This is a genomic window from Pseudomonas sp. MF5691 (genome assembly GCF_016405645.1).
GTDB lineage: Bacteria > Pseudomonadota > Gammaproteobacteria > Pseudomonadales > Pseudomonadaceae > Aquipseudomonas > Aquipseudomonas shahriarae.
This window is the reverse complement of record NZ_JAEKDC010000005.1, coordinates 112,983-169,281: the sequence shown is the minus strand read 5'-3', so window position 1 is coordinate 169,281 and position 56,299 is coordinate 112,983. Positions and strand designations below refer to the sequence as shown.

At 60.5% G+C, this 56,299-nt stretch carries 54 protein-coding genes and 1 pseudogene (2 of these 55 only partly in view); 22 read left to right on the top strand and 33 right to left on the bottom strand.

The genetic code is table 11. From position 1 onward, the window contains the following. From tolB to JFT44_RS09890, 13 genes are all read right to left on the bottom strand, one after another. Positions 1–912 carry the 5' portion of a Tol-Pal system beta propeller repeat protein TolB gene (tolB, locus tag JFT44_RS09950; protein ID WP_154220440.1) on the bottom strand. It extends 369 nt beyond the left edge of the window, so only the first 912 of its 1,281 coding nucleotides appear in the window; the start codon lies at positions 910–912; its stop codon lies beyond the left edge, outside the window. Between the two features lie 17 nt (positions 913–929). Next, complete coding sequence (gene tolA, locus JFT44_RS09945; protein WP_029300302.1) at positions 930–2,003, bottom strand: cell envelope integrity protein TolA; 1,074 nt, start codon at positions 2,001–2,003, stop codon at positions 930–932. Beyond that, entirely contained in the window at positions 2,003–2,455 is a 453-nt protein-coding gene (gene tolR / locus JFT44_RS09940) for a protein TolR (protein WP_162473200.1), read from the bottom strand. The genes tolA and tolR overlap by 1 nt, the downstream gene beginning before the upstream one ends. A 23-nt stretch (positions 2,456–2,478) precedes the next feature. Next, positions 2,479–3,174, bottom strand: a complete 696-nt coding sequence (gene tolQ / locus JFT44_RS09935; RefSeq protein WP_029300305.1) for a protein TolQ — start codon at positions 3,172–3,174, stop codon at positions 2,479–2,481. A 1-nt stretch (position 3,175) separates the two neighbouring features. Next, a complete protein-coding gene (ybgC, locus tag JFT44_RS09930) occupies positions 3,176–3,631 on the bottom strand; it encodes a tol-pal system-associated acyl-CoA thioesterase (RefSeq protein ID WP_057441374.1) in 456 nt (151 codons plus the stop codon). Between the two features lie 138 nt (positions 3,632–3,769). After that, positions 3,770–4,828, bottom strand: a complete 1,059-nt coding sequence (ruvB, locus tag JFT44_RS09925) for a Holliday junction branch migration DNA helicase RuvB (RefSeq protein WP_029300308.1) — start codon at positions 4,826–4,828, stop codon at positions 3,770–3,772. Continuing rightward, positions 4,829–5,440 carry a Holliday junction branch migration protein RuvA gene (ruvA, locus tag JFT44_RS09920; protein WP_003193868.1) on the bottom strand — a complete coding sequence of 204 codons (612 nt, stop codon included), beginning with the start codon at positions 5,438–5,440 and terminating at the stop codon, positions 4,829–4,831. A gap of 63 nt (positions 5,441–5,503) precedes the next feature. Then, positions 5,504–6,028, bottom strand: coding sequence for a crossover junction endodeoxyribonuclease RuvC (ruvC, locus tag JFT44_RS09915; protein WP_024077147.1), 525 nt, complete (start codon positions 6,026–6,028; stop codon positions 5,504–5,506). Positions 6,029–6,186: 158 nt separating this feature from the next. Next, positions 6,187–6,933: a YebC/PmpR family DNA-binding transcriptional regulator gene (locus JFT44_RS09910; RefSeq protein ID WP_038442836.1), complete on the bottom strand. Its 747-nt coding sequence runs from the start codon at positions 6,931–6,933 to the stop codon at positions 6,187–6,189. A gap of 135 nt (positions 6,934–7,068) precedes the next feature. Next, on the bottom strand, positions 7,069–8,844 hold the full coding sequence (gene aspS, locus JFT44_RS09905; protein WP_057960524.1) for an aspartate--tRNA ligase: 1,776 nt from the start codon (positions 8,842–8,844) through the stop codon (positions 7,069–7,071). Positions 8,845–8,954: 110 nt separating this feature from the next. Next, positions 8,955–9,176, bottom strand: a complete 222-nt coding sequence (locus JFT44_RS09900; RefSeq protein ID WP_057441377.1) for an FmdB family zinc ribbon protein — start codon at positions 9,174–9,176, stop codon at positions 8,955–8,957. Between the two features lie 162 nt (positions 9,177–9,338). Beyond that, on the bottom strand, positions 9,339–9,689 hold the full coding sequence (locus JFT44_RS09895; protein ID WP_057441379.1) for a ribbon-helix-helix domain-containing protein: 351 nt from the start codon (positions 9,687–9,689) through the stop codon (positions 9,339–9,341). 192 nt (positions 9,690–9,881) lie between these two features. Further along, complete coding sequence (locus tag JFT44_RS09890; protein ID WP_029300319.1) at positions 9,882–10,355, bottom strand: Dps family protein; 474 nt, start codon at positions 10,353–10,355, stop codon at positions 9,882–9,884. 407 nt (positions 10,356–10,762) lie between these two features. On the opposite strand from JFT44_RS09890, the gene JFT44_RS28870 reads away from it, so the two are divergent. Beyond that, entirely contained in the window at positions 10,763–11,365 is a 603-nt protein-coding gene (locus tag JFT44_RS28870) for a cold-shock protein (protein WP_057441381.1), read from the top strand. A gap of 82 nt (positions 11,366–11,447) precedes the next feature. Here the strand turns inward: JFT44_RS28870 and JFT44_RS09880 are convergent, their stop codons facing one another. Continuing rightward, entirely contained in the window at positions 11,448–11,654 is a 207-nt protein-coding gene (locus JFT44_RS09880; RefSeq protein ID WP_029300323.1) for a SlyX family protein, read from the bottom strand. Positions 11,655–11,657: 3 nt separating this feature from the next. Further along, positions 11,658–12,083, bottom strand: a complete 426-nt coding sequence (locus JFT44_RS09875) for an HIT domain-containing protein (RefSeq protein WP_057960525.1) — start codon at positions 12,081–12,083, stop codon at positions 11,658–11,660. Positions 12,084–12,799: 716 nt separating this feature from the next. Here JFT44_RS09875 and JFT44_RS09870 point away from each other — a divergent pair. Continuing rightward, complete coding sequence (locus JFT44_RS09870; RefSeq protein ID WP_198830604.1) at positions 12,800–14,095, top strand: OprD family porin; 1,296 nt, start codon at positions 12,800–12,802, stop codon at positions 14,093–14,095. A gap of 175 nt (positions 14,096–14,270) precedes the next feature. Here the strand turns inward: JFT44_RS09870 and JFT44_RS09865 are convergent, their stop codons facing one another. Both JFT44_RS09865 and JFT44_RS09860 read right to left on the bottom strand, forming a co-directional pair. Further along, positions 14,271–15,113 (bottom strand): mechanosensitive ion channel family protein, encoded by an 843-nt coding sequence (locus JFT44_RS09865; protein ID WP_057960529.1) that lies wholly within the window; start codon positions 15,111–15,113, stop codon positions 14,271–14,273. A gap of 127 nt (positions 15,114–15,240) precedes the next feature. Beyond that, a complete protein-coding gene (locus JFT44_RS09860; RefSeq protein ID WP_057440144.1) occupies positions 15,241–15,726 on the bottom strand; it encodes a YajQ family cyclic di-GMP-binding protein in 486 nt (161 codons plus the stop codon). A gap of 137 nt (positions 15,727–15,863) precedes the next feature. On the opposite strand from JFT44_RS09860, the gene JFT44_RS09855 reads away from it, so the two are divergent. The 3 genes from JFT44_RS09855 to JFT44_RS09845 are packed head-to-tail and all read left to right on the top strand — an operon-like array spanning position 15,864 to position 19,445. Next, positions 15,864–16,781: a putative 2-dehydropantoate 2-reductase gene (locus JFT44_RS09855; RefSeq protein ID WP_057960530.1), complete on the top strand. Its 918-nt coding sequence runs from the start codon at positions 15,864–15,866 to the stop codon at positions 16,779–16,781. Positions 16,782–16,827: 46 nt separating this feature from the next. Further along, positions 16,828–18,864 carry a HAMP domain-containing sensor histidine kinase gene (locus JFT44_RS09850; protein WP_120734014.1) on the top strand — a complete coding sequence of 679 codons (2,037 nt, stop codon included), beginning with the start codon at positions 16,828–16,830 and terminating at the stop codon, positions 18,862–18,864. 2 nt (positions 18,865–18,866) lie between these two features. Beyond that, positions 18,867–19,445 (top strand): cob(I)yrinic acid a,c-diamide adenosyltransferase, encoded by a 579-nt coding sequence (locus JFT44_RS09845; RefSeq protein ID WP_120734016.1) that lies wholly within the window; start codon positions 18,867–18,869, stop codon positions 19,443–19,445. A gap of 366 nt (positions 19,446–19,811) precedes the next feature. On the opposite strand, the gene JFT44_RS09840 is transcribed toward JFT44_RS09845, so the two are convergent. The 3 genes from JFT44_RS09840 to secA form a co-directional block, all read right to left on the bottom strand. Next, positions 19,812–20,756, bottom strand: coding sequence for a Nudix family hydrolase (locus tag JFT44_RS09840; RefSeq protein WP_120734018.1), 945 nt, complete (start codon positions 20,754–20,756; stop codon positions 19,812–19,814). A gap of 58 nt (positions 20,757–20,814) precedes the next feature. Next, complete coding sequence (argJ, locus tag JFT44_RS09835; protein ID WP_057440140.1) at positions 20,815–22,032, bottom strand: bifunctional glutamate N-acetyltransferase/amino-acid acetyltransferase ArgJ; 1,218 nt, start codon at positions 22,030–22,032, stop codon at positions 20,815–20,817. A gap of 115 nt (positions 22,033–22,147) precedes the next feature. Next, positions 22,148–24,883, bottom strand: a complete 2,736-nt coding sequence (gene secA, locus JFT44_RS09830; RefSeq protein WP_115128834.1) for a preprotein translocase subunit SecA — start codon at positions 24,881–24,883, stop codon at positions 22,148–22,150. A gap of 308 nt (positions 24,884–25,191) precedes the next feature. On the opposite strand from secA, the gene JFT44_RS09825 reads away from it, so the two are divergent. After that, on the top strand, positions 25,192–25,647 hold the full coding sequence (locus JFT44_RS09825; RefSeq protein WP_057440138.1) for a DUF721 domain-containing protein: 456 nt from the start codon (positions 25,192–25,194) through the stop codon (positions 25,645–25,647). Between the two features lie 106 nt (positions 25,648–25,753). Here the strand turns inward: JFT44_RS09825 and JFT44_RS09820 are convergent, their stop codons facing one another. Next, positions 25,754–27,232 carry a helicase HerA-like domain-containing protein gene (locus JFT44_RS09820; RefSeq protein ID WP_198817666.1) on the bottom strand — a complete coding sequence of 493 codons (1,479 nt, stop codon included), beginning with the start codon at positions 27,230–27,232 and terminating at the stop codon, positions 25,754–25,756. 197 nt (positions 27,233–27,429) lie between these two features. On the opposite strand from JFT44_RS09820, the pseudogene JFT44_RS29085 reads away from it, so the two are divergent. Further along, positions 27,430–28,461 (top strand): annotated as a pseudogene (locus tag JFT44_RS29085) (cache domain-containing protein); the annotation flags it as partial. Positions 28,462–28,554: 93 nt separating this feature from the next. After that, on the top strand, positions 28,555–29,319 hold the full coding sequence (locus tag JFT44_RS29080) for a methyl-accepting chemotaxis protein (RefSeq protein ID WP_370694606.1): 765 nt from the start codon (positions 28,555–28,557) through the stop codon (positions 29,317–29,319). Positions 29,320–29,343: 24 nt separating this feature from the next. On the opposite strand, the gene JFT44_RS09810 is transcribed toward JFT44_RS29080, so the two are convergent. Beyond that, positions 29,344–29,541 carry a hypothetical protein gene (locus tag JFT44_RS09810; RefSeq protein ID WP_057960537.1) on the bottom strand — a complete coding sequence of 66 codons (198 nt, stop codon included), beginning with the start codon at positions 29,539–29,541 and terminating at the stop codon, positions 29,344–29,346. Between the two features lie 86 nt (positions 29,542–29,627). Further along, positions 29,628–30,476 (bottom strand): formyltetrahydrofolate deformylase, encoded by an 849-nt coding sequence (purU, locus tag JFT44_RS09805; RefSeq protein ID WP_029295472.1) that lies wholly within the window; start codon positions 30,474–30,476, stop codon positions 29,628–29,630. A 349-nt stretch (positions 30,477–30,825) separates the two neighbouring features. Between purU and mvaT the strand changes: the two genes are divergently transcribed. Further along, positions 30,826–31,200 carry a histone-like nucleoid-structuring protein MvaT gene (gene mvaT / locus JFT44_RS09800; protein WP_057440135.1) on the top strand — a complete coding sequence of 125 codons (375 nt, stop codon included), beginning with the start codon at positions 30,826–30,828 and terminating at the stop codon, positions 31,198–31,200. A gap of 89 nt (positions 31,201–31,289) precedes the next feature. On the opposite strand, the gene sbcB is transcribed toward mvaT, so the two are convergent. Next, positions 31,290–32,717 (bottom strand): exodeoxyribonuclease I, encoded by a 1,428-nt coding sequence (gene sbcB / locus JFT44_RS09795; protein ID WP_120734022.1) that lies wholly within the window; start codon positions 32,715–32,717, stop codon positions 31,290–31,292. Positions 32,718–32,927: 210 nt separating this feature from the next. Here sbcB and JFT44_RS09790 point away from each other — a divergent pair, with 210 nt between their 5' ends. From JFT44_RS09790 to JFT44_RS09765, 6 genes are read left to right on the top strand one after another with little or no spacing between them, the layout of a single operon-like run. Next, positions 32,928–33,620, top strand: a complete 693-nt coding sequence (locus JFT44_RS09790; RefSeq protein WP_057440133.1) for an RDD family protein — start codon at positions 32,928–32,930, stop codon at positions 33,618–33,620. After that, a complete protein-coding gene (locus tag JFT44_RS09785) occupies positions 33,617–34,597 on the top strand; it encodes a stage II sporulation protein M (RefSeq protein WP_057960548.1) in 981 nt (326 codons plus the stop codon). Before JFT44_RS09790 ends, JFT44_RS09785 begins: the two co-directional genes overlap by 4 nt. After that, positions 34,584–36,110 carry a DUF4129 domain-containing protein gene (locus JFT44_RS09780; RefSeq protein WP_198830603.1) on the top strand — a complete coding sequence of 509 codons (1,527 nt, stop codon included), beginning with the start codon at positions 34,584–34,586 and terminating at the stop codon, positions 36,108–36,110. Before JFT44_RS09785 ends, JFT44_RS09780 begins: the two co-directional genes overlap by 14 nt. After that, the gene (locus JFT44_RS09775; RefSeq protein WP_198830602.1) at positions 36,107–37,264 is read left to right on the top strand and encodes a DUF4350 domain-containing protein; all 1,158 of its coding nucleotides are present in this window, start codon (positions 36,107–36,109) and stop codon (positions 37,262–37,264) included. The genes JFT44_RS09780 and JFT44_RS09775 overlap by 4 nt, the downstream gene beginning before the upstream one ends. Next, complete coding sequence (locus JFT44_RS09770; protein ID WP_115128840.1) at positions 37,261–38,253, top strand: MoxR family ATPase; 993 nt, start codon at positions 37,261–37,263, stop codon at positions 38,251–38,253. Before JFT44_RS09775 ends, JFT44_RS09770 begins: the two co-directional genes overlap by 4 nt. A gap of 7 nt (positions 38,254–38,260) precedes the next feature. Continuing rightward, entirely contained in the window at positions 38,261–39,592 is a 1,332-nt protein-coding gene (locus JFT44_RS09765) for a DUF58 domain-containing protein (protein WP_198830601.1), read from the top strand. 13 nt (positions 39,593–39,605) lie between these two features. On the opposite strand, the gene JFT44_RS09760 is transcribed toward JFT44_RS09765, so the two are convergent. After that, complete coding sequence (locus JFT44_RS09760; RefSeq protein WP_057440146.1) at positions 39,606–39,965, bottom strand: PilZ domain-containing protein; 360 nt, start codon at positions 39,963–39,965, stop codon at positions 39,606–39,608. Between the two features lie 233 nt (positions 39,966–40,198). Beyond that, positions 40,199–40,573 (bottom strand): tetratricopeptide repeat protein, encoded by a 375-nt coding sequence (locus JFT44_RS09755; RefSeq protein ID WP_198830600.1) that lies wholly within the window; start codon positions 40,571–40,573, stop codon positions 40,199–40,201. A 175-nt stretch (positions 40,574–40,748) separates the two neighbouring features. Here JFT44_RS09755 and pyk point away from each other — a divergent pair, with 175 nt between their 5' ends. Further along, positions 40,749–42,200 (top strand): pyruvate kinase, encoded by a 1,452-nt coding sequence (gene pyk / locus JFT44_RS09750; protein WP_029295454.1) that lies wholly within the window; start codon positions 40,749–40,751, stop codon positions 42,198–42,200. A gap of 179 nt (positions 42,201–42,379) precedes the next feature. On the opposite strand, the gene JFT44_RS09745 is transcribed toward pyk, so the two are convergent. Both JFT44_RS09745 and JFT44_RS09740 read right to left on the bottom strand, forming a co-directional pair. Next, entirely contained in the window at positions 42,380–43,129 is a 750-nt protein-coding gene (locus JFT44_RS09745) for an enoyl-CoA hydratase (protein ID WP_057960545.1), read from the bottom strand. A 28-nt stretch (positions 43,130–43,157) separates the two neighbouring features. After that, a complete protein-coding gene (locus JFT44_RS09740; RefSeq protein WP_198830599.1) occupies positions 43,158–44,090 on the bottom strand; it encodes an iron-sulfur-binding ferredoxin reductase in 933 nt (310 codons plus the stop codon). A gap of 248 nt (positions 44,091–44,338) precedes the next feature. On the opposite strand from JFT44_RS09740, the gene JFT44_RS09735 reads away from it, so the two are divergent. From JFT44_RS09735 to JFT44_RS09715, 5 genes are all read left to right on the top strand, one after another. Beyond that, on the top strand, positions 44,339–45,862 hold the full coding sequence (locus tag JFT44_RS09735; protein ID WP_057960547.1) for a fumarate hydratase: 1,524 nt from the start codon (positions 44,339–44,341) through the stop codon (positions 45,860–45,862). A 222-nt stretch (positions 45,863–46,084) separates the two neighbouring features. Further along, on the top strand, positions 46,085–47,851 hold the full coding sequence (locus JFT44_RS09730) for an ATP-binding protein (RefSeq protein WP_057440125.1): 1,767 nt from the start codon (positions 46,085–46,087) through the stop codon (positions 47,849–47,851). Further along, positions 47,845–49,179: a sigma-54 dependent transcriptional regulator gene (locus JFT44_RS09725; protein WP_198830598.1), complete on the top strand. Its 1,335-nt coding sequence runs from the start codon at positions 47,845–47,847 to the stop codon at positions 49,177–49,179. The genes JFT44_RS09730 and JFT44_RS09725 overlap by 7 nt, the downstream gene beginning before the upstream one ends. A gap of 274 nt (positions 49,180–49,453) precedes the next feature. Beyond that, positions 49,454–50,773: an MFS transporter gene (locus tag JFT44_RS09720; protein ID WP_057958662.1), complete on the top strand. Its 1,320-nt coding sequence runs from the start codon at positions 49,454–49,456 to the stop codon at positions 50,771–50,773. A gap of 300 nt (positions 50,774–51,073) precedes the next feature. Then, positions 51,074–51,706, top strand: coding sequence for a flavin reductase family protein (locus JFT44_RS09715; protein ID WP_120734035.1), 633 nt, complete (start codon positions 51,074–51,076; stop codon positions 51,704–51,706). A gap of 162 nt (positions 51,707–51,868) precedes the next feature. On the opposite strand, the gene JFT44_RS09710 is transcribed toward JFT44_RS09715, so the two are convergent. Both JFT44_RS09710 and JFT44_RS09705 read right to left on the bottom strand, forming a co-directional pair. Beyond that, positions 51,869–52,150: a hypothetical protein gene (locus tag JFT44_RS09710; RefSeq protein WP_057439394.1), complete on the bottom strand. Its 282-nt coding sequence runs from the start codon at positions 52,148–52,150 to the stop codon at positions 51,869–51,871. A gap of 8 nt (positions 52,151–52,158) precedes the next feature. Next, complete coding sequence (locus JFT44_RS09705) at positions 52,159–52,500, bottom strand: antibiotic biosynthesis monooxygenase family protein (RefSeq protein WP_057958661.1); 342 nt, start codon at positions 52,498–52,500, stop codon at positions 52,159–52,161. A 328-nt stretch (positions 52,501–52,828) separates the two neighbouring features. Between JFT44_RS09705 and JFT44_RS09700 the strand changes: the two genes are divergently transcribed. After that, positions 52,829–53,758, top strand: coding sequence for an AraC family transcriptional regulator (locus JFT44_RS09700; protein ID WP_057439392.1), 930 nt, complete (start codon positions 52,829–52,831; stop codon positions 53,756–53,758). Positions 53,759–53,861: 103 nt separating this feature from the next. Here JFT44_RS09700 and JFT44_RS09695 read toward each other — a convergent pair whose 3' ends face one another. The 3 genes from JFT44_RS09695 to JFT44_RS09685 all read right to left on the bottom strand — a co-directional run. Then, a complete protein-coding gene (locus tag JFT44_RS09695; protein ID WP_128593251.1) occupies positions 53,862–55,316 on the bottom strand; it encodes an ATP-binding protein in 1,455 nt (484 codons plus the stop codon). After that, positions 55,306–56,037, bottom strand: coding sequence for a response regulator (locus tag JFT44_RS09690; RefSeq protein WP_057439391.1), 732 nt, complete (start codon positions 56,035–56,037; stop codon positions 55,306–55,308). Before JFT44_RS09690 ends, JFT44_RS09695 begins: the two co-directional genes overlap by 11 nt. 126 nt (positions 56,038–56,163) lie before the next feature. After that, positions 56,164–56,299, bottom strand: partial view of a glucokinase gene (locus JFT44_RS09685; RefSeq protein ID WP_198830597.1) — the 3' end only. Its footprint extends 821 nt past the window's final position; the window shows 136 of its 957 coding nt (coding positions 822–957); its start codon lies beyond the right edge, outside the window; its stop codon occupies positions 56,164–56,166.

The following is a 56,299-nucleotide window of genomic DNA, read 5'->3' as shown; positions in this document are numbered from 1 at the left end:
TTTGCCGCCACGGTCTGAAGTGAAGTAGATGGTCGAACCATCCTTGCCCCAGAACGGTTCGGTGTTGATGCCAGGACCGGAAGTGACGCGGGTGATCTGGCGCGAACCGAGGTTCATCACGTAGATATCCGGGTTACCGTCCTTGGACAGCACGAATGCCAGGCGATTGCCATCCGGCGACCAGGCTGGCGCGCCGTTCAGGCCCTCGAAGTTGGTGATCTGCTCACGGCGACCGGTATCAATGTGCTGAACGAAGATGCGCGGACGCTTCTGTTCAAACGACACGTAGGCGATACGCTTGCCATCCGGGGCAAAACGCGGCGACAGGATTGGCTCGCGCGATTGCAACAGAGTCACTGCACGGGCACCGTCGTAGTCCGAACGTTGCAGGGTGTAGCGGGTGTTGTTCACCGAGAAACGCTCAGCCGTCACGTACAGGATGCGGGTGGAGAACGCACCTTTGATACCGACCAGTTTCTCGAACGATTGGTCGGCGATGTAGTGCGCCATGTCCCGCAGTTGGTCGACGCTGCCCGATACGCTACCGGTCAGCACTTGCTGCTCGGTGGCCACGTTGAACAGGGCGTATTGCACCTGCAAGCGACCGCCTGCTGGAACGATGCTACCGACCATCAGGTACTGGGCGCCCAGGGCTTTCCAGTCACGGTAGATCACTTCGCTGCCTTGGGTCGGCTGGCTGATCATGTTCTGTTTCGGAATTGGCGCGTAGTAACCCGAGTTGCGCAGGTCATTACCAATGATTTCCGCCATATCGTCCGGCAGCACGCTGCCGCCCTGCCAGCCAAACGGTACAACCGCAATCGGAGTGGCCCGATCGCTACCGCTGGTTACCAGGATGTTCTTTTCATCCGCCGCCGCTATCCCTGCCATGCAGCAAATAACGACAAGCATTCCTCGAAGAAGGTTTCTCACAAGGCTAGATCCTCAGGTGTGAATGTCATCTTGAATGAACGATAGGGAGCGAAGTCGCTTGGTTTCATTCCCTGCATCTCGGTCAGCCGGCCAATATTCTTGACCGCTGCAACCGCCGAACTGTCGAACGAACCATCGCCACTGGACTTGGCCACGCTGACCGAAGTCACCGTACCGTCCGGCAACATGCCGATCTGCAGCACGACTGTCATGCCTTTGCGTGCCGAAGGTGGACGTGTCCAGCCTTCCGCTGCGCGCGCGCGAATCAGATCGTCGAAACTGCCTGCGACTTCATCACCACGTTCATCGGCCAAGGCCTGTTGACGTTGCGGCGTGTCGGAAAGCAAATCTGCCAGGGCCTGGGCCTTTTTATCTTCGGCGGATTTGCGCGCTGCTTCCTGGGCCTTTTTCTTGGAGGCGTCGGCGGCAGCTTTCTTCTTCGCGTCGTCGGCGATTTTCTTCTTCGCCTCGTCTGCTTCAGCTTTTTTCTTGGCGTCTTCGGCGGCTTTCTTCTTCGCGTCTTCGACTATCTTCTTCTTGGCTTCTTCAGCGGCCTTTTTCTTGGCCTCTTCTTCAGCCGCTTTCTTGGCTTCTTCTTCAGATTTCTTCTTGGCTATATCAGCCAATTGTTTCTCTTCGGCTTTTTTGGCTTCGGCAGCTTTCTCGGCTTTCTTGGCTTCATCAGCCTTTTTCGCCTCGTCGGCCTTCTTCGCTTCGTCAGCCTTTTTCGATTCCTCGGCCTTTTGAGCCGCCTCGTCTTTCTTTTGTTCCGCAGCAGCCTTCACCGCTTCCTGCTCGACCTTCTTCTGTTCCATCTGTTCGACTTCAGTCTGGCGCGCAGCCGACTTCTGGGCCTCACCCGCAATCTTCTGATTGGTCTGGGTGGTGGCCTGACTTTTCGATTTCAGCTGATACAGGGTCGCCTGCACGATCGGCTTGGCTGGCGGCAGCTCCGGGGTCATGGCAAAGCTGACAAACAGCATGCCAAACACCAGAACGTGCAGGGCTATTGCCCAGACGCTAGGCCAGAAGAAGCTTTCCGAGGCGGACGGCTCTCGCTGTTGCTGCATCAGGGCGCCTCGGTAATCAAGCCAACATTACCGACCCCGGCTTTCTGCAGCCCGCCCATGGCGCCCATGACGGAGCCATAGTCGACCGACTTGTCACCGCGGATGAACACCTGGGTGTGCTTGCCGCCTTCGTTGCCGGCGCGGATGATTTTGGTCACGGCGTCGGTCATTTGCGGCAAGGTCATGGCCTTGTCCTGCTGCTTCTGGGTATCGACTTCGCTGCCAAGGTTCCAGTAATAGGTCTTGTCAGCCTTGATCGAAATGGTCAGGACCTGGGTGTTGTTGTCCTGCGGCAAGGCTTCGCTGGAAACCTTGGGCAGATCAACTTTCACCCCCTGATTGAGCATCGGCGCGGTCACCATGAAGATCACCAGCAGCACCAGCATCACGTCGATGTAAGGCACTACGTTCATCTCGGCGACCGGCTTGCGCTTTTTGCGAGCTCGAGCGATTAAAGCCATTGGGAATTACCTGCTTATTCTTCGCTGGTGTGCACTTTACGGTGCAGGATCGCCTGGAATTCATCGGCGAAGGTGTAGTAACGGCCAATCAGGGTTTCGCTGGTGGCGGCGAAACGGTTGTAGGCGATTACTGCGGGGATTGCAGCGAACAGGCCGATGGCAGTGGCGATCAGCGCTTCGGCGATACCCGGGGCCACGGTGGCCAGGGTCGCTTGCTGGGCCGTTGCCAGGCCACGGAAGGAGTTCATGATGCCCCATACGGTACCGAACAGGCCGATATACGGGCTGACCGAACCGACGGTGGCCAGAAATGGCAGACTCTGCTCGAGTTTTTCTTCCTCACGGGAGATCGCTACGCGCATCGCACGGGCCACGCCTTCCATGACGGCTTCCGGGTCAACGCCGGACTGCTGGCGCAGGCGGGAGAATTCCTTGAAGCCGGCGCGGAAGATCTGCTCGACGCCCGAATCCGGGTCCGGGTTGCTGCCCGCCTGGCGATACAGCTTGGACAGGTCGATACCCGACCAGAAGCGCTCTTCGAAGCTCTCCAGGGCACGTCGACCGGCACGCAGCAGGTTGCTGCGCTGAAAAATCATGACCCATGAGGTAACCGATGCGGCTACCAGGGTCAGCATGACCAGTTGAACCACGACACTGGCATTGCTGACCAGGCTCCACATGGAGGAATGGTCGACGACGGTAGGTTCCACGCTAAATCTCCTGCTTTGATTGTTGACCCGCGCCGCTCACGTTGGCAAAGGCCGCACGTAGAGTTTCGGGAATGGCCCTGGGTTTCAAACTGTTGGTGCGCACACACGCCACCAGGAACTGCCCCTCACAGAGCAGCGTTGCATCCGTTGCCCGCCTGACCTGCTGTTTAAAGCGCAGGCTGACACGGTTCAATTCGATTACTTCCGCGCTGACCAGCAATTCATCGTCCAGTCGCGCCGGCGCGTAGTAACGGGCCTCGCTGGAATGCACGACAAATAACAGGTCCTCCCCTGCCAGCTGGGATTGGGCAAAGCCCAGCTCCCGTAGCCGCTCGGTTCGAGCCCGCTCCATGAACTTTAGATAATTGACGTAATACACGATGCCGCCCGCATCGGTGTCCTCGTAATAAACGCGACAGCGATGTGCGAACGACTGATCCCCGTTTTGCGCGCGCATACTCTAGTGCTTACTCCTCAGGTTGCCAATCCGGCCAGGCAACTGTTTTTCATTCTCTGCAGCATTTCTAACGAAAGAATGACGACGCCAGCCACTAGGACAGCACAAACGTCGAATAAATCGACCCGCCATACCTTTTTAATCGTCCACTGCATCGAGGAATTCGTCTACCACAGGCATCTCCCCCAATCGTGACGGAATGTTTAACCCAAAGTGCAAATACGCATGGCGCGTGACCACGCGGCCCCTCGGCGTGCGCATGATGTAACCCTGTTGAATCAGGTACGGCTCCAGCACATCTTCGATGGTATGGCGCTCCTCACTGATCGCCGCCGCCAGGCTGTCCACGCCCACTGGCCCGCCATCGAACTTCTCGATCATGGTCAACAGCAGGCGCCGGTCCTGGTGGTCAAAGCCATGTTCATCGACATCCAGCAGGTTCAGCGCCAGGTCGGCCACGGCCTTGGTGATATGCCCCTTGGCCCGCACTTCGGCAAAATCGCGCACCCGCCGCAGTAAGCGGTTGGCGATCCGCGGCGTGCCACGCGCCCGACGGGCAATCTCGAAGGCACCCTCAGGGTCCAGCGGCAAGCCGAGAATCCCAGCCGAACGACTGACAATCGTCGCCAGATCGGCAGTGCTATAAAACTCTAGACGTTGAACAATGCCGAAACGGTCTCGCAACGGGTTGGTCAGCATGCCGGCACGGGTGGTGGCGCCGACCAGAGTGAAGGGTGGCAGGTCGAGCTTGATCGAGCGCGCCGCCGGCCCTTCGCCAATCATGATATCCAGCTGGAAATCTTCCATGGCCGGGTACAGCACTTCTTCGACGATGGGCGACAGCCGGTGGATTTCGTCGATGAACAGCACATCATGGGGTTCAAGGTTGGTCAGCAACGCAGCCAGGTCACCGGGGCGCTCCAGCACCGGACCGGAGGTGCTCTTGATCGACACCCCCATTTCCTGGGCGATGATATTGGCCAGGGTGGTCTTGCCCAGCCCCGGCGGACCGAAGATCAACGTATGGTCCAGGGACTCGGCACGCCCGCGCGCCGCCTGGATGAACAGCTCCATCTGCTCACGCACAGTGGGCTGGCCGATGTAGTCGGCAAGGCTCAGGGGGCGGATGGCCCGGTCCTGGACCTCTTCACGGTCGCGAGGGCCGGTGGCCGCAATCAGACGATCAGCTTCAATCACTTAAATCATTCCCTTCAGGGCTCGGCGGATCATGTCTTCAGCGCTCAGGTTCTTGTCCTTGATGGCCGACACTGCCTTGCTGGCCTCCTGCGGCTTGTAGCCCAGGGAGATCAGCGCATTGACGGCATCGCTTTCGGCACTGGCGACCTGGGCCGCCGGCATATCCGGCTGGTTCGGCACCAGGGCAAACATGCTTGGCACCACTTCCCAGGCTTTGAAGCGGTCCTTGAGCTCCACCAACAGGCGCTCAGCGGTTTTCTTACCGACCCCCGGCACCTTGGTCAGCGCCGAGGTGTCCTGGGCCGAAACGGCACGTACCAGTTCGTCCACTTCCAGGCTCGACATCAAGGCCAGGGCCAGTTTCGGGCCCACACCATTGAGGCGGATCAGCTCACGGAAGAAGTCACGGTCACGCTTGCCGATGAAACCATAGAGTAGTTGCGCGTCTTCGCGCACCACCAGATGGGTGTGCAAGGTTATCGGCTCACCGACCGACGGTAGGCGGTACAGGGTGGTCATGGGCACTTCCAGCTCATACCCCAGCCCGTTTACATCCAGAATCAGGTGCGGCGGCTGTTTCTCAGCCAGGGTGCCGCGCAAGCGTCCAATCACGGTTCAGATCCTTAAAGCTTGAGGTCAGATCGAGGCCCGACCATAACGATTGCGCTGATGCTATCAGAGACGCAGGCGCCCGCCACGACTGCGTGCCGTGCCAAGGCCATGGGGCAGCAGGCTGGAACGGGTATGGGCATGGCAAATGGCAATGGCCAGGGCGTCAGAGGCGTCGATCTGTGGCTTGGAGGTGAGTTTGAGCATATGCATGACCATCATCTGCACCTGCTCTTTATTCGCCGCGCCGGTACCGACCACCGCCTGCTTGACCTGGGTCGCGGTGTATTCGGCGATTTCCATGCCCTCCTCCGCCCCGGCAACAATCGCAGCGCCCCGGGCCTGGCCCAGTTTCAAGGCCGAGTCGGCATTTTTGGCCATGAACACCTTTTCAATGCCCATGGTCACCGGCCCGTAGGTCTGGATCACTTCACGCACGCCGCGATAGACGATCTGCAAACGCTCGGCCAACTCGCCGGCGCCGGTGCGGATACAACCCGACGCCACGTAGACGCAGCCACGCGGGGTGTGCTGCACCACGCCAAAGCCGGTGATGCGTGAACCGGGGTCGATACCTAGGATTAAAGTCATAACGCCTGCAGGTTGGGTAAACACATTTTTTGATACAGCGAAGATCCAATGTGGGAGCGGGCTTGCTCGCGGAAGCGGTGTTTCAGTCAACGCATGGACTGACTGACAGACCGCTTTCGCGAGCAAACCCGCTCCCACATTTTGGTCTACACCAGCCTTCAGACTAGCTGTGCGGCCACGTCTTCTGGAATGTCGGCGTTGGAGTAGACGTTCTGCACATCATCCAGGTCTTCAAGCATATCCAGCATCTTGAGCACCTTCTGCGCGCCGTCCAGGTCCAGTTCGGCACTGGTGGTCGGCAGCATGACGATTTCCGCGTCGGTGCCCTTGAAACCAGCGGCTTCCAGGGCGTTACGCACCGCGTAGAAGCCGGCAAACGAGGTAAACACGTCGATGGAGCCGTCTTCGTTGGTCACCACGTCGTCGGCATCCGCCTCCATCGCGGCTTCCATCAGCGCATCTTCATCCGTACCCGGCGCAAAGGTAATCTGCCCCTTGCGCTCGAACAGATAGGCCACCGAGCCATCCGTGCCGAGGTTACCGCCACACTTGCTGAACGCATGGCGCACGGCTGCCGCAGTACGGTTGCGGTTGTCGGTCATGCACTCGACCATCACCGCGACGCCGCCCGGGCCGTAGCCTTCGTAGGTCAGCTCGACCATGTCGTCGGTATCCGCCGCACCGGCGCCACGGGCCACGGCACGGTCGATGATGTCGCGACTCATGTTGGCGCCCAGGGCCTTGTCCAGCGCCAGGCGCAGGCGCGGGTTGGAGCCCGGATCACCGCCACCCTGGCGGGCAGCAACCGTCAGTTCACGAATCCACTTGGTGAAGATCTTGCCTTTTTTGGCATCCTGACGCTCTTTGCGGTGCTTGATGTTCGCCCACTTGGAATGGCCAGCCATAACACAACTCCGAAATTCTCTAGAAACCTTTCAATCCCGCCCCAGGCGAGATTTCCCTCTTTTAAACGCAAAGGCGCATCCGAAGATGCGCCTTTTTGACTGCGTACAACGTTATCGCGCTTTCACGCCGCAGCCTTACTCAGCCTTCGGCGCCTCGCGCAGACGGATGTGCAGCTCGCGCAGTGCCTTGGCATCCACCACACCTGGAGCCTGGGTCATGACGTCCGCAGCACTCTGGGTTTTCGGGAAGGCAATCACTTCACGGATCGACTGGGCACCGGTCATCAGCATCACCAGGCGGTCAAGGCCGAAGGCCAGGCCACCGTGGGGTGGAGCACCGTATTTCAGGGCATCGAGCAGGAAGCCGAACTTCTCCTCCTGTTCCGCTTCGTTGATGCCCAGCAGGCGGAACACCGACTGTTGCATCTCCTTGCGGTGGATACGGATCGAACCGCCGCCCAACTCAGTACCGTTGAGCACCATGTCGTAGGCACGGGACAACGCGCCGGCCGGGTTGGCTTCCAGCTCCTGTGGCGTGCACTTGGGTGCGGTGAACGGGTGGTGCAGGGCGCTGAAGCTGCCGTCGTCGTTTTCTTCGAACATCGGGAAGTCGACAACCCACATCGGGGCCCACTTGCAGGTCAGCAGGTCGAGGTCGTGACCCAGCTTGATCCGCAGCGCGCCCAGGGCTTCGCTGACGATCTTGGCCTTGTCGGCACCGAAGAACACGATATCGCCATCGACTGCGCCAACGCGATCGAGGATCACATTGAGCTTGTCTTCCGGGATGTTCTTGACGATTGGCGACTGCAGGCCTTCAACACCCTTGGCGCGCTCGTTGACCTTGATGTACGCCAGGCCCTTGGCACCGTAGATACCCACGAACTTGGTGTAGTCGTCGATCTGCTTGCGCGGCATGCTCGCGCCGCCTGGCACACGCAGTGCGGCGATGCGGCATTTCGGGTCGTTGGCCGGGCCGCTGAACACCTTGAAGTCGACTTCCTTGAGCTGGTCGGCAACGTCAACCAGTTCCAGCGGGTTACGCAGGTCTGGCTTGTCGGAACCGTAGCGGCGCATGGCCTCTTCGAAGGTCATGTGCGGGAACTCGCCGAATTCCAGACCCAGCACTTCCTTGAACAGGTTGCGGATCATTTCTTCGGTCAGGCCCATGATCTCTTTTTCATCGAGGAAACTGGTCTCGATGTCGATCTGGGTGAATTCCGGCTGGCGGTCGGCGCGCAGGTCTTCGTCGCGGAAGCACTTGGCGATCTGGTAGTAACGGTCGAAGCCGGCGACCATCAGCAGTTGCTTGAACAACTGTGGCGATTGCGGCAAGGCGAAGAAGCTACCGGCGTGGGTACGGCTTGGCACCAGGTAGTCACGTGCGCCTTCTGGCGTAGCGCGGGTCAGGATCGGCGTCTCGACGTCGAGGAAGCCGTTCTCGTCCAGGAAGCGACGGATGCTGGTGGTCATGCGCGAACGCAGGCGCAGCTTCTCGGCCATTTCCGGGCGACGCAGGTCGAGGAAGCGATAACGCAGGCGGGTTTCTTCGCCAACGTCAGAGAACTCGTTGAGTGGGAACGGCGGGGTTTCCGACTCGTTCAGCACTTCCAGCTCGTAGCCCAGGACTTCGATCATGCCCGACGCCATGTTGGCGTTGGTGGCACCGGCCGGACGCAGGCGGACCTTGCCGGTGATTTTCACGACGTACTCGCTGCGCACGCGGTCGGCGGCGGCGAAGCTCTCGGCGCGATCCGGGTCGAATACCACCTGGGCCAGACCATCACGATCACGGATATCGAGGAAAATCACCCCGCCATGGTCGCGGCGACGGTGAACCCATCCGCAAAGGGTGATTTCCTGACCTTCCAGGGTCTCGTTCAGTTGGCCGCAATAGTGGCTGCGCATCATGGTAGTGGTTTCACTTCTCGTAATTCGAAATTCGGTGGAGTTCCTGCTCGGACACCGCACCTTTTAAGTCAGGCCACGGATAATGCAGGAGCTCGCGCGTAGAGTTCAACTCAGTCTGCTTTGTCGCCGCCCGCCAGATTCTTCTTGGCGCCGGTCTTGAAGTCGGTCTCGTACCAGCCGCTACCGCTCAGGCGAAAACCCGGCATGGACAGCATCTTTTTCAGCTCTGGCGCCTGGCAAGCAGGGCAATCGACCAACGGCGCGTCGCTGATCTTCTGAATGGCTTCCAACTGGTGACCACAGGAAGCGCATTGGTAATCGTACATGGGCATGGGATGTCTCGGCGATCACGTCATTGCTGCGCTGCGCCCGGGTAGAGCCGGTTGCGCAGCAAAGGGCGAGATTATATCCGTTAAATCGAGGCTGTGCAGCCGTGGCAACGTGCAACGCACTATATAGAAACACCCCTGCGGCTCCGGTCTCGGCTAACCCGGCTATATAAGGCCCGCCTGATTGACGGCTGAAGCCTGCCCTTTCAACGCATGAACCACACACACGACCCGGACCAGACCGCTGAAATTCTTCACCCCGCCATAACGCAAGTGCACCTCGCGATCCACGTAGGACAGCAACGCACTGACCGAACAGGTATTGATCCTGGCGATTTCGCCAAGAATATTCCAATACACTTCTTCAAGCCGCAGGCATGTTGAAAAACCATTCAACCGGACAGAGCGCGACAGTGGCCGTGCCAATGCCATATCGAACCCTTTGACGAAAGGGTCGATCTTTATCTTGTAGACGCCGGAAGTTTCCAGCACACCTTTACCCGTACTACGCGACATACACCTGACACTCCCTTGCCAAACGGCTCTTGAACAAACGGCTGTTATTGGCCGTTGAGCCTATAAAACATCAAGCAGGCAAGTGCAGCCAGAAGACGGAGAGTTGTTGTGCGTAGGACAAGCCAACGCAGGTATCAGGAAGCAATCAGCTGAAGCCAGTGGCGCCTGCCAGGCACCACTGGCCTGCGGTGCTTATTTGCCTTCGAGCAGCGAACGCAGCATCCAGGCGGTCTTTTCGTGGATCTGCATACGCTGGGTCAGCAAGTCCGCAGTCGGCTCATCGCTGACTTTATCAAGTAACGGGAAGATCCCACGTGCGGTGCGGGTAACAGCTTCCTGCCCATCGACAAGTTGCTTGATCATGTTTTCAGCACTGGGCACGCCTTCTTCTTCCTTGATCGAAGACAGACGGGCATAGATAGAGTAGGCACCCGGCGCAGGAAAGCCCAGGGCACGAATACGTTCGGCAATGGAGTCAACCGCCAGCGCCAGTTCGTTATATTGCTCTTCAAACATCAAGTGCAATGTACGAAACTGTGGCCCCGTGACGTTCCAATGAAAGTTATGGGTTTTCAGATAAAGTACATAGGTATCTGAAAGCAGCCGTGAAAGTCCGTCAACAATGGATTTACGATCTTCTTCGCTGATACCGATATCGATTGCCATGTCTATTCCCTTCAATTGATGAAAATTCATTGATCAGGTGCTTACCCACTCTAGCAAGAGTCCTCGCCTTGCGCAGCCCTACTGCCGCAGGTGGCCTGCGGCAAATCGCCCCTTTGCATCGCGCTCGACCACGGGCGGCAAGGCCTGGCACGGTTAAAAACACCCACACCTGTCTAGGACAAGGGTTTGCCGCACAAATGCGATGATCTTTGCAACGCCCTGAAACGCTTGATTTGAGAAGGCACAGGCTTTGCTGTTAAATAGGCTGCGTGTCGCCGCCGCTATTTCCTGCGGCAAGCGGCATAGGCTGAATAATCGCGCACGTGCCCAACGCCTCCCATTGTTCAGAAGCGAACCGTGCCAGTCAGCTCTTCCTTCGTGATCCGTCTTAACGTGAGTTAATCAAAATGTTGAAAATCGTCCACCTGCTAACGGGCGCTGCAGCTTTGCTGCTGTCCTTTATCCCGAGCCTGCAACCAGAAAGCCTGCCGTACCTGCAACAACACGACGCGCTGTACCTGGCTCTGTTCGGCCTTCTCAACCTGACGCTGGCGCCAGTGATTCCCTACTGGAACAAAGGCACACGCCATCAACTGCAAAACCTGGTCAGCGCCCTGCTGGTGCTGGCTGTCGTGGTACAAACCCTCACCCTCCTGGCCCCTATGCCTGAAGTCGGCGGCCATCCAGCCATCCTGCTCAGCCTGGCCATTGCGGTGGTCGCGATCGTTCTTCACCTGGCCATCAGCTTCTACCGTTCGTCTGCCCCGGCCAGCTCGCAAAACTACGACATGACCAACCGGGATACCGGGACCGTCAAGTGGTTCAACACCTCTAAAGGCTTCGGCTTTATTTCCCGGGACTCGGGCGACGATATCTTCGTCCACTTCCGGGCCATCCGCGGCGAAGGCCATCGCGTCCTGGTGGAAGGCCAGCGCGTGGAGTTCTCCGTGATGAACCGCGACAAAGGCCTGCAAGCTGAAGACGTGATCGCCGCCCTGCCGCGTCGCTGAACCCAGAGCACGCCCCAAAAAAAACCGCGATGCAGCTGACACTGCATCGCGGTTTTTTATCGCCGGGACTTTTCCCGAGCCCTCAATAATGAGGCGGTGGCGCTTCTTCCTCGGAAGACTCGAACTGCCCGCCCATTTCTTCCTGACGCTTGAGCAAGGCCGCCATCTGCAATTGCAGACGCTCTACCGCCCGCTGCTGGGCGACCAGGATGTCATTCAATGTCTCGATGGTGTCGTCCTGGAAAGCCAGGCGGCTCTCAAGGTCCATCACGCGGTCTTGCAGGTCCATGGTTCAGTCCTGGGCAAAAATGAATTCGGGCGGCAGCAGCTCCCGCAGGCGGGTACGAATCAGCGCCACCTGATCGTCGCTATAAGGCACTGCCGGATGCTTGCCCCAGACCGGTGCAGGCCAAGCCGCATCGTCGCGTTTGCGCACAATCACGTGCACATGTAACTGGTTGACCACGTTACCCAGCGCACCGATGTTCATTTTATCGGCGCCGAACCCGTCATTGAGCAACTGTGCCAACGTGGTGGTTTCGCGCCACAACCGGGACTGGTCGCCAGCGTCGAGCTGGAACACTTCGCTGATGCCGGCAATGCGCGGCACCAGGATAAGCCAGAGGTAGTTAGAGTCATTGGACAGCAGCAGCCGGCACAGGGGGAATTCCCCGATGGGCAAGGTGTCGTTTTGCAGACGTGGATCCAAGGCGAACACCGCAGTCACTCCGTTCGGCTAGTCAGTTTCAGGCGCCCAGCATACCTGCGAATGGCGACTGCTTCACGGGGCAATCCGCGCGACACCTGCGGCAATCGGCAGATGCACCAAAATGAGTCTTTTATGCCCTACATCGGGCAGGGCTTATCCGCCGATTACCCACCCCACAGGGTGGACCGGTAACATTTCTGACAGAAACGTATTATTGCGCGTTCGAAATCCCGCACAACTGGCGCCACGAATTCCAAAAAAAACCACGCAAAAGCCCCGTTTCCAGGCGCTTTTCACAGATCCAACACATTTTTCACGAAAAAATGACATCCGCCCGGCAGTTTGAGCACGCTTGTTGCATTCACTCCCATATCGTCGACAACGGCACTTGCCAGGAAGGCAGTGTTTCACGATAAAAACAACAGTGAGTCAATACACCTACAGGAAGTTTTAAAACTTTGAACAGGGTACTTTGCACCCCTGCTCAGGGTATTAAAGACAGTATTGAAGTTGTCAGTCTGGTGACAAACAGACTGTAGATTTGCGACATGGATCTAGCAATTTACGACAGCCTCGTAAAGAAGCTGAAAGGACAGATGTGCAAGTATCGCCAATTATTGCCAGCGTGCTATAAGTTTGCGTTGTCACAAAAAAGAAAGAGCCGCCCAGACAAAAATACAGGTGGGACGGCAGTACTCTTCCTAAAACCAAAGGAGCAAATCACGATGCGCGTGATGAAGTGGAGCATGATCGCCCTCGCTGTCTCAGCAGGCACCTCACAGTTCGCAATGGCGTCCGCCCAAGATGATGCCAAAGGTTTTGTCGAAGACAGCACCTTCAGCATCAACACCCGTGCCCTGTACTTCAGCCGGGATAACCGCAACAACACGTCGGGTACAAGCTACACCCGGGAAAGCGGCCTGGGCTTCAACGGTTTGTACCAGTCGGGTTTCACCCAGGGCACCATCGGTGTGGGTGTTGACGTAATCGGCCTGCTGGGCGTGAAACTGGACAGCGGCAGAGGCCGGAATGGCACTGGTTTGTTCCCGGAAGGCTCGGATGGCCGCTCAGAGGATGAGTACTCCAAGGGCGGCGGCGCTATCAAGTTCCGTCTCTCCAATACCGTGCTGAAAGTCGGCGACCAGTACACCACTGCGCCGGTCTTCGCGTCCGACGACAGTCGCTTGCTGCCGGAGCTGCCGCAAGGTATCTCGATCGTCAGCAACGAGATCAAAGACCTCAAGCTTGAAGCCGGTCACTTCACTTCCAGCGTTGCCCAGGCGCAAACCTACAGGGACAGTATCATCGACTTCCCTGAAACCTCCCGGGGCATCAAGCAAGCCAATTTCGTGGGTGGTACCTACGGTTGGACGCCTGAGTTCACCACCAGCCTCTACTACTCGAAAGTCGAAGACTACTGGCGCAAATACTACGCCAACGTCAACTGGACCCATGCCCTGAGCGACGACCAGTCGGTGGCTGTAGACTTCAACATCTACGACACCAAGAGCGACGGTGCCGGCCTGCAACGCGCTTTCAAAGACGACGTGACCAAACTCGACAACCGTGCGTTCAGCTTGCAGGGTGCCTACACCATCGGTGCACACACCTTCACCCTGGCTGCCCAGAAGGTTACCGGTGACGGCGACTACGGCTACGGCATTGACGGTGGCGGCACAGTGTTCCTGGCCAACTCCGTCGCCCGTTCCGACTTCAACGCCGAAGGCGAGAAATCCTTCAAGGCCCGTTACGACCTCGACATGGCCACCTTCGGTGTACCTGGCCTGAGCTTCCTGGCTTCGTACGTCACCGGTAGCGGCGCCAACACCGCCCTGACCTCGAACGGCAAAGAGTGGGAACGCGACCTCGAAGCCAAATACGTGATCCAGAGCGGCCCGGCCAAAGACCTGAGCCTGCGTATTCGCCAAGCGACTTATCGCTCGTCTGATGGCGTTTACTACGGTTCTTCGTCGATCGACGAACTGCGTCTGATCGCGCAATACCCGCTGAACATCTTGTAATCGAAGATGCCCAGGGGCTTCGGCCCCTCATTAAAAAGCCGCTCACTGTTAATCAGTGAGCGGCTTTTTATTGCACTAATATTTCTACTGCTTAAATAACTAGCAAGCTAGCTATCTAGTTTGTTACTGCGATTAAACCTGACCATTCAGCCAAGTTCGATCCCTGCTCCCGTTATTACTTGGCAGGTGCTTCCTGCATCATGCGAATAACGCGCTGCGGGAATGGGATATCTATCCCTACAGCTTTCAAACGATCCCGCGCCAGTTCATTAAACATGAACATCACATCCCAATAATCTGCAGTCTTGGTCCATACGCGCAGGGAAACAGTGATCGAACTGTCGCCCAGGGTCGAAATCACGGCAACCGGCTCCGGGTCCGCCAGAACCCGTGGGTCCTTGGCCAGTTCCAGCAGCACTTCACGGGCCTTTTGCAGGTCGGCTTCGTAGTCGACACCTACGTCAAACACCACCTTGCGGGTCGGTTGGCGGTTGGTGTTGGTGATGATGCCGTTGGACAAGATGCCGTTAGGCACGATGACCGTCTTGTTGTCGCCGGTGCGGATCACCGTGTGGAAGATCTGGATGCTATCGACGGTACCCGCTGTGCCCTGGGCTTCGATCCAGTCACCGATGCGGAACGGGCGGAACAGCAGGATCAGCACGCCACCGGCAAAGTTAGCCAGGCTGCCTTGCAACGCCAGGCCAATAGCCAGGGTCGCGGCACCGATCGCGGCGACGAACGAGGTGGTTTCGACACCGATCATCGAGGCGACGCTGACGATCAGCATCACTTTGAGCACGATGTTCGCCAGGCTGGTCACAAAGCCCTGCAGCGCCAGGTCGGCATTGCGCAGGGCCAGCAGGCGCCCTACCTTGTGGGTCAACTTGTTGATCAACCACCAGCCAATGGCCAGGGTCAGCACCGCCAGCAATACCCGGCTGCCGTACTCCATGATCATCGGGACCCAGGCTTGGGAAGCCTTGATCAATTGATCCACTTCAGCATTCAAGTCCATCTAGATTCTCCTGTTTAGCACTGCATATAAAGGTCGCCACAGCAATTGAGCCCCGTAGGGCTCAATCGTTTCTGCAGGTTCTGTGGCGTGGGACGTCGAAATCCCTCACGGGTTCCCGAGAACCGGGTCAGTCGCGGAAGTTGTTGAACTGCAGCGGCATATCAAAGGTCTTGGCGCGCAGGGCGGCAATCGCATCCTGCAAATCGTCACGCTTCTTGCCGGTGATACGCACCTGCTCGCCCTGGATCGCGGCCTGGACCTTGAGCTTGGCGTCCTTGACGTGAGCGACGATTTTCTTCGCCAGCTCCTTGTCGATACCTTCCTTGAGCACGGCTTCCTGCTTCATCAACTTGCCCGAAGCGTAGGCATCCTTGACTTCGAGGCACTGCACATCAATCTTGCGCTTGACCAGGGCCAGCTTGAGGATCTCGATCATCGCTTCCAGCTGGAAATCGGCTTCAGCGGTCAGGTTGACCGTCAGTTCTTTTTCCTTGAACTCAAAGCTGCCTTTGCCTTTCAAGTCATAACGACGGTCCAGCTCCTTGACGGCGTTCTCGACGGCGTTGGTGACTTCGTGCTTGTCCAGTTCAGATACCACGTCGAACGACGGCATGTAGTTTCTCCAATAAAAAAGGGGCGCGGCTCAGTAAAGATGGAGCGCGCCTGGCTTGCGGGTAAAATGCCGGGGCATTATAACGACTCTTTACCCTGAGCTGCTTGGCTCACCCAGCGGCTTACGGAGCAAAATTGATGTCCACCACCTGGCATGTCCTCGGCGCAGGCAGTCTCGGCACATTATGGGCCACACGCCTGGCCCGCGCGGGCCTGCCCGTCACGCTGATCCTGCGCGATCAGGCGCGCCTGACCCGCTATCAGGCATCTCCCGGGCTGACCCTGGTCGAACAAGGGCATGCCCAGACTTATCCGGTGGTTGCACAAACATCCGACAGCCCCGAGCCAATTGATCGCCTGCTGGTCGCGTGTAAAGCCTACGATGCTCCTGGCGCTGTCGCACAGCTGGCACGACGCCTGACACCCAATGCCGAGGTAATCCTGCTGCAGAACGGCTTGGGCAGCCAGGATGCGGTTGCCGCCCTATTGCCCCAGGCACGCTGTATCTTCGCCTCCAGCACCGAGGGTGCGTTTCGGCAAAGTGATGGCAGCGTGGTATTTGCCGGCCACGGCTTCACCTGGCTCGGTGACGCCAGCCATCCCACGGCGCCGCTGTGGCTGGACGACCTGCACGCTGCCGGCATTCCCCACCAGTGGAGCACCGACATCCTCACGCGGCTCTGGCGAAAACTGGCACTCAACTGTGCGATCAATCCACTGACGGTGCTCTATCAATGCCGCAATGGCGGATTGCAGGCGCATCACTGCGAGGTGGCGACCTTGTGTGCCGAGCTCGGCGAGCTGCTGACGTGCTGCGGCCAGCCCGCGGCGGCCGAGAATCTGCAGGCCGAAGTGGAGCGGGTGATCCAGGCGACAGCGGCCAACTTCTCGTCGATGTACCAGGATGTGGCCAACGGGCGGCGCACCGAGATCAGCTATCTGCTCGGCCATGCCTGCCAGGCGGCCTTGCGCCATCGTTTGAGCCTGCCGCATCTGCAACAACTGCAGGTACGCCTGGCCGCCTACCTGGACGCACACGGATTGCCCAGCGACTGAGGCACGCGCTACCCTGCCAACTGGATCCTTGCCTGCGAACCACCTGATGCCACTGCGCCAGCGTCTCGAAAACCTCCCCGTCGGGCAGAAACTGCTGGCGGCCCTGCTGGTACTGCTGACCACCGTGCTGCTGGTGGCCAACCTGACCTTTATCAGCGCCGCCTATTGGATCTCCCAGGAAAGCATGGCCCCGCAAGCCTTGCAGGCAATTGGCCGGCTGGTTTCCAACCCCGCCCTCGCCGCGCAAGCCCTGGACTCTCCCGCCAACGCCGATGCCTTGCTCAACGAGCTGACCAGCTATTCGCCACTGCGGGCGGCGGCCCTGTATGACGGCGAAGGTAGTCGCCTGGCGCAACTGCAACACGGTGATCGCCTGCAACTGCCGGCGCACTATCGCGACATCGAGGCGTGGCGGGTTACCGAGTTTCGCAGCAATCAAGTCATCACCCTGCCCCGCCCCGGCCTGCCCTCAGGGCATCTGCTGCTGGTGGCCAGCAGCGAACTGCCAGTCGCCTTCTACACCGGCACCCTGACCGCCAGCCTCGGCATCCTGATTTTCAGCATCCTGCTGTGGATGGTGATCGCCCGGCAGATCAAACGCCTGATTACCCGGCCCATCCACGAGTTGGAAGAGTTGTCGCGCCAGGTCACCCGCGAGGAGAACTACGCCCTGCGAGCCGGTCGCGGCAACCATGACGAAATTGGCAGCCTGGCCGAAGCGTTCAATACCATGCTGTCGCGTATCGAAGCCCGGGAACAGCAACTCAAGCGCGCGCGGGACGACTCCCAGGCCGCCTACGACCAGGCCCAGGGTCTGGCCGAGGAAACCCGGCATACCAACCGCAAGCTGGAACTGGAAGTGCAGGTTCGCAGCAAGATCGAGAAAAAACTCACCGGCTTTCAGAACTATCTCAACAGCATCATCGACTCCATGCCCTCCGCCCTGATTGCCCTGGACGAGCAGCTCTACGTCACCCAATGGAACCAGGAAGCCAGCGCCCTGTCCGGCACGCGCCTGGATGAAGCCCTGAACCAGCCGATCTTCCTCGCCTTCGAACCGCTCAAGCCCTATCTGCCCCAGCTCAAGGCCACGGTGGAGCAGCACACGGTGGAGCGCATCGAGCGCGTTACCTGGATCAAGGACGACGAACCCAAGCACTATGCCCTGACCTTTTACCCGCTGATGGGTGGCGCCGGGCGCGGGGTGGTGATCCGTATCGACGACATCACCCAGCGCCTGTCCCTGGAAGAAATGATGGTGCAATCGGAGAAAATGCTGTCAGTCGGAGGGCTCGCCGCAGGCATGGCCCACGAAATCAACAACCCGTTGGGGGCAATCCTGCACAACGTGCAGAACATTCGGCGACGCCTGTCGGCGGACCTGCCGAAAAACCAGGAGCATGCCGAGCAGGTGGGCGTGGAACTGGAAACGGTCAACCGCTACCTGCAAAGCCGCGAAGTGCCGCAGTTGCTCGACGGCATCCAGCAAGCCGGGGCCCGTGCAGCGAAAATCGTCACCCATATGCTCAGTTTCAGCCGCCGCAGCAACCGGCAGATGGCGCCTTGCGACCTGCCGGCCCTGATTGACCAGGCCGTGGAAATTGCCGGTAACGACTTCGACCTGACCATCGGCTTCGACTTCAAGGGCCAGGCGATCATCCGCCAGTTCGACCCTTTGCTGGGCCCCGTGCCGGGCACCGCCAACGAATTGGAGCAGGTCCTGCTCAACCTGCTGAAAAACGCCGCCCAGGCCATCCACCTGCGCGAAGACGACAGCGAGCCGGGGCGCATCATCCTGCGCACCCGGCTCAACCCACCCTGGGCCGAGATCCAGGTGGAAGACAATGGCATCGGCATGAGTGAGAACGTGCGCAAACGCACGTTCGAACCGTTCTTCACCACCAAGGAAATCGGCCAGGGCACGGGGCTGGGCCTGTCGGTCTCGTACTTCATCATCACCAACAACCACAAGGGCCAGATGGAGGTTCACTCCACCCTGGGCCAGGGCACCTGTTTCACCTTGCGCCTGCCACTGGCCGGTAGCCAGCTTGCCCACCACGAACTGACTCAACTGGAGCACTGACCATGGGCTTTCGCCTGTCGAAAATTTACACCCGTACCGGCGACAAGGGCGAAACCGGCCTGGGTGACGGCCGCCGCGTGCCCAAGGATCACCCCCGGGTGGAGGCGATCGGTGAAGTGGACAGCCTCAACAGCCAACTGGGCCTGCTGTTGGCTGGCCTTGAGGAGCAAAGCGGCCAGCATCCCGCGCTGAAGGATGTGATCGAGGTACTGACACCCTGCCAGCATCGATTGTTTGACCTGGGTGGCGAGTTGGCAATGCCGGTCTACAAGGCGCTCAATGCGGGCGAGGTGGACCGCCTGGAAGCCGCGATTGATCGCTGGAATGAAGAAGTCGGGCCTTTGGAGAACTTCATCCTGCCCGGCGGTTCGGCGCTGATTGCCCAGGCCCACGTGTGCCGCAGCCTGGCCCGTAGCGCCGAGCGGCGCTGCCAGCAACTGAATGCGCTGGAGCCGTTGGAAGGGGCGGGGTTGGCATATATCAATCGGCTATCGGATTTGCTGTTTGTGGCAGCAAGGGTGATTGCCCGGAGGCAAGGGATTGCGGAGATTTTGTGGCAGGCGGCGGCTAAGCCGCACTGAGACTCTGCGGGGTTTTGTATTGTTTGGCAGGGCCTCATCGCGGGCAAGCCCGCTCCCACATTTTGATTTGTGAATACATTCAAATGTGGGGATTTTGTGGCAGGCCGCTAAGCCGCACTGAAATTCTGCGGGTTTTGTATTGTTTGACTGGGCCTCATCGCGGGCAAGCCCGCTCCCACATTTTGATTTGTGAATACATTCAAATGTGGGGATTTTGTGGCAGGCGGCTAGGCCGCACTGAGATTCTGCGGGTTTTGTATTGTTTGGCGGGGCCTCATCGCGGGCAAGCCCGCTCCCACATTTTGATTTGTGAATACATTCAAATGTGGGAGCTGGCTTGCCTGCGATGGGGCCAGCAATGACAACTCACACCTCAGGCCAGAACGCCCGAATCCCCGCCACACCCTGCGCCCCGCTCTCCCAGGCCTTCTCCCGCTCGTCAGGCCCAACCCCGCCCAACAGAAACACCGGCTTGCTGAAGCCCTTGATCAACTGCGCCGCCTCTTCCCAACCCAGAGGCTGCGCATCAGGGTGAGTCTGGGTCGGCTGCACCGGCGACAGAGTGACAAAATCCACGTCCATCAGTTCGGCCAATGCCAGTTCCTCGGCATTGTGGCAAGACGCCGCCAACCAGCGGTCCTTGGGCAACGGTCGGCCCTTGCTCGCGTATTTGCGCAGTTGCGCCGAGGTCATGTGCCAGCCAGCAGCCGGGAAATCACCGAGCCATTCAAACGGCCCCTTGAGCATCAATTGCGCCTTGCCGGCACACAGGCCTACGGCGTCCACCGCCAGGTCGCGGTATTTGGGGTCGTAGCCATTGGGCGCACGCAACTGGATCAGTTTGATGCCACCGGCAACGGCTTTCTGGATACCGCGCAACAGCACCGGGGTTTCCAGTTCGCCTGGGGTGATCAGGTAGTCGGCGGGCAAACGGGCAGCAGCCACGATGGGCGCATTGGCCGCGGGAAACTCGTAGTTCTGCAAGTCCCGTGGCGCCACCCATTCAAGGGGCTGCCCTTCCGCGCCGTGGGGCTCGCCGGTAAACGCCGAGACCTCCCAGACATCCAGCAACACCTGCTTGTCCGGGTAATCATGCTGTACCTGGATCAACGGCCGGGCCGTGGTGACCTGGATACCCAATTCTTCCTGCAGCTCTCGCCCCAGTGCGGTGAGCACCGACTCATCGGCCTCCACCTTGCCACCGGGAAACTCCCAGAGGCCGCCCTGGTGCTGGGTATCTGCACGACGGGCCAACAGAATCCGGCCATCGGTACCGCGAATGACTGCGGCTGCTACATGAACTCGTTTCACGGTTTTACGTCCTCTAAGCCGGCGCCTGCCGGGGCATTGCCAATGCCCCGGGCAGGTATCAAGTACGGTATTCGGCGTTGATCTTCACGTACTCGTGGGACAGGTCGGTGGTCCAGATGGTTTCGCTGCACTCACCGCGCCCCAACTCGATACGGATGGTGATTTCTTCCTGCTGCATCACCGCCGAGCCCTGGGCTTCGGTGTAGGTCTCGGCACGGGCACCACGGCTGGCGATGCACACATCGCCGAGGAACACGTCGATCTTGCTCACATCCAGGTTCGGTACGCCGGCACGGCCAACCGCCGCGAGGATCCGGCCCCAGTTCGGGTCGGACGCAAACAGCGCGGTCTTGATCAATGGCGAGTGGGCCACGGTGTAACCCACATCCAGGCACTCCTGGTGATTACCGCCGCCGTTGACTTCAACGGTAACGAACTTGGTCGCGCCTTCGCCGTCACGCACGATGGCCTGGGCCACTTCCATGCACACTTCAAACACCGCCTGCTTCAACGCCGCGAACAGCGGGCCGTTGGACGAGGTGATTTCCGGCAGATCGGCCTTGCCGGTGGCAATCAACATGCAGCAGTCGTTGGTCGAGGTATCGCCGTCGATGGTGATGCGGTTGAACGACTTGTTGGCGCCATCAAGCATCAGGTTTTGCAGCACGTCACGGGAGACTTTGGCGTCGGTGGCGATGTAGCCGAGCATGGTCGCCATGTTCGGGCGGATCATGCCCGCGCCTTTGCTGATACCTGTCACGGTGACGGTCACGCCGTCATGCACAAACTGGCGGCTGGCGCCCTTGGGCAAGGTGTCAGTGGTCATGATCCCGGTGGCCGCGGCCGCCCAGTTATCCACCGACAGGTCGTCCAGCGCGGCTTGCAGGGCGTTTTCGATTTTTTCCACGGGCAATGGCTCACCGATCACCCCGGTGGAGTACGGCAGCACTTGGCTGGCGTCCACGCCGGTCAACTCCGCCAGCTTGGCGCAGGTGCGCGCGGCAGCGGCCAGGCCTGGTTCGCCGGTGCCGGCGTTGGCATTGCCGGTGTTGGTCAGCAGGTAACGTACCGGGCCTTCGACGCGTTGCTTGGCGAGAATCACCGGCGCGGCGCAAAACGCGTTCAGGGTGAAAACACCGGCGATGGTCGAGCCTTCGGCACAGCGCATCACCACCACGTCTTTGCGCCCAGGGCGTTTGATGCCGGCCGAAGCGATACCGAGTTCAAAACCGGCAACCGGGTGCAACGTGGGCAAAGGACCAAGACCAACAGCCATGAATGCGCTCCTTAACGATGTCTACACCGTCGTCGTCGACGGTGATTAAATGGCAAAACGCCGCGACGGCTGATGCCGGTCGCGGCGCAGGGTATTGCAGCGTCAGGCAAAAATCTTAGTTGATTTCGCCGTGGCAGTGTTTGAACTTCTTGCCCGAACCGCACCAGCACGGCTCGTTGCGACCCAGCTTCTGCTCGTTGCGCACCGGCGCCTGGGCCAGGGCCACGTCGACTTCTTCGCCCAGCACTTCAGGTGCTTCAAGACCCGGTGCTTCGTCATGCTGGAACTGCATGCGCGCGGCAAGGGCTTCGGCTTCCTGGCGCAGACGGGCTTCTTCTTCGATCGGGTCTTCGCGGCGCACCTGAACGTGGGACAGCACACGAATCGAATCGCGCTTGATCGAATCCAGCAACTCGGAGAACAGCGTGAACGACTCGCGCTTGTACTCCTGCTTCGGGTTCTTCTGGGCGTAGCCGCGCAGGTGGATACCGTGACGCAGGTGATCCATGGTCGACAGGTGGTCTTTCCACAGGTCGTCCAGCACGCGCAGAACGATTTGCTTCTCGAAGGTGCGCAGTGCTTCGGCACTGGCTTGCTCTTCTTTCTCGTTATACGCGGCCAGCAGTTCGGCCATCAGTTTTTCGCGCAGGGTTTCTTCGTACAGGTGGTCGTCTTCGTCGAGCCATTGCTGGACCGGCAGATCGACACCGAAGTCGCTCTTCAACGCCGCTTCCAGGCCGGCAACATCCCACTGCTCAGGCAGGGACTGTGGCGGGATATGGGCGCTGACGGTGGCGTTGAGCACGTCCTGACGGAAGTCGGCGATGGTTTCGCCAATGTTGTCGGCGGCCAGCAACGTGTTACGCATGTGATAAATCACTTTACGCTGTTCGTTGTTGACGTCATCGAACTCCAGCAGTTGCTTACGAATGTCGAAGTTACGACCTTCGACCTTGCGCTGGGCCTTTTCGATGGCGTTGGTCACCATGCGGTGCTCGATGGCTTCGCCGGACTGCATGCCCAGGGCCTTCATGAAGTTCTTCACCCGATCCGAGGCGAAGATGCGCATCAGGCTGTCTTCCAGGGACAGGTAGAAACGGCTGGAACCGGCGTCACCCTGGCGACCGGCACGGCCACGCAGTTGGTTGTCGATACGACGCGATTCGTGACGCTCGGACGCGATCACCTGCAAACCACCGGATTCCAGCACTGCCTGGTGGCGTTTCTGCCAGTCGGCCTTGATCTGGGCGATCTGCTCAGGGGTCGGGTTGTCCAGGGACGCCACTTCCACTTCCCAGTTGCCGCCCAACAGGATGTCGGTACCACGACCGGCCATGTTAGTCGCGATGGTCAGCGCGCCTGGGCGACCGGCCTGTGCAATGATCTCGGCTTCTTTTTCGTGGAACTTGGCGTTGAGGACCTTGTGCTCGATACCTTCCTTGTTGAGCAGGTTCGACATGTGCTCGGAGGTTTCGATGGTGGCAGTACCCACCAGGACCGGACGGCCATGGGTCATGCATTCCTTGATGTCGGCGACGATGGCCGCGTATTTCTCGTCGGCGGTCAGGAACACCAGGTCGTTGTAGTCTTTACGCGCCAGCGGCTTGTTCGGCGGGATAACCATCACCGACAGACCGTAGATCTGGTGGAATTCGAACGCTTCGGTATCCGCAGTACCGGTCATGCCGGACAGCTTGTTGTACAGGCGGAAGTAGTTCTGGAAGGTGGTCGAGGCCAGGGTCTGGCTCTCGGCCTGGATATTGAGCTCTTCCTTGGCTTCGATGGCCTGGTGCAGGCCTTCGGACAAACGACGACCGGGCATGGTACGGCCGGTGTGTTCGTCGACCAGTACCACCTGGCCGTCCTGAACGATGTATTCGACGTTGCGATGGAACAGCTTGTGGGCGCGCAGGCCGGCATACACGTGGGTCAACAGGCCCAGGTTGTGCGCCGAGTACAGGCTTTCGCCTTCAGCCAGCAGGCCGATCTGGGTCAGCATTTCTTCGACGAACTGGTGACCGGCTTCGTTGAGTTCGACCTGACGGGTCTTCTCGTCGATGGAGTAATGACCTTCTTTGGTCACCACGCCTTCCACTTCCTCGATATGTTGCTCAAGGCGCGGGATCAACTTGTTGATTTCGGTGTACAGGCGCGAGCTGTCTTCGGCCTGGCCGGAGATGATCAGCGGAGTACGGGCTTCGTCGATGAGGATGGAGTCGACTTCGTCGATCACGGCAAAGTTGAGTTCGCGCTGGAATTTTTCTTCCATGCTGAACGCCATGTTGTCGCGCAGGTAGTCGAAACCGAATTCGTTGTTGGTGCCGTAGGTGATGTCGGCGGCGTAGGCGGCACGCTTCTCTTCCGGCGGCTGGAACGGCGTCACGACGCCGACGGTCAGGCCGAGGAATTCATACAGCGGACGCATCCAGTTGGCGTCCCGGCGGGCCAGGTAGTCGTTCACCGTCACAACGTGCACGCCCTTGCCGGACAGTGCGTTGAGGTAAACACCCAGGGTTGCCACCAGGGTCTTGCCTTCACCGGTGCGCATTTCGGCAATCATGCCTTCATGCAGGGTCATGCCGCCGATCAACTGGACGTCGAAGTGGCGCATGCCCATCACCCGCTTACCGGCTTCGCGGGCGACCGCAAAGGCTTCAGGCAGCAGTTTGTCGAGGGTCTCACCTTTGGCTATGCGGGCCTTGAACTCTTCGGTCTTGGCGCGCAATTGCTCGTCCGACAAAGCAACCATCTGCTCTTCGAAGGCATTGACCAGCTGCACCGTCTTGAGCATGCGTTTGACTTCGCGCTCATTCTTGCTTCCAAAAAGTTTCTTTAACAAAGGCGCAAACATATCGGCAGGTTCTTCCACACATTAGGGATGAAGGGGCGCCCCGTGAGTCGCCCGAGCAGCCCTCACGGCCGCATGCGAACGAGCATTCTACCCGGAAACGAGGGTGAGGAAAGTGGCGTTGTTCCACGATGCAGGCACAGCGTTCCCAGAGGGCTTGTTTAAAATAGGGGCTTTTTGCTGAACTTCAACCCATTCGAGTGAGAAGTTACTTATTGATTTAATGGATAAACTGCTGACAAAGCAATGACCACGGTGCCGCACACGCTTTCTGCTACCATGGCGGCTCTGTTACCTAAGGTGTCTAGATCATGGCATTTCGCCCTCTTACGGCCCGTGCTCCCGCCGTGTTGCTGCGCGAAGCCAAGCCTTTAAAAGCCATCTTTGGCCATGCGCAACGCCTGGGCCATCTGCAACGCCTCCTGGAAAGCCAACTGCAACCTGCAGCCCGCGAACACTGTCATGTGGCATCGTGGCGTGAAGGTACGCTGCTGCTGATCGTCACCGATGGGCATTGGGCAACCCGCCTGCGCTACCAACAAAAACGCTTGCAGCGCCAGCTACAGGCATTTGAGGTATTTGAGAGCCTGCAGCGCATCCAGTTCAAGGTCCAGCCACCGACCGTGCAGCAAGGTGCGGTGGGGCATACCATGGATTTGTCGGTGAATGCCGCCGAAACCATCCAGGCGACGGCAGACGGGATTACAGATCCGAAGTTGCGCGCAGCGCTGGAGCGCCTGGCCAGTCACGCCAAGCCCAAGACCTGAGAGCGGGCAGCCGCGAGTGCGGTGTGCCAGTCGGCACATGTATCGACTGATACAGCGCAATCGCGGGCAAGCCCGCTCCCACATTGGGTTGCATAGACCTGGATGGCTACTTGCGCTTGCTACCGCCAAGCAAAGACCCCAACAGCCCGCGCACCAACTGGCGGCCCATCTGGTTGGCCGCCTGCTGCATCGCCGATTTCAGGGCCTTGCCCGCGGTCGTGCCAAGAAACGCCCCGGCCTTGTCGGTGAAGCTCGGTTCTTCAGCGGCAGGCGCAGCACTCGCCTCGGGCCCCAGCTCCTTGCGTGCCATCAACACTTCATAGGCGGATTCACGATCAATCGGCTTGTCATAGCGCCCCTGTAGAGGCGAGCCGGCAATCAACCCTGCCCGCTCGGCGGCAGTCAACGGCCCGATCCGCGACTGCGGCGGCGCGACCAGCACCCGCTGGACCACCTCGGGGGTGCCTTTTTCCTGCAGCGTACCCACCAGCGCCTCACCCGTGCCCAGCTCGGTCAATACCGCCAGCGCATCAAACGCAGGATTTGGTCGGAAACCATCGGCCACCGCCCGCAGGGATTTTTGCTCCTTGGTGGTGAACGCCCGCAGGCCATGCTGGATCCGCAAACCCAGTTGCGCCAGTACGCTATCCGGCAAGTCGCCCGGCGACTGGGTGACAAAATACACCCCCACACCTTTGGAGCGAATCAACCGCACCACTTGCTCCAGGCGATCCTGCAAGGCCTTGGGCGTATCGGCAAACAGCAAATGCGCTTCGTCGAAGAACAGTGCCAGCAGCGGCTTGTCGGCATCTCCGCGTTCCGGCAACTGCTCGAACAGCTCCGCCAGCAACCACAGCAGGAAGGTCGCATAGACCTTGGGTGACTCGTGCACCAGGCGGCTGGCATCCAGCAAATGAATACGCCCTCGCCCATCGCTGGCCGGTTGCAGAATATCTTCCAGTTGCAGCGCCGGCTCGCCGAACAGAGCTTCGGCGCCCTGCTGTTCCAGCACGGCCAGGCGCCGCAGCAAAGCCTGGCTGGAGCCCGTGGTCATCAGGGCCGCATCATCGCCGAGCAATTCGGGGTGGAACTTGAGGTGATTGAGCAGGGCCTTGAGGTCCTTGAGATCCAAGAGCAACAAGCCCTCGCGATCGGCCACTTTAAACGCTGCATATAAGGTCGACTGCTGGCTGTCGGTCAGCTCCAGCAGACTGCCCAGCAACAGTGGGCCCATTTCACTCAAGGTTGTACGAAGTGGATGACCGGACTGACCGTGGATATCCCACAGCGTTACCGGATATGCCTTAGGCGCGTAATTCAGGAACGGCATGCCGGCGATCCGCTCGGCCACCTTGCCCTGGGGATTGCCTGCAGCGCCAAGGCCACACAGGTCACCCTTGATATCTGCAGCGAACACCGCCACGCCAGCATCACTGAACGCCTCTGCCAGCCGCTGCAACGTCACGGTCTTGCCGGTGCCGGTAGCGCCGGCTATCAGGCCATGGCGGTTACCCAGGCGCATGGCCTGGGCGATGACTTGGCCTTCGAGGTCTGCACCAATAAGAAGTTGCGAGGAGTCTGGCATTTTGTCACCCATGATTAATCTTTAGCCCTGCACGGTCGATACAGATAAAGCGAGAGACCCAAAAAGCCTAAAAAAGTTAGGTCAGATAATTCCTGCAGGAGCAAATGGAAATATCACACTTTATTTAACGCTGTCATTTATGCGTTGCCATAAAAGACGCGCCTTGGACATTAAGACACTAGCGGACACGACGAGCCATGAATAAAAATCTGCGCTTCAGCCACAAAATCCTGCTTGCAGCCGCCCTTATCGTCATTGCCGCATTTGCGTTGTTTACGCTGTACAACGACTACCTGCAACGCAACGCGATTCGCAATGACCTCGACAGCTACCTACACGAAATGGGGGATGTCACCGCCAGCAATATCCAGAGCTGGTTGGCCGGACGTATTGTGCTGGTGGAAAACGCCGCCCAGAACATCGCCATCAACCCCGAGCCGAGCGTCATCGCCAGCCTGCTAGAGCAGAAAGCCCTGACATCTTCGTTCATGGCAACCTATCTGGGCGATAGCAAAGGCGGCTTCACCATTCGCCCCGATGCCAAGATGCCCGACGGCTTCGATCCACGCGTGCGCCCCTGGTACAAGGGTGCCCAGAGCAGCAATGGCTCGACCCTGACCGAGCCCTATATCGACGCCGCCACCGGCCAGTTGATCATTTCCATCGCCACCCCCAGCAGCAAGGCCGGGCAAAGCGTCGGCGTGGTCGGCGGTGACCTGAGCCTGCAAACCCTGGTGGACAATATCGGCGCGCTGGACTTCGGCGGCATGGGCTACGCGTTCCTGGTCAGTGCCGACGGCAAGATCCTGGTGCACCCGGAAAAAAACCTGGTGATGAAGACCCTGGGCGAGGCGTACCCGAACCAGACCGTCAAGATCAGTGCCGACTTCAGCGAAATCGAGGTCGAGGGCAAAACCCGTATCGTCACTTTCGCCCCGATCAAGGGTTTGCCGTCAGTGAACTGGTATATCGGTCTGTCGGTAGATAAAGACAAATCCTTCGCAATGCTCAGCGAATTCCGCACCTCGGCCATTATTGCCACGGTGATTGCCGTGGCAATCATCATCGCGCTGCTGGGCATGCTGATCCGCGTGCTGATGCAACCGCTGCATGTCATGACCCGGGCCATGGAAGACATCGCCGATGGCGAAGGTGACCTGACGCGCCGCCTGACGATCCAGAACCACGACGAATTCGGCATTCTGGGCAAAGCCTTCAACCGCTTTGTGGAGCGGATTCATACTTCGATTCGCGAAGTGTCCTCCGCCACCGGCCAGGTCAATGAAGTGGCCCTGCGCGTGGTAAGCGCCTCCAACTCGTCGATGGTCAACTCCGACGAACAGGCCAACCGCACCAACAGTGTCGCGGCAGCGATCAACCAGTTGGGTGCCGCTGCCCAGGAAATTGCCCGCAACGCCGCCCAGGCCTCGAACCAGGCCAGCGACGCACGCCATCTGGCCGAAGATGGCCAGCAAGTGGTGGAGCGCAATATCAAGGCCATGACGCAACTGTCCGAGATGATCAGTGCCTCCAGCAGCAATATCGAGGCACTTAACAGCAAGACCGTGAATATCGGCCAGATCCTCGAAGTGATCACCAGTATTTCCCAGCAAACCAACCTCCTGGCACTCAACGCAGCCATTGAAGCTGCGCGAGCCGGGGAAGCCGGACGCGGGTTTGCGGTGGTGGCCGACGAGGTGCGCAACCTGGCCCACCGCACGCAGGAATCGGCGCAACAGGTGCAAAAGATGATCGAGGAGCTGCAGGTCGGCGCCCGGGATTCGGTCAGCACCATGAGCGAAAGCCAGCGCCACAGCCTCGAAAGCGTGGAAATCGCCAACCTGGCAGGCGAGCGCCTGAGCAGCGTGACCCAGCGCATCGGTGAAATCGACGGCATGAACCAATCAGTGGCTACCGCGACGGAAGAGCAGACCTCGGTGGTGGAGTCGATCAATATCGACATCACCGAGATCAACACGCTCAATCAGGAGGGTGTGGAAAACCTGCAGTCCACCTTGCGCGCCTGCTCCGATCTGGAGCAGCAAGCGGCGCGCTTGAAACAATTGGTGGGGAGCTTCCGCATCTAGACCTCAACACAGCAGCGCCTACATTCAGCCAGCGTTGTTTTTGTCAGGGCCGGGCTTGTCGTGCGGCCCTGACTCTTCCTGCAACTGCTCCCACAACCGGGCGGCATCGGGGAAATCCGTGCCGTCCTCGGCATCCAGGGCATCCGGGTCATAGCGGCTCAAACAGCCCTCCCCCAAGGTGGCGGGCGCCTTGGACGTGGCTTTATCCAGGGGATCATTCATGGTTCGATCCTCGCAACTGACACTAATAAAAAGGGCCTGGGTGATTTAACGCCCAGGCCCTTTTTGCTTCAACCCAAAACAGTCGATCAGAACACCACGGTCTTGTTGCCGTGCACCAGCACGCGGTCTTCCAGGTGATAGCGCAGGCCACGGGCCAGGACCATCTTCTCGACGTCGCGGCCGAAACGCACCATGTCTTCAATGCTGTCGCTGTGGCTGACGCGGACCACGTCCTGCTCGATGATGGGACCTGCGTCCAGCTCTTCGGTGACGTAGTGGCAGGTTGCACCAATCAGCTTCACGCCACGCAGCGACGCCTGGTGATACGGCTTGGCCCCGACAAAGGACGGCAGGAAGCTGTGGTGAATGTTGATTACCTTGCCTGCGTATTCGCGGCACAGTTCCGGCGGCAGGATTTGCATATAGCGCGCCAGGACTACAACGTCCGCTTGATGCTGCTCGACCAGACGCGAGACTTCGGTGAAGGCCGGCTGTTTGTTCTGCGAGTCGACCGGGACGTGGTAGTACGGAATGCCATGCCACTCCACCATGCTGCGCAGGTCGTCGTGGTTGGAAATCACACAGGCGATCTCACAATCCAGCTCATCGCTGTGCCAGCGGTGCAGCAAGTCCGCCAGACAGTGGGATTCGCGGCTGGCCATCAGCACCACGCGTTTTTTCTGCTCGGTGTCGGTAATACGCCAGGTCATCGAAAACTCTTCGGCGATGGGCGCAAACGCCTCGCGAAACGCTTCAAGGCCAAACGGCAGGGTGTCCGCGCGAATTTCGTGGCGCATGAAAAACCAACCACTGAGATTGTCCGAGTGATGACTCGCTTCGGTGATCCAGCCATTGTGGGAGGCCAGAAAGTTACTGACTTTAGCGACGATACCAACCCGATCCGGGCAAGCAATCACCAGACGAAAAGTGCGCATTAGGGGCAAACTCCAGAACTTCGCAAAGGCCGCCATTCTAGCGACACCGTAGAAAAACTGCAGTACTCCTCAGCGCTTATTCGCGCGATTCCTTGCGGCGGCCCTAAACAGCGTATGGTTTTTACCTGGGCACTATGTCAGTACAAGCATCTGTTACCGCAATTAGCCGAGATCTAATGAGATTATCTTTAGCCGGCTGGACGCACTAAATAATGCACTCCGAGCCTTTCGCTACAAACAACCAAAGTAAATCACATAAAACCGAGCTTAAATGTTTACTTGGGCAAACTGTCTGACTATTATTAGGCCACTATCCCTGTCCCTCAGCGTCCCGTATAAGGTAGTCCTCATGTCCCTGATCAACGAATACCGTGCCACCGAATCCGCTATCAAAGAGCTGCAAGAACGTTTGAAGAATCTGTCCCAAGACGACAAACTGCAAACCGAGCTGGAATTCGAAGGCAAATTGCGCACCCTGATGGGTGAATACTCCAAATCCCTGCGTGACATCATCGCGCTGCTGGATCCGGAATCGAAAGTTAAAGCACCACGCGCCGCCGTGAAAGTTACCGGTACCAAGCGCGCGCGTAAGGTCAAGCAATACAAAAACCCGCACAACGGCGAAGTGATTGAAACCAAAGGTGGCAACCACAAGACTCTGAAAGAGTGGAAAGCCAAGTGGGGCGGTGACGTGGTTGAAGGCTGGGCTACCCTGCTGGACTAAGGTTCGCCAGATCGTCACCTGATTCGCGACACAATAAAAAACGCCAGTTCGCTGGCGTTTTTTATTGCCTACTTTTTATCGAACGCCGATTACAGGTCCAGGCGCTGGCTTAAAGCGTCAGCATATTCCTGCCACTCATCCAGCACCTGACGCTGAAACGATGTAGCACTAGCGTCCAATTCAAGCCTGGCCTTATTGAAACTCTCAAGGGTATTTGGCGCGCCGTAATCCGCATCTGACAAGCGTTGCTGACAGAAGAGTTTCCAGCGTTGTTGCTCTTCACTGTCCAAGGTGTGCGCAAAGTTGCGGGCACGATAGCGAAATAATAATTCCGGCAAACGATGATCATCAAAAGGCCACTGCTGGCGTGCTAGTTGCTCGGGTTCAGCAGTGCGGACTTGCTCACATAAACGTCGATCCCGATCACCAATAAAACCATCGTAGAGCTGTTGCTCCGGGTCGGCGCTTGCGGCGAAATCGTCCTCGGCATAAATCGCCGGCAATTTATCCCGCCAAAGTTCCTGTGCGTCAGTTAGCCGCAGTGCCCGGGCCTGATATTCACGCATGTCCAGGTTCAATCGCTGCTGGTCTTGCGCCCGCAACACATTCAGCGGCGCGACGACCGGACAACGATTGATGTGAACAAGTTTGAGCGGGACCGGCAACTCACCCTCGGCCAATTGATCGCGCCGGGTATACAAGCGCTGGCGCAGGGTTTCGGCATCCAGGTCCAGCAGCGCCTGTGGGTCGAGCCCCAGGTCGCAGACAATCAACGCGTTGCGATTGCGCGGATGCCACGCCAGGGGCAGGACCACCCCCAGGTAATGGCGCTCAGCGGAAAAGCGCCCGGAAATATGCACCATGGGCTGCAACAGGCGGATTTGATCCATGACCCGCTGCTTGCTGCGCAGTTGAAACAACCAATCGTACAACTTGGGTTGTTTTTCCCGGACCAACCGCGCCAGGGCGATGGTGGCCCGCACGTCAGCCAAAGCCTCGTGAGCCTGGCCATGGTCAATTCCATTGGCCGCCGTCAGGCGCTCCAGCTTGAGGGTCACGCGTCCGTCCTGCTCGGGCCAGACAATGCCGTCGGGACGCAGGGCATAGGCCGTGCGCATCACGTCGATCAAGTCCCAGCGGCTGTTCCCGCTCTGCCATTCCCGTGCGTAAGGGTCGAAAAAATTGCGATACAAACTGTAGCGGGTCATTTCGTCATCGAAACGCAGGGTGTTGTAACCCGCACCACAGGTGCCGGGGGCGGCCAGCTCGGCATGCACCCGCGTCATGAAGTCGGCTTCGGCCAGACCCTTTTCCGCCAGTTGGCCGGGGGTAATGCCCGTGATCATGCACGCGGCTGGGTGCGGCAGGATATCGTCGCTGGGCTGGCAATAGAGGTTGACCGGCGGCCCGACCTCATTGAGGTCATGGTCGGTGCGAATCCCGGCAACCTGCAGCGCACGGTCGCTGCGTGGGTTGATGCCGGTGGTTTCATAGTCGTACCAGAAGATCGAGGTCACGGGCTATTCCTGTGCTGAAGACCGACAAAGTCTAGGCGCTGGACGCCGCCCGGGGCCAGCGCCGTGTGCACTGGATAAACATTCAGTGAAACCTTGGCGCATTTTCAGGTGTTACTTCCGTCCACGACACTGCTAGCATCGGCCTCTCGAATTGCCGGCTGCCCGACGAGGTTGCCCATGCCCAGCCACACCGCACTGCCAGGGAATGCAATGCCCACCGCACCATTGGACACCCGCTATCAGATCGAGACCCCGGAAGGCATCGACCTGCCCTTGCGCCCCGCCGGGCTGATGCCCCGGGCACTGGCATTCGGCTTCGACCTGGGCCTGCGCGGCCTGATCCTCGGCATCCTGTTCATCGCCCTGGCGTTTCTCGGCAACCTGGGCATCGGCCTGGGCTCGATCCTGCTGTTCCTCGTCAGTTGGTGGTACATGGTGCTGTTCGAAGTGCTCAACCAGGGCAGTTCACCGGGCAAACAGATCATGGGCCTGCGCGTGGTACAGGATGACGGCACGCCCATTGGCTGGTCCGCATCCCTGATCCGCAACCTGCTGCGGTTTGTCGATATGTTGCCGTTCGGCTATTTCCTCGGGGCCATCAGTTGCCTGCAACATCCCCACTTCAAACGCCTGGGCGACATTGCGGCCGGTACCCTGGTGATCTATCGCGAACAGCCCCTGGCCCGCCCTCACCTGCCCCAGGCCCCGGCATTGCGCCTGCCCTTTGCCCTCGAGCTGGACGAGCAACGTGCGATCCTGGGTTTTGCCGAGCGCCAGGGTGAGCTGTCCGCCGAACGGACCCACGAGCTGGCGGCGATTCTGGCCACGCCCCTGCAAGTCTCCCCCGCGCGCGCCGTGGAACAGCTCAATGGCGTGGCCCGCGGCCTGCTGGGGCCGACATGAAGCAAAGCCTGTTCGAAACCCGTCACCAGCCGCACTGGCAGGCATTTGCCAGCCAGTTGGCACTGCTTGAACAAGGCAAGGCAAAGGCCGAGGATCTGACGCGTTTCCCTCAAGATTACCGACGCCTGTGCCAACATCTGGCACTGGCGCAGGAGCGGGGCTACAGCAGCTACCTGATAGACCCGCTGCAACAGTTGGCCTTGCGCGGCCATCAACAGTTGTATCGCCATCGCAGCCAGCTCGGTGCCAAGGTGCTGGGCTTCCTGCTGGCGGATTTCCCCCGCACGGTTCGCGAACAATGGCGCTTCGTGCTGGTCGCCAGCCTGCTGTTCTTTGGCAGCCTGATCGGCATTGCGCTGCTGGTCTATCTGTTCCCCGAACTGATCTACACCATTGTCAGTGCCCCGCAAGTGTCCGAGATGCAGGAGATGTACGACCCCGACGCCAGTCGCCTGGGCCGCGCAGCCGCGCGGGCGTCGAGCGAAGACTGGATGATGTTCGGCTACTACGTCATGCATAACATCGGCATCGCCTTCCAGACCTTTGCCGGCGGCCTGCTGTTTGGCCTGGGCAGCGTGTTTTTCCTGTTTTTCAATGGCCTGATGATCGGCGCCATCGCCGGTCACCTGACCGAAATTGGCTATGGGCAGACCTTCTGGTCCTTTGTCATCGGCCACGGCGCCTTTGAACTGACGGCCATCGCCCTGGCCGGCGCGGCCGGCCTGCAACTGGGCTGGGCCTTGATCGCGCCGGGAGCATTGCCCCGGGGTGAAGCACTGCGCCTGGCAGCCCGCAAAAGCGTGAAAATGATCTGCGGCGTGATTTTATTCCTGCTGATCGCGGCCTTTATAGAGGCCTATTGGTCCTCCACCACCGCCGTGGAACCTTGGGGCAAGTACCTGGTGGGCGCCGCGCTCTGGGCGATGGTGCTCGCCTATCTGCTGTTTGCCGGCAGGGGTCGTCATGCGCCTGAGTGACGCCAGCGTGGTAATCCGCCCCCGCACTACGTGGGAAGCCATGGACCTGGGGGTATTGCTGGCCCGCAAGCACCGCGTGCTCTTGATGAGCAGTTGGGCCCTGGTCAGCCTGCCGATCTTTATCCTGATCAGCCTTGCGCTGTGGGACTACCCATCTGTTGCTGTACTGGTGTTCTGGTGGTTGAAACCGGCCTTTGAGCGCCTGCCGCTGTATATCCTGTCCACAGCACTGTTTGGCGAAACGCCTACCCTCAAGCAGGCGCTGCGCCAATGGCCACGCCTGCTCAAAGGTCAACTGCTGGCCAGCCTGACCTGGAGGCGCTTGAGCCTCAGTCGCAGCTTCGTCATGCCCGTGGTGCAACTCGAAGGCCTCGGCGGCCTGGCCCGCCAACAACGGCTGGGGGTGCTGCAACAGCGCAATGCCGGCGCAGCGCGCTGGCTGACGCTGATCGGTATTCACCTGGAAACAGCACTGTGGGTTGGCTTGATGGCGCTGTTCTACCTGTTCCTGCCACAACAGGTCGAGCTCGACTGGGACTGGCAACAACTGGCGCTGGCCAGCAGCCAGGACTGGCTCTGGCTGGAACACCTGACCAATGCCTTGTACGCCCTGGTCCTGGTGCTCTGGGAACCGATCTATGTGGCCTGCGGGTTCAGCCTCTACCTGAACCGGCGTACCGTGCTCGAAGCCTGGGACCTGGAGTTGGTGTTCCGCCGTCTGCGCCAGCGCCTGGGGTCAACGGTGGCCGTCCTGCTGCTGGCTGTCGGCCTGCTGCTGCTCCCGCCAACACCCCAGGCCATGGCCGATCAACCCGTGGCTGCACAACCCTTGAGTACGCCAGCCGCCAGCCAGGCGATCAAGCGCCTGCTGGAAGAGCCCCCGTTCAAGAATCCGGAATCCGTGACCCGCTACCGTTTCGGTGAAGACCAGACCATCGACAAGACCAAGCCCACAGGGGATGCCCGGTTGCCTGCCTGGCTTAAATCCTTGCTCGACAACCTCAACAGCGACACCTTCAAGTCCCTGGCCCTGGTCATGGAGGTGCTGTTGTGGAGCCTGCTGATCGCCGGTATTGCCTTGGTGGCCTGGCGCTATCGTGATTGGCTGCACGCCTTTGTCAGCCATCGCCGCGCCCCCCGCACCGTTGACCAGCCCGTGCCGTCACAACTGTTCGGCCTGGACATGGGCGTGGAAACATTACCCGATGACATCGCCGGTACCGCCGAGCAACTGTGGGCCACCCAGCCCCGTGAAGCGCTTGGCCTGCTCTATCGCGGCCTGCTTAGCCGCCTGTTGCATGACTTCAACCTGCCCCTGAAAAACGCCGATACCGAAGGCCAGGTCCTGGAGCGTGTGCGTCACTTGCAACAGCCGCAATTGCTGGCATTCAGCGACGACCTGACCCGCCACTGGCAAAACCTCGCCTATGGCCATCGCGTACCGCCTGCCCTGGCCCAACAACAACTGTGCGCCCACTGGCGCGCGCTGTTCGACAGCGAGGCCACGGGATGAACCGGCCACTGATCTGGCTCGCGCTGATCCTGGCCTGCCTGCTGACGGCGGGGGGCTTCTACGCCTGGCACAAGGCGATCCCCTACGAGGAAGTGGTCGAGCGCGGGCCATCACCCGAAGCCCAGGCTAATCCCTACCTGGCGGCGGAGCATTTCCTACGCCAGCAAGGCATAGCCGTCGAGCACGCCAACAGCCTGGAACGCCTGGCTACCCTGCCCTCCAAGGGCGGCAGCCTGCTGTTGCTCAGCGAACGCAGCAACATGACCCCGCGCCAGGTTGACCAGTTGCTGGAGTGGACCCAGGCCGGCGGCCACCTGCTGCTGGTGGCCGAAGCTATATGGGATGAAGAAACCCAGGACAGCGGCGACCTGCTGCTCGATCGCCTGCAGTTGCGCCAGGCCTTCAGCGATGACTTCGACCAGCCAGCCCCACCTCGCAAGGGCAAGAAACCGGACCTGACACGCCTGTATGTCGATAATGAAACCGCACCGGCCTTCTTCAGTTTCGACACCGACTTCACCTTGATCGACCCCAGGCACCTGGCCCAGTTTTCGGCCAACAGCGCCAAGTCCAGCCACCTGATGCAACTCGATCTCGGGCAGGGCCGTGTGACAGTGATCACCGACAGCGAACTGTGGAAAACCCCGGATATAGGCCTGCACGATAATGCCTGGCTGCTCTGGTACCTGACCCAGGGCAGCAATGTCACCCTACTGTCCAACACGGATGTCGAGAACCTGTTCAGCCTGTTGCTGCGTTACTTCCCCCAGGCCCTGTTGGCACTCGCCGCCTTGATTGTGCTGGGGTTGTGGCGCGCCGGCATACGCCAGGGGCCCATCCAGGCACCCGCGCCCAAGGCGCGCCGGCAACTGCTGGAGCACTTGAATGCCAGTGCCGATTTCCTGCTGCGCCGCAGCGGGCAAAACAGCCTGTTGCACGCCCTGCAGCGGGACATCCTGCGCACCGCCCGCCGCCGCCACCCCGGCTTCGAACAGTTGGACACTGCCGGGCAATGGCAAGCCCTTGAACGCCTGACTCGCCAACCGCCATCCATTATCAGCCAGGCCCTGGGCCCACTCCCGGCAAAGCGGCTTTCCAGCGCCGACTTCAGCCGCCAGGTGGCCTGCCTGCAAACCCTCAGGAATGCCCTATGAGCGACTCTCCAGTGGATTCACCCAACACCCTCGACACCGGTCGGGCCACCCAGTTGGCCCAGGCGCTGCGCACCGAGTTGCGCAAGGCCGTGATTGGCCAGGATGGGGTGATTGATGACGTGCTGACCGCATTGATCGCCGGCGGCCACGTGTTGCTCGAAGGGGTTCCCGGCCTGGGCAAGACCCTGCTGGTACGGGCCCTGGCCCGCTGCTTTGACGGCGACTTCGCGCGTATCCAGTTCACCCCGGACCTGATGCCCAGTGATGTAACCGGGCATGCCGTGTACGACCTGCACACCGAGCAGTTCAAACTGCGCAAGGGGCCGTTGTTCACCCACTTGCTGCTGGCGGACGAGATCAACCGGGCCCCGGCAAAAACCCAGGCCGCCCTGCTCGAAGCCATGCAGGAACGCCAGGTCACCCTCGAAGGCGAAGCCCTGCCTATCGGCCAGCCCTTTATGGTGCTGGCCACCCAGAACCCCATCGAACAGGAAGGCACTTATCCACTACCGGAGGCCGAACTCGACAGGTTCATGCTCAAGGTGCGCATGGACTACCCCGAAGCGCAGCAAGAGGTGGATATGGTACGTGAAGTGACCCGTTCATCGCGCGCCGACATGCTCGACGTGCAACCACTGCGCACCGTGCTGCAAGCCGCTGACGTGTTGCTGTTGCAGCAGGTCGCCAGTGAGCTGGCCCTGGATGAACAGGTACTCGACTACGCCGTGCGCCTGGCTCGTACCACCCGCACCTGGCCCGGTCTGGCCCTGGGCGCGGGCCCGCGTGCGTCCATCGCCCTGGTGCGGGGTGCCCGTGCTCGCGCCCTGCTGCGAGGTGGCGAGTTCGTCACGCCGGACGACATCAAGAGCTGTGCGCTGGCAGTGTTGCGCCATCGGGTACGCATCGCCCCGGAGCTGGATATCGAAGGCCTGGAGGTGGATCAGGTGCTGACCCAGTTGCTCGACCAAGTGCCGGCACCACGCCAGTGACATGCCCATGAAACCGACTCGCCTGTTGCTGGCCTGGCTTGCCGTGTTGCTGGGCCTGAACATCGCCCTCGGGACGGCCGTGGCCCTGCAACTCAACGTGCCGGCCGCCCTGCATTCCATCGCCTGGGGCCTGCTCCTGGCGCTGCTCTTGCTGGCCTTGCTCGATGCTGGCCGGCTGAAACGCCGCCCCTCGCCACGCCTGCGCCGGCAGATGCCCGGCAGCCTGGCGCTGGGGCGTTGGAGCGAGGTGCGGATCACCCTGGAACATGACTATCCACAGCCGTTGGTCCTGGAGGTGTTTGATCACGTACCGGATGGTTTGAGCGTGCAAAACCTGCCCCAGTCCATCGCCCTGCGCCCCGGGGAACAGAGCGAACTGGGCTACCGCCTGCGCCCCTTGAGCCGTGGGCATTTCAGTTTTGAGCGCTGTGAGGTACACCTCCCCAGCCTCCTGGGGCTGTGGACTGCCAAGCGCCAGGAACCGGTCAAGGACGCCACCCGGGTCTATCCGGATTTTGCCCGCCTGTACGGCGCGCAATTACTGGCGGTAGACAACTGGCTCAGCCAACTGGGTGTACGCCAGCGCCAGCGTCGCGGCCTGGGCCTGGAGTTTCACCAGTTGCGGGAATTTCGCGAGGGTGACAGCCTGCGCCAGATCGACTGGAAGGCCACGGCCCGGCAACGCACGCCGATTGCCCGGGAATATCAGGATGAGCGCGACCAGCAGATTGTGTTCATGCTCGACTGCGGCCGGCGGATGCGCAGCCAGGACAACGAGCTGGCGCATTTCGACCACGCTCTCAACGCGTGCCTGCTGCTCAGCTATGTGGCCCTGCGCCAGGGCGATGCCGTGGGCTTGTGCACCTTCGCCTGCGACCAGCCGCGCTACCTGGCACCCGTCAAGGGCAGCGGCCAGTTGAACCAGTTGCTCAACGCGGTATACGACCTGGACACCACCCGGCGCGCGGCCGACTACCAGGCTGCGGCCAACCAACTGCTGGCCCGCCAGAAACGCCGGGCCTTGGTGATTATCGTGACCAACCTGCGTGATGAGGACGACGAGGATCTGCTGACCGCCGTCAAGCGCATCAGCCGCCAGCACCGGGTATTGGTCGCGAGCCTGCGCGAAGAAGTGCTGGATCAAGTGCGCCAGGCGCCTGTGCAAACCTTGCCGGAAGCGCTGGCCTACTGTGGCAGCGTCGACTACCTCAATGCCCGGGAAGAATTGCATGACCGCATGAAGGCGCAGGGCCTGGCGGTATTGGACGCCCGACCCTCGGACCTCGGCGCAGACCTGGTAACCCGTTACCTGGGCTGGAAAAAGGCCGGCGTGCTATGAATGGCGTATGACGCTAGGCCGAAGCCTGCAAGGGATCAAAGCTGAAGTACTGCAACAGCGCAGCAATCAATTGCCCGTACTCGTCGGGGGCCTGCAGCAGGGTGAACCCCGAATCGTAATGCTGGGGATTGATATCCTCACGGCTCCACAGGCAGGTAGCAGTGAAGTCAATGGCATGCACATCCCCCTCAGGTCCGGGGATCTTCAAGCGCAGCTCAAAATCCGCGTTGACCATCATGGGTAATCGGCTGACCAACATCAGCCCGTCGCTGGAGATGTTACCCAAGTAACCGATGGGTTTATCCGTGTGGCGGTTGAACACCTGTAAAAAACAGGGCAACTGGTGTCGCTCAATCCTTCGGTCGGTAAACATGATGAGATCGCCGTCCAATGGCCATGATTCTGGCCGTTCCTGTGATTCGGACCGGAGCGCTGCCAGCAGCACCCCGCTCTCCCCCGGACTTCGCTACAACAGCAGCCTTTGCCCTGTCGTTTTAACGCCATCGAATCAGGGGCTACATCTATTTGGATTGAAAGTTGTACAAACAGACATCCAAAGAATAGCCCAACTCTGGCAAGAGGCCAGCTATCAAATTACAAATGCCATCACAAGGCGGTTGGCCGTGCTCGTGCAGTGCTTGCACCGGGGTAATGCCCCAGTTGTTGCAGGGTATCCAGGCGTGCGCGGGCACGGAATGCGTATTCGCTCGACGGATATTGGCTGATGATGAACTGATAGGTCTGCACGGCATCCACGAACAACTTCTGCCGTTCCAGGCACTGCCCACGCAGCATCGAGACCTCCGGCTGCACGTAGCGACGGGACCGGCTTTGACGGTCGACCTGGGACAATTCCAGGGTAACCCGTTCGCAGTCGCCTACGTTGTAGGCCCGGTAGGCATTGTTCAAATGATGGTCCATCGACCAACGGGTACAGCCGACAACACTGACGGCCAGGGCTGCAATGATCAAAACTCGCATGGGTGTTCTCCTGTCTTGAGCAGTGTATCGACCCTTGGGCGAAAATCTTCAAGGTAGTTCGTCTGGCGTCATCGAGTGAAAACAAGCGAATCGACAATAAGTAGTGCAAACGAACAATGACTACAGCCAAAGAGCATAGTAGCCTTCCCCAGCGCTAGAACTCAGGAGTCCGTGCATGTCCGTCCGTCGTACCAAAATCGTCGCCACCCTTGGCCCGGCCAGTAACTCGCCGGAAGTCCTCGAACAGCTGATTCTGGCTGGCCTGGACGTTGCCCGTCTGAACTTCTCCCACGGCACCCCGGACGAGCACAAGGCTCGCGCCAAGCTGGTACGTGACCTCGCCGCCAAGCATGGCCGCTTCGTCGCGCTGCTGGGTGACCTGCAAGGGCCGAAGATCCGTATCGCCAAATTCGCCAACAAGCGCATCGAGCTGAAGATTGGTGACAAATTCACCTTCTCCACCAGCCATCCGCTGACCGAAGGCAACCAGCAGGTCGTGGGTATCGACTACCCGGACCTGGTCAAAGACTGCGGCGTCGGCGACGAACTGCTGCTGGACGATGGCCGCGTGGTCATGCGTGTCGACACCGCCACCGTCACCGAGCTCAACTGCACCGTGATCATCGGCGGCCCGCTGTCCGACCACAAAGGCATCAACCGTCGCGGTGGTGGCCTGACTGCACCGGCCCTGACCGAAAAAGACAAGGCTGACATCAAGCTCGCCGCCGAAATGGAAGTGGACTACCTCGCCGTATCCTTCCCGCGTGACGCTGCCGACATGGAGTACGCCCGCCAACTGCGCGACGAAGCCGGCGGTACCGCCTGGCTGGTGGCGAAGATCGAGCGCGCCGAAGCCGTGGCCGACGACGAAACCCTCGACGGCCTGATCAAGGCGTCCGATGCAGTGATGGTTGCCCGTGGCGACCTCGGTGTAGAAATCGGTGACGCAGAACTGATCGGCATCCAGAAGAAAATCATCCTGCACGCACGCCGCCACAATAAAGCGGTGATCGTCGCGACCCAGATGATGGAGTCGATGATCCAGAACCCGATGCCGACCCGTGCCGAAGTGTCCGACGTGGCCAACGCCGTGCTCGACTACACCGACGCCGTGATGCTCTCGGCGGAAAGTGCTGCCGGCCCGTACCCGCTGGAAGCAGTCCAGGCCATGGCGCGTATCTGCGTCGGCGCTGAAAAACACCCGACCAGCAAAACCTCCAGCCACCGCATCGGCAAAGTGTTCGAAAGCTGCGACCAGAGCATCGCCCTGGCCGCCATGTACACCGCCAACCACTTCCCGGGTGTAAAGGCGATCATCGCCCTGACCGAAAGTGGCTACACGCCGTTGATCATGTCGCGTATCCGTTCCTCGATCCCGATCTACGCGTTCTCCCCGCACCGCGAAACCCAGGCCCGTGCGGCCATGTTCCGTGGCGTCTACACCGTACCGTTCGACCCGGCGTCGCTGCCGCCTGAGCAAGTCAGCCAGGCTGCCATCGACGAACTGCTCAAGCGTGGCGTAGTCGAGAAAGGCGATTGGGTGATCCTGACCAAGGGCGACAGCTACCACACCATCGGTGGCACCAACGGCATGAAGATCCTGCACGTTGGCGATCCAATGGTCTGAGTGACCCGCTGAAAAGCAAAGGCCCTGGCACGTGAGTGACAGGGCCTTTTGCATTTCAAGTCACGGTAATGTGGTGACTGGACTGGCGTTATCGCGGGCAAGCCCGCTCCCACATTGGAGCGCATTTCAAGTGTGGGAGCGGGCTTGCCCGCGATAACGCCAGTCCAACCACTTGGATTTCAGCGCCGGGCAATAAACCCCGACAACGCCGCAATCGCCTCCGGCGACCTCAAGCGCTGGGTAAACAATGCGCCCTCCTCCTCGATTACCTGGCGCAATTGCTCGCGGTCAACGCTCTTCATCAATTGCTTGGTCACCTGCACCGCCCCCGGCGCCAGGGTCTCAAAGCGCCCGCCGACTTCCCGCGCCTTGGCCAGGGCCGCTTCGCCGCTGCCCAACGCTTCGGTGGCGATCCCCCACTGCGCAGCCTGCTCCCCACTGAACCCTTCGCCCAGCAGCAGCAACTCAGCAGCTTTCGCGTGCCCCAGCAAGCGCGGCAGGATCAGGCTGGAGCCAAACTCAGGGCACAGCCCCAGGTTGACGAATGGCATGCGCAACCGGGCATCGCGACTGACATACACCAGGTCGCAATGCAGCAGCAGCGTGGTGCCAATGCCCACCGCCGCCCCGGCCACGCCGGCAATCACCGGTTTACGGCAGTTGAGCAGGCTTTGCATGAAATGAAAGGGTGGGCTGTCCAGGTCTGTGGGCGGCTGCTCAAGGAAGTCGCCGATGTCGTTGCCGGCGGTAAAGCAGTCGCTGCTGCCCTGGATCAGCACGGCATTGACCGTCGTGTCGGCATCGGCCTGCTCCAGCGCCGCCGCCAATTGGCTGTACATGGCGCGGGTCAGGGCATTTTTCTTGTCGGGGCGATTGAGCTGCAGGATCAGCAGCCCACGGTCACGGTGCAGCAGGATGGCGTCGGTCATGGTGAGTCTCGCAGATAGACATCAGCGCTCAACCACGGGGCAGGAACACATCGGCCAGCAGTTGATTGCGCGGCAAGCCAGCCAGGAACAGGCGCTTGGAAAAGGCCTCGACACTGCTGGGGTGCCCGCAGAGTAAGGCCAGGGTTTGCCGGGAAACAAGCCGCAGTTGCGCCAAAGCCTCGGTCAACTGCGCCGCCGTCCACAGCTCCACACTGAGGCTGGGATGGCTCGCGGCCAGTTGCCTCAGGGGCTCGGCCAGATAATGGCTATCAGCATCATGGGCCAGGTGAATCACGCGAATGGCGCCCTGGTGATCCTGGCGCAACGCCTCACGCAACACGCCCCACAACGGGCCCATTCCGGTGCCGGATGCCAGCAGCCACAGCGGCCGGGATTGCCAGTCCGGATCGTAGTGCAACGCGCCGCCGCGCAACTCGCCCAGGCGCAATGGATCGCCGGCCTGTAACTGCCGCGCAAGGTCGCTGAATTCGCCGGGCAGGCGGCAATCGAGGTGGAACTCCAGGAACGGATCTTCCTCGGGCAGGCTGGCCAGGGAATACGGCCGCGCCACCGTGCCCGCCCACAACACCAGGTGCTGGCCGGCCCGGTAGCGCAACCCACGTTCCGCTTGCAGGCGCAGGCGCAACACTGTCGGGCTCAACCAATCGGCGCTCAGCACCGTTGCCGCCGCGCCGTCGCGCAAGGGGTCAAAGGTCTCGACCTGTACATCGCCCACGACCTGGCACTGGCAGGCCAGACGCCAGCCGTCCTGGCGTTGTGCCGGGTTCAGGGCATCGGGCTGCTTGTCATCAACCTCGCCCTGGCAGCGCACCAAACACGCATGGCAACTGCCCGCGCGACAACTGTAGGGCACAGCCACACCGGCCTGGTTCAAGGCATCCAACAGATTGCTGCCGGTGGAGACCGACCAGCGGCGTTCGCCGACGTGCAGTTCATGCATGAAAGGCCTCACATCAAAATGTGCGATCACTGTAACTGCTTTTTGTAGGAGTCGGCTCCTCCAGGAGGGTGGTCGGCAGCGTTTGACCATCGTCGGGTGTATCGGCCATCGCGCCGGGTTATACTGCCGCGCCTTTTTAGCGTCGCGCCAGCACTACCCGGCGTGCCTTGGAAAAGGTGGCTTCAGCGACCGATGCACCCATCTGAAGCCACCTTTATTGAATGTTCCCTTATAGAGGAGCGCGACTCATGACCGTGATCAAGCAAGACGACCTGATTCAGAGCGTTGCCGACGCCCTGCAATTCATTTCCTACTACCACCCCGTTGACTTCATCCAGGCGATGCACGAGGCCTACCTGCGCGAAGAATCGCCGGCAGCCCGTGACTCCATGGCGCAGATCCTGATCAACTCGCGCATGTGTGCCACCGGCCACCGCCCAATCTGCCAGGACACCGGGATCGTCACCGTGTTCGTACGCGTGGGCATGGATGTGCGTTGGGATGGCGCCACCATGGGCCTGGACGACATGATCAACGAAGGCGTGCGTCGCGCCTACAACCTGCCGGAAAACGTCCTGCGCGCCTCGATCCTCGCCGACCCGGCCGGTGCGCGCAAAAACACCAAGGACAACACTCCGGCAGTGATCCACTACTCCATCGTCCCGGGTAACACCGTGGAAGTGGACGTGGCCGCCAAAGGCGGTGGTTCCGAGAACAAGTCGAAAATGGCCATGCTCAACCCGTCCGACTCGATTGTCGACTGGGTGCTCAAGACCGTTCCGACCATGGGCGCCGGCTGGTGCCCACCGGGCATGCTCGGCATCGGCATCGGCGGTACCGCCGAGAAAGCCGCAGTGATGGCCAAGGAAGTGTTGATGGAATCCATCGACATCCACGAGCTGAAAAAGCGCGGCCCGTCCAACCGTATCGAAGAGATGCGCCTGGAGCTGTTCGAGAAGGTCAACCAACTGGGGATCGGCGCCCAGGGCCTGGGTGGCCTGACCACCGTGCTCGACGTGAAGATCATGGACTACCCGACCCACGCCGCCTCGTTGCCGGTGTGCATGATCCCCAACTGCGCCGCCACCCGTCACGCGCACTTCGTGCTCGACGGTTCCGGCCCGGCCTCGCTGGAAGCGCCACCGCTGGACGCATACCCGGAAATCGTCTGGGAAGCCGGCCCGTCGGCCCGTCGCGTCAACCTCGACACCCTGACCCCGGAAGACGTGCAAAGCTGGAAGCCGGGCGAAACCGTACTGCTCAACGGCAAGATGCTCACCGGTCGCGACGCTGCGCACAAGCGCATGGTCGAGATGCTGAACAAGGGTGAAACCCTGCCGGTGGACCTCAAGGGTCGCTTCATCTACTACGTCGGCCCGGTAGATCCGGTGCGCGAAGAAGTGGTTGGCCCGGCTGGCCCGACCACCGCCACGCGGATGGACAAGTTCACCCGCCAGATCCTCGAACAAACCGGCCTGCTGGGCATGATCGGCAAATCCGAGCGCGGCCCGACCGCCATCGAAGCGATCAAGGACCACAAGGCCGTGTACCTGATGGCCGTCGGCGGCGCTGCTTACCTGGTGGCGCAAGCCATCAAGAAGTCGCGCGTGGTAGCTTTCGCCGAACTGGGCATGGAAGCGATCTACGAGTTCGACGTCAAGGACATGCCGGTCACTGTTGCCGTCGACAGCAAAGGCGAGTCGGTACACATCACCGGTCCTGCCATCTGGCAGAAAAAGATCAGTGAGAGCCTGGCGGTAGAGGTGCAGTAAGCACCTCCCCGCAAGGATAAAAGGCGACTGTGGCTCCATGCCGCAGTCGCCTTTTTTATGACCGACGATTTTGTGGGAGCGGGCTTGGCCGCGATGCAGGCACTGCGGTCTGGCTGCAGAACGCGTCGATGCAATCGCGGGCAAGCCCGCTCGCCACAAGTACTGCGCTCGTCCTGCTGCATGGTATGGTGCTCGCCCCCTACTGCAGCTGTTCATTCTCGTATGATCGCGATCCCTCGCCCATTGCGTCTGACCTTCTACTCCCTGCTGATTATTGCCGGTGCCGTTTTGGCCGCCGCTCTTGCCATGCGCCAGGCTGAACGCCAGTCCCTGGTGGACGATGCCGGCCGTGCCAACCAGCAACTGGCGCTGTACGCCAACTCCCTGCACACCCTGATTGAACGTTACCGCGCCCTGCCCGCCGTACTGGCCCTGGATTCGGAAATGATCCGCGCCTTGCAAGGCCCGCTGGATCCGGCAACCCAGGACGTGCTCAACCACAAACTGGAACGCATCAACAGTGCCGCGCAGTCGTCGACCCTGGAACTGATGGACCGCACCGGCCTGGCCGTGGCGGCCAGCAACTGGCGGTTGCCCAGTAGCTATGTCGGCCACAACTATGCGTTTCGCCCGTATTTCAGCCAGACCCGCAGCCAGGGCACCGGGCGCTTTTATGCGGTGGGGGTGACCACCGGGATTCCGGGGTATTTCCTGTCCAGCGCAGTGCTGGATGAGCAGGAGCAGTTTCTCGGCGCCATGGTGGTGAAACTGGAGTTCCCGGAACTGGAGCGCGAATGGGCCCAGGGCGACGACCTGCTATTGGTCAGCGATGCCCGGGGCATTGTGTTTATCGCCAATAAACCCGGATGGCGTTACCGCAACCTGCGCCCGCTGTCGGCCAACGATCTGGCCGAGCTCAAAGCCACGCGCCAATACGATAAAAAACAACTGCAGCCCCTGGACACCCAGACTTTGCAGCGCTTTGACGAAAACAGTCACTTGATGCGCGTCGCCGGGCCCGAAGGCAATGCCAACTACATCTGGGAATCCCTGCCTCTCAAAGCCGAAGGCTGGACCTTGCACCTGCTGCGCAAACCCCAGGTCGCCTTTGAAGACCAACGTAACGCCGGCCTCGCCGCCGCTGGCCTGTGGTTGACCCTGGTGTTCCTGGTGCTGTTCCTCAGCCAGCGCTGGCGCCTCGCCCGCTTGCGCCAGCGCAGCCGCGCAGAGCTTGAGAGCCTGGTGGAAGAACGCACCCGGGCCTTGCGCACCGCCCAGGATGGCCTGGTGCAGTCGGCCAAGCTGGCGGCGCTGGGACAGATGTCCGCGGCCCTGGCCCATGAAATCAACCAGCCACTGACTGCCCAGCGCATGCAACTGGCCACCTTGCGCCTGCTGCTCGACCACGGGCGTATCGACGACGCCTACCAGGCCCTGACGCCGTTGGACGACATGCTCACCCGCATGGCCGCCCTCACCGGCCATCTCAAGACCTTCGCCCGCAAAAGCCCCAGTGGCCTGCGCGAACGCCTGGACCTGGCGACCGTGGTCGACCAGTCCCTGCAGTTGCTCGACGCACGCCTGCGGGACGAAGCCATCGGCACCGTGCTCGACCTGACCCGCCCGGCCTGGGTGCGCGGCGATGCCATTCGCCTGGAACAAGTACTGATCAACCTGCTGCGCAATGCCCTGGACGCCATGGCCAACAAGCCACGCAAGCGCCTGGAAATCCGCCTGCATGCTGATCAACAACTGTGGCACCTGAGCGTCAGCGACAGCGGCGGTGGGATTGCCGAGGAACACCTGAACAATGTGTTCGACCCGTTTTTCACCACCAAACCGGTGGGGGACGGGCTCGGACTTGGGCTGGCGGTGTCGTACGCTATCGTGCATGAACTGGGAGGGCGCCTGATTGCTGCCAACCAGGGAGACGGCGCCGTCTTCACCCTGATCCTGCCCATCGCGCTGGAGGCGCCAGACCTATGCTGAACGCGGTGATCGTGGTTGATGACGAGGCCAGCATCCGCACGGCCGTGGAACAGTGGCTGAGCCTCTCCGGGTTCGAGGTGCAGTTGTTCAGCCGTGCCGAGGACTGCCTGGCCAAGCTGCCCAGGGATTTCCCCGGGGTGATTCTCAGCGACGTGCGCATGCCGGGCCTCAGCGGCCTGGAGCTGCTGGCCGAGGTGCAACGGCGCGATACCGATTTGCCAGTGATCCTGCTGACCGGCCATGGCGATGTGCCGATGGCCGTCGAAGCCATGCGCGACGGCGCCTACGACTTCCTCGAGAAACCCTTCAGCCCCGACGCCCTGCTCGCCAGCCTGCGCCGGGCCCTGGACAAACGCGGACTGATCCTGGAAAACCGCCGCCTGCACCAACAGGCCGATCATCGCGCCCAGTTGGAGTCGAGCCTGTTGGGGGTGTCGCGCAGCCTGCAGAACCTGCGGCGCCAGGTGCTGGACTTGGCCGGTTTGCCGGTCAATGTGCTGATCCGCGGCGAGACCGGCAGCGGCAAGGAACTCGTCGCCCGTTGCCTGCATGACTTCGGGCCCCGGGCAAAGAAGCCGTTTGTCGCGCTCAACTGTGCGGCGATTCCCGAGCAACTGTTTGAAGCCGAACTGTTCGGCCATGAAAGCGGCGCCTTCACCGGCGCCCAGGGCAAGCGCATCGGCAAGCTGGAGTACGCCAACGGCGGCACGTTGTTTCTCGACGAAATCGAAAGCATGCCCCTGGCCCAGCAGGTGAAGCTGCTGCGGGTGTTGCAGGAACAGAAACTGGAGCGCCTGGGTTCCAACCAGAGCATCAAGGTCGACTTGCGCATCATTGCGGCCACCAAGCCCGACCTGTTGGACGAAGCCCGCGCCGGGCGTTTTCGTGAAGACCTGGCCTACCGCCTGACGGTGGCACAACTGCGCCTGCCACCGTTACGCGAACGCCGCGAAGATATCCCACTGCTGTTCGACCACTTTACCCAGATAGCCGCCGAACGCCTGGGCCGCGAGACCGTGCCCCTCAACGGGCCGCAACTGGGGCAGTTGCTGAGCCATGACTGGCCGGGCAACGTGCGCGAACTGGCCAACGTCGCCGAACGCCAGGTGCTGGGCCTGGGCGAGCCGGAGCCGGAGGGTATCGAGGCCGGGCAATCCCTGGCGGCGCAGCAGGAGGCATTCGAGGCCCATTGCCTGAAAGCCGCGCTGACTCGGCATAAGGGCGATATCAAGGCGGTTCTGGCCGAACTGCAACTGCCACGGCGGACCTTCAATGAAAAGATGCAGCGCCATGGGCTGACCCGGGAAATGTTTTTGTCGATGGATTGAGGGCCCCCTGAGGGCCTCATCGCAGGCAAGCCAGCTCCCACACTTGAATGTATTCGCAAATCAGAATGTGGGAGCTGGCTTGCCTGCGATGAGGACAGCCGCCATAAGCGGATTTCCGCTCATCAACAAAAAATGATCAGCGACTTTCCGCTCAAAATAATCCCCCAACCCTTCTAGATCGGGCCCTCACCTGCTTGGCACAGCTCCTGCTATAGGTCCAACCAGGCTGCGCTGACGCGCGCTCCACAAAAACAATGACATGAAGGATCCTTCAATGGATAACTCCAATACCCTGCCTCTGGGGTCGGCGGCTGCGCCGGCGCAAGCACGCACCACCTCCAGCCGCATCAAGTCGATCTTCAGCGGATCGGTCGGCAATATGGTCGAGTGGTACGACTGGTACGTCTACGCTGCTTTCTCGCTGTACTTCGCCAAGGCCTTCTTCCCTAAAGGCGACACTACCGCCCAACTGCTCAACACCGCCGCGATCTTCGCCGTGGGCTTTTTGATGCGCCCGATTGGCGGCTGGCTGATGGGCCTCTACGCCGACCGCGCAGGCCGTAAAGCCGCATTGATGGCGTCGGTACTGCTGATGTGCTTCGGCTCGCTGATCATCGCCCTGAGCCCCGGTTATGAAACCATTGGTGTCGGCGCGCCGATCCTGCTGGTGTTCGCCCGCTTGCTGCAAGGCCTGTCGGTCGGTGGCGAATACGGCACCTCGGCCACCTACCTGAGTGAAATGGCGACCAAGGAACGTCGCGGTTTCTTCTCCAGCTTCCAGTACGTGACCCTGATCTCCGGCCAGCTCATCGCGCTGGCGGTGCTGATCGTGCTGCAACAGATCCTCACCACCGAAGAGCTGTATGCCTGGGGCTGGCGTATCCCGTTTGCCATCGGCGCACTGTGCGCAGTCGTAGCCCTGTACCTGCGACGCGGCATGGAAGAAACCGAGTCGTTCACCAAGAAGGAAAAAGCCAAGGAAAGCGCAATGCGCACCTTGATGCGCCACCCCAAGGAACTGATGACCGTGGTCGGCCTGACCATGGGCGGCACCCTGGCCTTCTACACCTACACCACCTACATGCAGAAGTACCTGGTGAACACTGTCGGCATGAGCATTTCCGACTCCACCACCATTTCTGCGGCCACGCTGTTCCTGTTCATGTGCCTGCAACCGATTGTCGGCGGCCTGTCGGACAAGGTCGGTCGCCGGCCGATCCTGATCGCCTTCGGCATCCTCGGCACCCTGTTCACCGTGCCGATCCTCACCACCCTGCACACCGTCCAGACCTGGTGGGGCGCGTTCTTCCTGATCATGGCGGCGCTGATCATCGTCAGCGGCTACACCTCGATCAACGCCGTGGTGAAGGCCGAGCTGTTCCCTACCGAAATCCGTGCACTGGGCGTCGGCCTGCCTTACGCACTGACCGTGTCGATCTTCGGCGGTACCGCTGAATACATCGCCCTGTGGTTCAAGAGCATCGGCATGGAAACCGGCTACTACTGGTACGTCACCGCGTGTATTGCCGTGTCGCTGCTGGTCTACATCACTATGAAAGACACCCGCAAGCATTCGCGGATCACCACGGACTAAGGGTTCGCCAGGTGTAGAAAAGGGGCCATGTCATCCAATGACATGGCCCTTTTTTCATCCCGTCAGGACAGCTCTGCCAGCGGCTGACGGCTGTCCCTGCGCTGTACCTACCAGGCACCGGCGATCATCACCAGCAACCAGACGAGCAGGATCATCGATCCTTGCATGCAGACTGGCCGCAGGGCGGTAAAAAACAGGTGGTTGCTGGATGAAAACTCCAGGCGGCACCGCCAATCCGGTGGAAATCCTGCCCTTGGGCCTGCACTATTGCGCTTTTCCCCGCCGCAGGAACCCCCGTCCATGCCTGACGATATCCATTTCTACGAACCCGCCAACGGCCACGGCCTGCCCCATGACCCGTTCAACGCCATCGTCGGCCCACGCCCGATTGGCTGGATTTCGTCCCAGGACCGCGAAGGCCGCCTGAACCTGGCGCCCTACAGTTTTTTCAATGCCTTCAACTACATCCCGCCGATCATTGGTTTTTCCAGCGTCGGGCGTAAAGACAGCCTGAACAACATCGAACAGACCGGCGAATTTGTCTGGAACCTGGCCACGCGCCCGCTGGCCGAGCAGATGAACCAGAGCTGCGCCGCCGTGTCACCAGAGGTCAACGAGTTTGAATTGGCCGGGCTGACGCCAGTGGCCTCCAAAGTGATCGCCGTGCCGCGGGTCGGCGAAAGCCCGGTGTCGTTCGAGTGCAAGGTCACGCAGATCATTCAGCTACAGCGGGCCGACAAGGAACTGGTGCCCAGCTGGCTGGTGCTTGGCGAAGTGGTCGCGGTGCATATCGCCAAATGGTTGCTCAAGGATGGGGTGTACGACACTGCGGCGGCCGAGCCGATTCTGCGGGGCGGCGGCCCGGCGGATTATTTCCAGCTGGGGCCGGAAGCGCTGTTCAAGATGTACCGCCCTGGGGCTACCAAACCCTGATTGGATCGAATGCAATTAAAAATGTGGGAGCGGCTTGTGTGGGAGCGGGCTTGCTCGCGAAAGCGTCGTGTCAGCCAGCCAATTTGGAACTGATCCACCGCTTTCGCGAGCAAGCCCGCTCCCACACAAACCCCGCGCCCACAGTTGGGTCGGTGGTGTTCTTTAGTTTGTTGCGGTTGCCCAGGCCAGTTGGCCCTCTTCGTCGATATCGCTCAAGCGCTCCAGTTGCTGGGCCGCCGCATCGTCGGCGTCGTCGGCAGTCTTGAACAGTTGGCCATCGAGGATCTTGTGAAAGCGCGGTGCGCTCATGCCGTCCAGTGCCTTGACGGCAATGGCGGCGCTATAGCCACCCTGGTCTTCGCGCACTAGGGCGGAAACAGCTTCGTGGTGGGCAAATTCTTTACGTGCCATGTTGCAGGTCCTGGCCAATGGAAAGTCGGCCATTCTAAACCCTAACCGGCCAGTTGCAGGTACTCGCCATAAGCCTTGTCGGCGCAGGCGTCAGTGAAGGTCTGGAAGTCCATGCTGCGCACGACCCTGTCGTTCAACAACTCGGTAAACAGCACCAGCGCCGGCGAGCTGAAGTAGGCACTCATGGCCTGTTCGCTGCTCCAGAAACCTGAAACCAACCAGACATCGGGGTCAACCTGGGAATGCTGCAACGAGAATTGCAGGCAACCCTGAGCCTGACGGCCCGGTTCGATCAAACTGCTCAAGCGTGCACCCAGTTCGGTGCTGCACCCGCTGCGGGCGCGGATAAAGGCCAGATGGCTCGCGGGAATGGGGGTGGACATGTTCGACTCTCCCGTTGAGAAGTGATGCTCGGCAAGCACTGTGAGGGCGTGTTGCCACACAATCAAAGATACGGGCGCAGGCCCCTGCGCGGTTAGTCGATTCCTGCCGGCTTATTGCACAATCCTGCCAGAAGCGTAGACACCCGGTTCGGCCCCAGGCTTTATTGCAGGGACAAGCGCCTTGTTTCAGGCAGATGACAGGCCGGGGGGCTTGCCTGATTCCAGACGCGTCGCAGGATCAGGCAAGGATTGTGCAGAATCGACATAACACGGCTTGCAACGCCACCGCTAAGCTGTGCCCATCAAAGAAGCATGCAGAGGACGCTCCATGTCGTCGCCCGAACAGCAGTCCATTCCCCTCGATGCCGAGATGGAAAAACAGCGCGCCGAACTGGCCAGCATTGTGCACCGGCACACTTGGGAGGACGGTTCCTACGGCACCGCGATCACTTCGCTCTACCTGAACCGCCACAATACGCCGCGCGACTTCATGCCGGTGCTGGTGGAACCTGCCCTGTGCATCCTCGCCAACGGCAGCAAGGAAGTGCGCCTGGCCGACGAAATCTTTGCCTACGACCCCCTCAACTACCTGGTGTTCTCGGTCGCGATGCCGGTGGCCGGGCGAGTCATCGACGCCACGGTCGAAGACCCCAACCTGTCGGTGCGCATCAATATCGACCCGGCGCAACTGACCGCCCTGATTGCGGAAGCCGGCCCGATGGGGGTGCCCACGCGCCCGACCGCGCGCGGTATGTATGTCGACCGGATCGACACCCAGTTGCTCGACGCCGTATTGCGCCTGGCACGCCTGCTGGATACGCCCAAAGATATCGCGATGTTGGCGCCGTTGATCAATCGCGAAATCCTCTACCGCTTGCTGCGTGGGCCACAGGGCTATCGCCTGTACGAAATTGCCGTGGCCAATAGCCAGAGCCATCGGGTCAGCCGCGCAATCACCTGGCTGAACGGCAACTACGAACAACCGCTACGCATTGATGACCTGGCCAAGGAAGTGAATCTCAGCGTGTCGACCCTGCACCACCGCTTCAAGGCCATCACGGCCATGAGTCCGTTGCAGTACCAGAAGCAACTGCGCTTGCAGGAAGCGCGGCGCCTGATGATCGCCGAAGGCCTGGAAGCCTCGGCGGCGGGGTATCGGGTGGGGTATGAGAGCCCGTCGCAGTTCAGCCGGGAATACAGCCGATTGTTTGGGGCGCCGCCGCTTAGAGATTTAGCCAGGTTGCGCCAGAGCCTCTGACCTACTGCGGACCGCTGTGGGAGCTGGCTTGCCTGCGATGGCGGTGGGTCAGATGTACCGCTATCGCAGGCAAGCCCGCCCCACATAGGCTCGGCAGCGCTGCTTAGTCCGGGGTGCGGGGCAGTTGCAAGGTCACCCGCAGGCCACCTTCGCGCAAATTCTGCAAACTCACTTCGCCGCCATGGCTATGGGCGATATTGCGTGCAATCCCCAGCCCCAGGCCATAACCCTGCTGCTGCCCGGCCAGGCGAAAGTGCGGTTCGAAGACCTGCTCCAGACGCTGCTCCGGTACACCGGGCCCCTCGTCATCCACATGCAGGATGAACTGCGCACCATCGTCCTCGATACGCAGATGGGCGTTCTGCCCGTACTTCAAGGCGTTGTCGATCAGGTTGCCAATGCAGCGCTTGAGCGCCAGCGGCTTGCCCGGATAGGCCGTCAACGCCCGGCCGTGCTGGGTCACCCGGCCATTGCCGTTGGGCGCCAGATACGGCTCCACCAGGCAGTCGAGCACATGGTTGAGGTCCACTTGCTCGATGTTCTCGTGGATGTCCGTGTCCTTGACGCACTGCAACGCGCCCTTGACCAGCAGTTCCAGCTCATCCAGGTCACGGCCGAACTTGGCTTGCAGCTTTTCGTCTTCCAGCAGTTCCACCCGCAGCCGCAGGCGTGTGATTGGTGTGCGCAAGTCGTGGGAAATTGCGCTGAACAACTGGCTGCGTTCGGTCAGGTAGCGGCTGATCCGCTCGCGCATGGCATTGAACGCGCGGCCTACCTCCACCACTTCGCTGCCGCCGCCTTCGGCCACCGGCTCCACGTCGGCGCCCAGGGACAGGTCCCGCGCCGCCCGCGCCAGGCGCTTGAGCGGCCGGCTTTGCCAGTGCACCAGCAAGCCGATAAACAACAACAGAAAGCCGCTGGTCAGCACGATAAACCACACTTGCTGGGACGGCAGACCCTGTTCTTCGAGGCTGGTGTAGGGCTCGGGCAGCAACGAGGCGATATACAGCCATTCGCCGGCGCCCAACTCGATCTGCGTCACCAGTACCGGCGGGTTGACCGGCTCCAGGGTCAGCGCGTAATGCGCCCAGGAACGTGGCAGCTCATCGAGTTTCAGGCCGGCATTGAAGATACGCAGGTCTTTGGCACTGACAAATTCCACCGAAAAATGTACATCACTGCCCAGGGTCTGGCGCAGCACTTCGTCCACCGCGCCGAGCACCGCCTGTTTGCGCGGGGTTTGCGGCAAGATCTGCATATCCAGCGGTTTGTCGTTGAGCGTCACCACAAAGCGCGTGCCGCCCATGCTGCGCAACTGGTCGAGCACCAGCGGGCGATAAGCCACCGGCAGGGAACGGAAATAACTGACGCTGGCGGTCATCGAATGGGCCAGGCTGCGGGCGCTGGTGACCAGGCCCTCAAGCTGGGTGGCGCGCAGCTGCGAGACCCAGATCACGCTGGATAAAGCCTGGGCGAACAGCACCGCCAACAGGGTCAGCAGCAGCATGCGCCCCAACAAGGAACGCGGGACCGGAATGCGCCGGCGCTCAGTGGGCATTGCTGGCAACCACACTGGCCGCCAGTTGGTAACCGCTGCCGCGCACGGTGCGGATCAGCCGTGGCGGCTTCTCGGTGTCGCGCAGGCGTTGTCGCAGGCGGCTGACGGCCATGTCGACAATGCGGTCCAGGGGCATCAGGTCACGGCCACGGGTGGCATTGCCAATGGTGTCGCGATCAAGGATTTGCTGCGGGTGATCGAGGAACAGTTTGAGCAGGGCAAAGTCGGCGCCGGAGAGGATGACTTCCTCGCCATCAACGTGAAACAAGCGATGGCTGATCATGTCCAGCCGCCACTCATCAAACACCAGCACATCGCCACCGCTGCGCTCCTGGCCAAACTGGCAGCGGCGCAACAGGGCCTTGATGCGTGCCTGCAGCTCACGGGGGCTGAAAGGTTTACCGATGTAATCGTCGGCACCCAGCTCCAGACCAATGACCCGGTCGGCCTCGTCGGAACTGGCGGTGAGCATGATGATCGGCACCTGGGCCTGACGCGGGTGCTGACGTACCCAGCGGCAGAGGCTGAAGCCGTCTTCGTCGGGCAGCATGACGTCGAGGATCACCAGGTCGCATGGGGCTTCGTCCATGGCTTGGCGAAACCCTGCGCCATTGGGCACGCCCCGCACCTGGAAGCCGGCGCGACTGAGGTAGGTTTGCAGCAACTCGCGGATTTCCTCGTCGTCATCGACGAGAAGAATGGATTTACTGATTACGCTCACGGGGGCCTCCTTGTTGTTATGGGGTGCTCTCTAGGGCCTCTTCGCGGGCAAGCCCACTCCCACATTTTGATTTGTGAACACAATCAAATGTGGGAGTGGGCTTGCCCGCGATGGGGCCATCACTGCCTACGCAAATGCCTGCTCCAACGCCACACCCGCCCCGGTCAACCCGGAATACGGCGCCGTCACCAACCACACCGGGATCCCTTTGAAGTAGTCGCTCATGCAACCTTTGTCCGCAAAGCTCTTGGCAAAGCCACTG

What these genes read in the sequence shown, in the direction of transcription:
- JFT44_RS09820 (WP_198817666.1), bottom strand. Translation starts at nt 27,232, where the DNA reads ATGCCAGACTCCTCGCAACTTCTTATTGGTGCAGACCTCGAAGGCCAA.
- JFT44_RS09880 (WP_029300323.1), bottom strand. Translation starts at nt 11,654, where the DNA reads ATGGACCTGCAAGACCGCGTGATGGACCTTGAGAGCCGCCTGGCTTTC.
- JFT44_RS09785 (WP_057960548.1), top strand. Translation starts at nt 33,617, where the DNA reads ATGAAGCAAAGCCTGTTCGAAACCCGTCACCAGCCGCACTGGCAGGCA.
- JFT44_RS09860 (WP_057440144.1), bottom strand. Translation starts at nt 15,726, where the DNA reads ATGCCGTCGTTCGACGTGGTATCTGAACTGGACAAGCACGAAGTCACC.
- JFT44_RS09845 (WP_120734016.1), top strand. Translation starts at nt 18,867, where the DNA reads ATGGGCTTTCGCCTGTCGAAAATTTACACCCGTACCGGCGACAAGGGC.
- purU (WP_029295472.1), bottom strand. Translation starts at nt 30,476, where the DNA reads ATGCGCACTTTTCGTCTGGTGATTGCTTGCCCGGATCGGGTTGGTATC.
- JFT44_RS09745 (WP_057960545.1), bottom strand. Translation starts at nt 43,129, where the DNA reads ATGACCGACGCCATCCTGCTGCACCGTGACCGTGGGCTGCTGATCCTG.
- JFT44_RS09760 (WP_057440146.1), bottom strand. Translation starts at nt 39,965, where the DNA reads ATGTTTACCGACCGAAGGATTGAGCGACACCAGTTGCCCTGTTTTTTA.
- JFT44_RS09855 (WP_057960530.1), top strand. Translation starts at nt 15,864, where the DNA reads ATGTCCACCACCTGGCATGTCCTCGGCGCAGGCAGTCTCGGCACATTA.
- JFT44_RS28870 (WP_057441381.1), top strand. Translation starts at nt 10,763, where the DNA reads ATGTTGAAAATCGTCCACCTGCTAACGGGCGCTGCAGCTTTGCTGCTG.
- JFT44_RS09710 (WP_057439394.1), bottom strand. Translation starts at nt 52,150, where the DNA reads ATGGCCGACTTTCCATTGGCCAGGACCTGCAACATGGCACGTAAAGAA.
- JFT44_RS09725 (WP_198830598.1), top strand. Translation starts at nt 47,845, where the DNA reads ATGCTGAACGCGGTGATCGTGGTTGATGACGAGGCCAGCATCCGCACG.
- secA (WP_115128834.1), bottom strand. Translation starts at nt 24,883, where the DNA reads ATGTTTGCGCCTTTGTTAAAGAAACTTTTTGGAAGCAAGAATGAGCGC.
- ruvC (WP_024077147.1), bottom strand. Translation starts at nt 6,028, where the DNA reads ATGACTTTAATCCTAGGTATCGACCCCGGTTCACGCATCACCGGCTTT.
- JFT44_RS09895 (WP_057441379.1), bottom strand. Translation starts at nt 9,689, where the DNA reads ATGTCGCGTAGTACGGGTAAAGGTGTGCTGGAAACTTCCGGCGTCTAC.
- JFT44_RS09755 (WP_198830600.1), bottom strand. Translation starts at nt 40,573, where the DNA reads ATGCGAGTTTTGATCATTGCAGCCCTGGCCGTCAGTGTTGTCGGCTGT.
- JFT44_RS09695 (WP_128593251.1), bottom strand. Translation starts at nt 55,316, where the DNA reads ATGCCCACTGAGCGCCGGCGCATTCCGGTCCCGCGTTCCTTGTTGGGG.
- JFT44_RS09720 (WP_057958662.1), top strand. Translation starts at nt 49,454, where the DNA reads ATGGATAACTCCAATACCCTGCCTCTGGGGTCGGCGGCTGCGCCGGCG.
- JFT44_RS09890 (WP_029300319.1), bottom strand. Translation starts at nt 10,355, where the DNA reads ATGGCAATCGATATCGGTATCAGCGAAGAAGATCGTAAATCCATTGTT.
- JFT44_RS09770 (WP_115128840.1), top strand. Translation starts at nt 37,261, where the DNA reads ATGAGCGACTCTCCAGTGGATTCACCCAACACCCTCGACACCGGTCGG.
- JFT44_RS09780 (WP_198830603.1), top strand. Translation starts at nt 34,584, where the DNA reads ATGCGCCTGAGTGACGCCAGCGTGGTAATCCGCCCCCGCACTACGTGG.
- JFT44_RS09900 (WP_057441377.1), bottom strand. Translation starts at nt 9,176, where the DNA reads ATGCCCATGTACGATTACCAATGCGCTTCCTGTGGTCACCAGTTGGAA.
- JFT44_RS09850 (WP_120734014.1), top strand. Translation starts at nt 16,828, where the DNA reads ATGCCACTGCGCCAGCGTCTCGAAAACCTCCCCGTCGGGCAGAAACTG.
- JFT44_RS09910 (WP_038442836.1), bottom strand. Translation starts at nt 6,933, where the DNA reads ATGGCTGGCCATTCCAAGTGGGCGAACATCAAGCACCGCAAAGAGCGT.
- JFT44_RS09735 (WP_057960547.1), top strand. Translation starts at nt 44,339, where the DNA reads ATGACCGTGATCAAGCAAGACGACCTGATTCAGAGCGTTGCCGACGCC.
- JFT44_RS09865 (WP_057960529.1), bottom strand. Translation starts at nt 15,113, where the DNA reads ATGGACTTGAATGCTGAAGTGGATCAATTGATCAAGGCTTCCCAAGCC.
- JFT44_RS09765 (WP_198830601.1), top strand. Translation starts at nt 38,261, where the DNA reads ATGAAACCGACTCGCCTGTTGCTGGCCTGGCTTGCCGTGTTGCTGGGC.
- JFT44_RS09790 (WP_057440133.1), top strand. Translation starts at nt 32,928, where the DNA reads ATGCCCACCGCACCATTGGACACCCGCTATCAGATCGAGACCCCGGAA.
- mvaT (WP_057440135.1), top strand. Translation starts at nt 30,826, where the DNA reads ATGTCCCTGATCAACGAATACCGTGCCACCGAATCCGCTATCAAAGAG.
- aspS (WP_057960524.1), bottom strand. Translation starts at nt 8,844, where the DNA reads ATGATGCGCAGCCACTATTGCGGCCAACTGAACGAGACCCTGGAAGGT.
- JFT44_RS09705 (WP_057958661.1), bottom strand. Translation starts at nt 52,500, where the DNA reads ATGTCCACCCCCATTCCCGCGAGCCATCTGGCCTTTATCCGCGCCCGC.
- ybgC (WP_057441374.1), bottom strand. Translation starts at nt 3,631, where the DNA reads ATGCGCGCGCAAAACGGGGATCAGTCGTTCGCACATCGCTGTCGCGTT.
- JFT44_RS09775 (WP_198830602.1), top strand. Translation starts at nt 36,107, where the DNA reads ATGAACCGGCCACTGATCTGGCTCGCGCTGATCCTGGCCTGCCTGCTG.
- JFT44_RS29080 (WP_370694606.1), top strand. Translation starts at nt 28,555, where the DNA reads ATGGTCAACTCCGACGAACAGGCCAACCGCACCAACAGTGTCGCGGCA.
- JFT44_RS09715 (WP_120734035.1), top strand. Translation starts at nt 51,074, where the DNA reads ATGCCTGACGATATCCATTTCTACGAACCCGCCAACGGCCACGGCCTG.
- JFT44_RS09810 (WP_057960537.1), bottom strand. Translation starts at nt 29,541, where the DNA reads ATGAATGATCCCCTGGATAAAGCCACGTCCAAGGCGCCCGCCACCTTG.
- JFT44_RS09700 (WP_057439392.1), top strand. Translation starts at nt 52,829, where the DNA reads ATGTCGTCGCCCGAACAGCAGTCCATTCCCCTCGATGCCGAGATGGAA.
- pyk (WP_029295454.1), top strand. Translation starts at nt 40,749, where the DNA reads ATGTCCGTCCGTCGTACCAAAATCGTCGCCACCCTTGGCCCGGCCAGT.
- JFT44_RS09730 (WP_057440125.1), top strand. Translation starts at nt 46,085, where the DNA reads ATGATCGCGATCCCTCGCCCATTGCGTCTGACCTTCTACTCCCTGCTG.
- JFT44_RS09870 (WP_198830604.1), top strand. Translation starts at nt 12,800, where the DNA reads ATGCGCGTGATGAAGTGGAGCATGATCGCCCTCGCTGTCTCAGCAGGC.
- JFT44_RS09740 (WP_198830599.1), bottom strand. Translation starts at nt 44,090, where the DNA reads ATGCATGAACTGCACGTCGGCGAACGCCGCTGGTCGGTCTCCACCGGC.
- JFT44_RS09825 (WP_057440138.1), top strand. Translation starts at nt 25,192, where the DNA reads ATGGCATTTCGCCCTCTTACGGCCCGTGCTCCCGCCGTGTTGCTGCGC.
- tolA (WP_029300302.1), bottom strand. Translation starts at nt 2,003, where the DNA reads ATGCAGCAACAGCGAGAGCCGTCCGCCTCGGAAAGCTTCTTCTGGCCT.
- argJ (WP_057440140.1), bottom strand. Translation starts at nt 22,032, where the DNA reads ATGGCTGTTGGTCTTGGTCCTTTGCCCACGTTGCACCCGGTTGCCGGT.